66 protein-coding genes, 2 pseudogenes and 2 riboswitches (1 of these 70 running past the window's edge) are annotated in these 56,702 nt (G+C 35.2%); of the genes and pseudogenes, 49 read left to right on the top strand and 19 right to left on the bottom strand.

What is annotated here, in order from left to right; translation table 11 throughout:
- A protein-coding gene (locus tag JMM81_RS17180) for a hypothetical protein (RefSeq protein WP_256242792.1) crosses the window boundary here: on the top strand, positions 1 to 535 show its 3' portion. 149 nt of this gene lie to the left of the window's left edge; only the last 535 of its 684 coding nucleotides appear in the window; the start codon falls outside the window, past its left edge; its stop codon occupies positions 533 to 535.
- On the opposite strand, the gene JMM81_RS17175 is transcribed toward JMM81_RS17180, so the two are convergent.
- The gene (locus JMM81_RS17175) at positions 532 to 702 is read right to left on the bottom strand and encodes a hypothetical protein (RefSeq protein ID WP_256242791.1); all 171 of its coding nucleotides are present in this window, start codon (positions 700 to 702) and stop codon (positions 532 to 534) included. The two genes, JMM81_RS17180 and JMM81_RS17175, sit on opposite strands and share 4 nt — an antisense overlap.
- 145 nt (positions 703 to 847) lie before the next feature.
- Between JMM81_RS17175 and JMM81_RS17170 the strand changes: the two genes are divergently transcribed.
- The 5 genes from JMM81_RS17170 (at position 848) to JMM81_RS17150 (ending at position 3,640) form a co-directional block, all read left to right on the top strand.
- Complete coding sequence (locus JMM81_RS17170) at positions 848 to 1,024, top strand: YozD family protein (RefSeq protein ID WP_256242790.1); 177 nt, start codon at positions 848 to 850, stop codon at positions 1,022 to 1,024.
- 222 nt (positions 1,025 to 1,246) lie between these two features.
- Positions 1,247 to 1,429, top strand: coding sequence for a hypothetical protein (locus tag JMM81_RS17165; RefSeq protein WP_256242789.1), 183 nt, complete (start codon positions 1,247 to 1,249; stop codon positions 1,427 to 1,429).
- 23 nt (positions 1,430 to 1,452) lie between these two features.
- Positions 1,453 to 2,235: a serine/threonine protein kinase gene (locus JMM81_RS17160; protein ID WP_256242788.1), complete on the top strand. Its 783-nt coding sequence runs from the start codon at positions 1,453 to 1,455 to the stop codon at positions 2,233 to 2,235.
- Between the two features lie 157 nt (positions 2,236 to 2,392).
- Positions 2,393 to 3,163, top strand: coding sequence for a sporulation protein (locus JMM81_RS17155; RefSeq protein ID WP_256242787.1), 771 nt, complete (start codon positions 2,393 to 2,395; stop codon positions 3,161 to 3,163).
- 168 nt (positions 3,164 to 3,331) lie between these two features.
- Positions 3,332 to 3,640, top strand: coding sequence for a YodL domain-containing protein (locus JMM81_RS17150; RefSeq protein WP_256242786.1), 309 nt, complete (start codon positions 3,332 to 3,334; stop codon positions 3,638 to 3,640).
- A gap of 359 nt (positions 3,641 to 3,999) precedes the next feature.
- On the opposite strand, the gene JMM81_RS17145 is transcribed toward JMM81_RS17150, so the two are convergent.
- Positions 4,000 to 4,143 carry a hypothetical protein gene (locus JMM81_RS17145; RefSeq protein ID WP_256242785.1) on the bottom strand — a complete coding sequence of 48 codons (144 nt, stop codon included), beginning with the start codon at positions 4,141 to 4,143 and terminating at the stop codon, positions 4,000 to 4,002.
- A gap of 150 nt (positions 4,144 to 4,293) precedes the next feature.
- Between JMM81_RS17145 and deoD the strand changes: the two genes are divergently transcribed.
- The 5 genes and pseudogenes from deoD (at position 4,294) to JMM81_RS17125 (ending at position 9,107) form a co-directional block, all read left to right on the top strand.
- A complete protein-coding gene (gene deoD / locus JMM81_RS17140) occupies positions 4,294 to 4,998 on the top strand; it encodes a purine-nucleoside phosphorylase (protein ID WP_256242784.1) in 705 nt (234 codons plus the stop codon).
- A 326-nt stretch (positions 4,999 to 5,324) separates the two neighbouring features.
- Positions 5,325 to 5,408, top strand: a pseudogene (locus tag JMM81_RS23145) (lipoprotein); the annotation flags it as partial.
- A gap of 177 nt (positions 5,409 to 5,585) precedes the next feature.
- Positions 5,586 to 6,159, top strand: a pseudogene (locus tag JMM81_RS17135) (M15 family metallopeptidase); the annotation flags it as partial.
- A gap of 364 nt (positions 6,160 to 6,523) precedes the next feature.
- Positions 6,524 to 7,939: a lmo1851 family serine protease gene (locus JMM81_RS17130; RefSeq protein ID WP_375162409.1), complete on the top strand. Its 1,416-nt coding sequence runs from the start codon at positions 6,524 to 6,526 to the stop codon at positions 7,937 to 7,939.
- A gap of 250 nt (positions 7,940 to 8,189) precedes the next feature.
- The gene (locus JMM81_RS17125) at positions 8,190 to 9,107 is read left to right on the top strand and encodes a CobW family GTP-binding protein (protein WP_256242781.1); all 918 of its coding nucleotides are present in this window, start codon (positions 8,190 to 8,192) and stop codon (positions 9,105 to 9,107) included.
- 138 nt (positions 9,108 to 9,245) lie between these two features.
- Here the strand turns inward: JMM81_RS17125 and JMM81_RS17120 are convergent, their stop codons facing one another.
- Positions 9,246 to 9,488, bottom strand: coding sequence for a DNA alkylation repair protein (locus tag JMM81_RS17120; protein WP_256242780.1), 243 nt, complete (start codon positions 9,486 to 9,488; stop codon positions 9,246 to 9,248).
- Positions 9,489 to 9,587: 99 nt separating this feature from the next.
- On the opposite strand from JMM81_RS17120, the gene JMM81_RS17115 reads away from it, so the two are divergent.
- Positions 9,588 to 9,860, top strand: coding sequence for a hypothetical protein (locus JMM81_RS17115; protein WP_256242779.1), 273 nt, complete (start codon positions 9,588 to 9,590; stop codon positions 9,858 to 9,860).
- A 104-nt stretch (positions 9,861 to 9,964) separates the two neighbouring features.
- Entirely contained in the window at positions 9,965 to 10,504 is a 540-nt protein-coding gene (locus tag JMM81_RS17110; RefSeq protein WP_256242778.1) for a FixH family protein, read from the top strand.
- A 61-nt stretch (positions 10,505 to 10,565) separates the two neighbouring features.
- Here the strand turns inward: JMM81_RS17110 and JMM81_RS17105 are convergent, their stop codons facing one another.
- From JMM81_RS17105 to JMM81_RS17095, 3 genes are all read right to left on the bottom strand, one after another.
- On the bottom strand, positions 10,566 to 11,066 hold the full coding sequence (locus JMM81_RS17105; RefSeq protein ID WP_256242777.1) for an Hsp20/alpha crystallin family protein: 501 nt from the start codon (positions 11,064 to 11,066) through the stop codon (positions 10,566 to 10,568).
- 258 nt (positions 11,067 to 11,324) lie between these two features.
- Entirely contained in the window at positions 11,325 to 12,707 is a 1,383-nt protein-coding gene (locus tag JMM81_RS17100; protein WP_256242776.1) for an MATE family efflux transporter, read from the bottom strand.
- Between the two features lie 191 nt (positions 12,708 to 12,898).
- Complete coding sequence (locus JMM81_RS17095; protein ID WP_256242775.1) at positions 12,899 to 13,453, bottom strand: GNAT family N-acetyltransferase; 555 nt, start codon at positions 13,451 to 13,453, stop codon at positions 12,899 to 12,901.
- Positions 13,454 to 14,151: 698 nt separating this feature from the next.
- Here JMM81_RS17095 and JMM81_RS17090 point away from each other — a divergent pair.
- From JMM81_RS17090 to JMM81_RS17035, 12 genes are all read left to right on the top strand, one after another.
- On the top strand, positions 14,152 to 14,475 hold the full coding sequence (locus JMM81_RS17090; RefSeq protein ID WP_256242774.1) for a DUF4870 domain-containing protein: 324 nt from the start codon (positions 14,152 to 14,154) through the stop codon (positions 14,473 to 14,475).
- A gap of 166 nt (positions 14,476 to 14,641) precedes the next feature.
- Complete coding sequence (locus tag JMM81_RS17085; RefSeq protein ID WP_256242773.1) at positions 14,642 to 15,424, top strand: hypothetical protein; 783 nt, start codon at positions 14,642 to 14,644, stop codon at positions 15,422 to 15,424.
- A 175-nt stretch (positions 15,425 to 15,599) separates the two neighbouring features.
- Positions 15,600 to 15,744: riboswitch (FMN riboswitch) on the top strand.
- A 265-nt stretch (positions 15,745 to 16,009) separates the two neighbouring features.
- A complete protein-coding gene (gene ribE / locus JMM81_RS17080) occupies positions 16,010 to 16,660 on the top strand; it encodes a riboflavin synthase (protein ID WP_256242772.1) in 651 nt (216 codons plus the stop codon).
- A gap of 54 nt (positions 16,661 to 16,714) precedes the next feature.
- Complete coding sequence (locus tag JMM81_RS17075; RefSeq protein ID WP_256242771.1) at positions 16,715 to 17,911, top strand: bifunctional 3,4-dihydroxy-2-butanone-4-phosphate synthase/GTP cyclohydrolase II; 1,197 nt, start codon at positions 16,715 to 16,717, stop codon at positions 17,909 to 17,911.
- 40 nt (positions 17,912 to 17,951) lie between these two features.
- A complete protein-coding gene (ribH, locus tag JMM81_RS17070) occupies positions 17,952 to 18,422 on the top strand; it encodes a 6,7-dimethyl-8-ribityllumazine synthase (RefSeq protein ID WP_256242770.1) in 471 nt (156 codons plus the stop codon).
- 307 nt (positions 18,423 to 18,729) lie between these two features.
- Positions 18,730 to 20,001, top strand: a complete 1,272-nt coding sequence (locus JMM81_RS17065) for an EAL and HDOD domain-containing protein (RefSeq protein WP_256242769.1) — start codon at positions 18,730 to 18,732, stop codon at positions 19,999 to 20,001.
- Positions 20,002 to 20,093: 92 nt separating this feature from the next.
- Positions 20,094 to 21,077 carry a diaminopimelate epimerase gene (gene dapF / locus JMM81_RS17060; RefSeq protein ID WP_256242768.1) on the top strand — a complete coding sequence of 328 codons (984 nt, stop codon included), beginning with the start codon at positions 20,094 to 20,096 and terminating at the stop codon, positions 21,075 to 21,077.
- A gap of 100 nt (positions 21,078 to 21,177) precedes the next feature.
- A complete protein-coding gene (gene glpK / locus JMM81_RS17055; protein ID WP_256242767.1) occupies positions 21,178 to 22,668 on the top strand; it encodes a glycerol kinase GlpK in 1,491 nt (496 codons plus the stop codon).
- Positions 22,669 to 23,389: 721 nt separating this feature from the next.
- A complete protein-coding gene (locus tag JMM81_RS17050; RefSeq protein ID WP_256242765.1) occupies positions 23,390 to 23,590 on the top strand; it encodes a cold-shock protein in 201 nt (66 codons plus the stop codon).
- A 319-nt stretch (positions 23,591 to 23,909) separates the two neighbouring features.
- Positions 23,910 to 25,364, top strand: a complete 1,455-nt coding sequence (gene cshA, locus JMM81_RS17045; RefSeq protein ID WP_256242764.1) for a degradosome RNA helicase CshA — start codon at positions 23,910 to 23,912, stop codon at positions 25,362 to 25,364.
- Positions 25,365 to 25,477: 113 nt separating this feature from the next.
- The gene (locus tag JMM81_RS17040) at positions 25,478 to 25,678 is read left to right on the top strand and encodes a cold-shock protein (RefSeq protein WP_256242763.1); all 201 of its coding nucleotides are present in this window, start codon (positions 25,478 to 25,480) and stop codon (positions 25,676 to 25,678) included.
- Positions 25,679 to 25,906: 228 nt separating this feature from the next.
- Positions 25,907 to 26,320, top strand: coding sequence for a cytosolic protein (locus tag JMM81_RS17035; RefSeq protein ID WP_256242762.1), 414 nt, complete (start codon positions 25,907 to 25,909; stop codon positions 26,318 to 26,320).
- 102 nt (positions 26,321 to 26,422) lie between these two features.
- On the opposite strand, the gene JMM81_RS17030 is transcribed toward JMM81_RS17035, so the two are convergent.
- The gene (locus JMM81_RS17030; RefSeq protein WP_256242761.1) at positions 26,423 to 26,713 is read right to left on the bottom strand and encodes a DUF6509 family protein; all 291 of its coding nucleotides are present in this window, start codon (positions 26,711 to 26,713) and stop codon (positions 26,423 to 26,425) included.
- Between the two features lie 199 nt (positions 26,714 to 26,912).
- Here JMM81_RS17030 and JMM81_RS17025 point away from each other — a divergent pair, with 199 nt between their 5' ends.
- Positions 26,913 to 28,343, top strand: coding sequence for an NAD(P)H-hydrate dehydratase (locus tag JMM81_RS17025; RefSeq protein ID WP_256242760.1), 1,431 nt, complete (start codon positions 26,913 to 26,915; stop codon positions 28,341 to 28,343).
- Between the two features lie 101 nt (positions 28,344 to 28,444).
- Here JMM81_RS17025 and JMM81_RS17020 read toward each other — a convergent pair whose 3' ends face one another.
- From JMM81_RS17020 to JMM81_RS17010, 3 genes are all read right to left on the bottom strand, one after another.
- Complete coding sequence (locus tag JMM81_RS17020; protein WP_256242759.1) at positions 28,445 to 29,134, bottom strand: LrgB family protein; 690 nt, start codon at positions 29,132 to 29,134, stop codon at positions 28,445 to 28,447.
- Positions 29,131 to 29,502: a CidA/LrgA family protein gene (locus tag JMM81_RS17015; RefSeq protein WP_256242758.1), complete on the bottom strand. Its 372-nt coding sequence runs from the start codon at positions 29,500 to 29,502 to the stop codon at positions 29,131 to 29,133. Before JMM81_RS17015 ends, JMM81_RS17020 begins: the two co-directional genes overlap by 4 nt.
- 169 nt (positions 29,503 to 29,671) lie before the next feature.
- The gene (locus JMM81_RS17010; RefSeq protein ID WP_256242757.1) at positions 29,672 to 30,550 is read right to left on the bottom strand and encodes a LysR family transcriptional regulator; all 879 of its coding nucleotides are present in this window, start codon (positions 30,548 to 30,550) and stop codon (positions 29,672 to 29,674) included.
- A 161-nt stretch (positions 30,551 to 30,711) separates the two neighbouring features.
- Between JMM81_RS17010 and JMM81_RS17005 the strand changes: the two genes are divergently transcribed.
- Both JMM81_RS17005 and JMM81_RS17000 read left to right on the top strand, forming a co-directional pair.
- The gene (locus JMM81_RS17005) at positions 30,712 to 31,581 is read left to right on the top strand and encodes a Cof-type HAD-IIB family hydrolase (RefSeq protein ID WP_256242756.1); all 870 of its coding nucleotides are present in this window, start codon (positions 30,712 to 30,714) and stop codon (positions 31,579 to 31,581) included.
- Between the two features lie 784 nt (positions 31,582 to 32,365).
- On the top strand, positions 32,366 to 32,965 hold the full coding sequence (locus tag JMM81_RS17000; protein ID WP_256242755.1) for an NADPH-dependent FMN reductase: 600 nt from the start codon (positions 32,366 to 32,368) through the stop codon (positions 32,963 to 32,965).
- 109 nt (positions 32,966 to 33,074) lie between these two features.
- Here the strand turns inward: JMM81_RS17000 and JMM81_RS16995 are convergent, their stop codons facing one another.
- Together JMM81_RS16995 and JMM81_RS16990 are read right to left on the bottom strand one after the other, a co-directional pair.
- A complete protein-coding gene (locus JMM81_RS16995; protein ID WP_256242754.1) occupies positions 33,075 to 33,614 on the bottom strand; it encodes a Gmad2 immunoglobulin-like domain-containing protein in 540 nt (179 codons plus the stop codon).
- 240 nt (positions 33,615 to 33,854) lie between these two features.
- Complete coding sequence (locus tag JMM81_RS16990) at positions 33,855 to 34,019, bottom strand: aspartyl-phosphate phosphatase Spo0E family protein (protein ID WP_256242753.1); 165 nt, start codon at positions 34,017 to 34,019, stop codon at positions 33,855 to 33,857.
- Between the two features lie 473 nt (positions 34,020 to 34,492).
- Between JMM81_RS16990 and JMM81_RS16985 the strand changes: the two genes are divergently transcribed.
- Positions 34,493 to 34,825, top strand: a complete 333-nt coding sequence (locus tag JMM81_RS16985; RefSeq protein ID WP_305367836.1) for a redoxin domain-containing protein — start codon at positions 34,493 to 34,495, stop codon at positions 34,823 to 34,825.
- Between the two features lie 115 nt (positions 34,826 to 34,940).
- Here JMM81_RS16985 and JMM81_RS16980 read toward each other — a convergent pair whose 3' ends face one another.
- Complete coding sequence (locus JMM81_RS16980; protein ID WP_256242752.1) at positions 34,941 to 35,237, bottom strand: hypothetical protein; 297 nt, start codon at positions 35,235 to 35,237, stop codon at positions 34,941 to 34,943.
- Positions 35,238 to 35,727: 490 nt separating this feature from the next.
- On the opposite strand from JMM81_RS16980, the gene JMM81_RS16975 reads away from it, so the two are divergent.
- Positions 35,728 to 36,309: a 5' nucleotidase, NT5C type gene (locus tag JMM81_RS16975; RefSeq protein WP_256242805.1), complete on the top strand. Its 582-nt coding sequence runs from the start codon at positions 35,728 to 35,730 to the stop codon at positions 36,307 to 36,309.
- A gap of 68 nt (positions 36,310 to 36,377) precedes the next feature.
- Here JMM81_RS16975 and JMM81_RS16970 read toward each other — a convergent pair whose 3' ends face one another.
- The 4 genes from JMM81_RS16970 to JMM81_RS16955 all read right to left on the bottom strand — a co-directional run bounded on the left by JMM81_RS16970 (position 36,378) and on the right by JMM81_RS16955 (position 38,533).
- On the bottom strand, positions 36,378 to 36,530 hold the full coding sequence (locus JMM81_RS16970) for a hypothetical protein (protein WP_256242751.1): 153 nt from the start codon (positions 36,528 to 36,530) through the stop codon (positions 36,378 to 36,380).
- Positions 36,531 to 36,792: 262 nt separating this feature from the next.
- Entirely contained in the window at positions 36,793 to 36,978 is a 186-nt protein-coding gene (locus JMM81_RS16965) for a hypothetical protein (RefSeq protein ID WP_256242750.1), read from the bottom strand.
- A gap of 95 nt (positions 36,979 to 37,073) precedes the next feature.
- A complete protein-coding gene (locus JMM81_RS16960) occupies positions 37,074 to 37,340 on the bottom strand; it encodes a DUF3006 domain-containing protein (protein ID WP_256242749.1) in 267 nt (88 codons plus the stop codon).
- Positions 37,341 to 37,345: 5 nt separating this feature from the next.
- Positions 37,346 to 38,533 carry an MBL fold metallo-hydrolase gene (locus tag JMM81_RS16955; RefSeq protein WP_256242748.1) on the bottom strand — a complete coding sequence of 396 codons (1,188 nt, stop codon included), beginning with the start codon at positions 38,531 to 38,533 and terminating at the stop codon, positions 37,346 to 37,348.
- Between the two features lie 468 nt (positions 38,534 to 39,001).
- On the opposite strand from JMM81_RS16955, the gene JMM81_RS16950 reads away from it, so the two are divergent.
- The 8 genes from JMM81_RS16950 to JMM81_RS16915 all read left to right on the top strand — a co-directional run bounded on the left by JMM81_RS16950 (position 39,002) and on the right by JMM81_RS16915 (position 47,848).
- On the top strand, positions 39,002 to 39,262 hold the full coding sequence (locus JMM81_RS16950; RefSeq protein ID WP_256242747.1) for a hypothetical protein: 261 nt from the start codon (positions 39,002 to 39,004) through the stop codon (positions 39,260 to 39,262).
- A gap of 144 nt (positions 39,263 to 39,406) precedes the next feature.
- Positions 39,407 to 39,521: riboswitch (TPP riboswitch) on the top strand.
- 138 nt (positions 39,522 to 39,659) lie between these two features.
- Positions 39,660 to 41,444, top strand: a complete 1,785-nt coding sequence (gene thiC, locus JMM81_RS16945; protein ID WP_256242746.1) for a phosphomethylpyrimidine synthase ThiC — start codon at positions 39,660 to 39,662, stop codon at positions 41,442 to 41,444.
- 19 nt (positions 41,445 to 41,463) lie between these two features.
- Complete coding sequence (locus JMM81_RS16940; protein WP_256242745.1) at positions 41,464 to 41,631, top strand: serine protease; 168 nt, start codon at positions 41,464 to 41,466, stop codon at positions 41,629 to 41,631.
- Positions 41,632 to 41,775: 144 nt separating this feature from the next.
- Complete coding sequence (locus JMM81_RS16935; RefSeq protein ID WP_256242744.1) at positions 41,776 to 42,579, top strand: DUF2935 domain-containing protein; 804 nt, start codon at positions 41,776 to 41,778, stop codon at positions 42,577 to 42,579.
- 420 nt (positions 42,580 to 42,999) lie between these two features.
- Entirely contained in the window at positions 43,000 to 44,661 is a 1,662-nt protein-coding gene (gene rnjA / locus JMM81_RS16930; protein ID WP_256242743.1) for a ribonuclease J1, read from the top strand.
- Positions 44,662 to 45,129: 468 nt separating this feature from the next.
- A complete protein-coding gene (locus JMM81_RS16925) occupies positions 45,130 to 46,593 on the top strand; it encodes a SulP family inorganic anion transporter (RefSeq protein WP_256242742.1) in 1,464 nt (487 codons plus the stop codon).
- A gap of 22 nt (positions 46,594 to 46,615) precedes the next feature.
- Positions 46,616 to 47,035, top strand: a complete 420-nt coding sequence (locus JMM81_RS16920; RefSeq protein ID WP_256242741.1) for a universal stress protein — start codon at positions 46,616 to 46,618, stop codon at positions 47,033 to 47,035.
- A 393-nt stretch (positions 47,036 to 47,428) separates the two neighbouring features.
- A complete protein-coding gene (locus JMM81_RS16915; RefSeq protein ID WP_256242740.1) occupies positions 47,429 to 47,848 on the top strand; it encodes a universal stress protein in 420 nt (139 codons plus the stop codon).
- Positions 47,849 to 48,226: 378 nt separating this feature from the next.
- Here JMM81_RS16915 and JMM81_RS16910 read toward each other — a convergent pair whose 3' ends face one another.
- On the bottom strand, positions 48,227 to 48,817 hold the full coding sequence (locus tag JMM81_RS16910; RefSeq protein WP_256242739.1) for a guanylate kinase: 591 nt from the start codon (positions 48,815 to 48,817) through the stop codon (positions 48,227 to 48,229).
- Positions 48,818 to 49,193: 376 nt separating this feature from the next.
- Between JMM81_RS16910 and JMM81_RS16905 the strand changes: the two genes are divergently transcribed.
- From JMM81_RS16905 to JMM81_RS16885, 5 genes are all read left to right on the top strand, one after another.
- On the top strand, positions 49,194 to 49,439 hold the full coding sequence (locus tag JMM81_RS16905; protein ID WP_309143503.1) for a helix-hairpin-helix domain-containing protein: 246 nt from the start codon (positions 49,194 to 49,196) through the stop codon (positions 49,437 to 49,439).
- A 57-nt stretch (positions 49,440 to 49,496) separates the two neighbouring features.
- Entirely contained in the window at positions 49,497 to 50,267 is a 771-nt protein-coding gene (locus tag JMM81_RS16900) for an NAD-dependent protein deacylase (RefSeq protein ID WP_256242738.1), read from the top strand.
- 142 nt (positions 50,268 to 50,409) lie between these two features.
- Positions 50,410 to 51,144 carry a polysaccharide deacetylase family protein gene (locus tag JMM81_RS16895; RefSeq protein WP_256242737.1) on the top strand — a complete coding sequence of 245 codons (735 nt, stop codon included), beginning with the start codon at positions 50,410 to 50,412 and terminating at the stop codon, positions 51,142 to 51,144.
- A gap of 44 nt (positions 51,145 to 51,188) precedes the next feature.
- Complete coding sequence (locus JMM81_RS16890; protein ID WP_256242736.1) at positions 51,189 to 52,088, top strand: TIGR01777 family oxidoreductase; 900 nt, start codon at positions 51,189 to 51,191, stop codon at positions 52,086 to 52,088.
- 101 nt (positions 52,089 to 52,189) lie between these two features.
- Positions 52,190 to 52,558, top strand: coding sequence for a DMT family transporter (locus tag JMM81_RS16885; protein ID WP_256242735.1), 369 nt, complete (start codon positions 52,190 to 52,192; stop codon positions 52,556 to 52,558).
- A gap of 295 nt (positions 52,559 to 52,853) precedes the next feature.
- On the opposite strand, the gene JMM81_RS16880 is transcribed toward JMM81_RS16885, so the two are convergent.
- On the bottom strand, positions 52,854 to 53,033 hold the full coding sequence (locus tag JMM81_RS16880) for a small acid-soluble spore protein H (protein WP_256242734.1): 180 nt from the start codon (positions 53,031 to 53,033) through the stop codon (positions 52,854 to 52,856).
- Positions 53,034 to 53,439: 406 nt separating this feature from the next.
- Here JMM81_RS16880 and JMM81_RS16875 point away from each other — a divergent pair, with 406 nt between their 5' ends.
- The 6 genes from JMM81_RS16875 to JMM81_RS16850 all read left to right on the top strand — a co-directional run bounded on the left by JMM81_RS16875 (position 53,440) and on the right by JMM81_RS16850 (position 56,511).
- Positions 53,440 to 53,817, top strand: coding sequence for a GntR family transcriptional regulator (locus JMM81_RS16875; RefSeq protein WP_256242804.1), 378 nt, complete (start codon positions 53,440 to 53,442; stop codon positions 53,815 to 53,817).
- A complete protein-coding gene (locus JMM81_RS16870; RefSeq protein ID WP_256242733.1) occupies positions 53,814 to 54,716 on the top strand; it encodes an ATP-binding cassette domain-containing protein in 903 nt (300 codons plus the stop codon). The genes JMM81_RS16875 and JMM81_RS16870 overlap by 4 nt, the downstream gene beginning before the upstream one ends.
- Positions 54,694 to 55,266: a hypothetical protein gene (locus JMM81_RS16865; protein ID WP_256242732.1), complete on the top strand. Its 573-nt coding sequence runs from the start codon at positions 54,694 to 54,696 to the stop codon at positions 55,264 to 55,266. The genes JMM81_RS16870 and JMM81_RS16865 overlap by 23 nt, the downstream gene beginning before the upstream one ends.
- Positions 55,267 to 55,285: 19 nt before the next feature.
- Positions 55,286 to 55,777, top strand: a complete 492-nt coding sequence (locus JMM81_RS16860) for a hypothetical protein (protein ID WP_256242731.1) — start codon at positions 55,286 to 55,288, stop codon at positions 55,775 to 55,777.
- A 76-nt stretch (positions 55,778 to 55,853) separates the two neighbouring features.
- A complete protein-coding gene (locus JMM81_RS16855) occupies positions 55,854 to 56,195 on the top strand; it encodes a DMT family transporter (RefSeq protein WP_256242730.1) in 342 nt (113 codons plus the stop codon).
- 1 nt (position 56,196) lies between these two features.
- A complete protein-coding gene (locus JMM81_RS16850; RefSeq protein WP_256242729.1) occupies positions 56,197 to 56,511 on the top strand; it encodes a DMT family transporter in 315 nt (104 codons plus the stop codon).
- Positions 56,512 to 56,702: the final 191 nt, after the last annotated feature.

Raw genomic sequence — 56,702 nt, 5'->3', positions numbered from 1 at the left:
AAGTTTACAATTGTTAGCAGAATATGATGGAGAAATCTTGGAAAAAGAACATATTGATATTGAATATAAATTTTTTATTGGTGACATTGTTCAAATAAAAGAGCAGGGGCCTGACTTTTATAAAATTATTGGGTTTCGAACAGAAATTTGGCGTTATAAAGATCGTTCATGGGAAGATATTATTTATGAACTGGCCCGTCTTGGTGACGGGGAATGGATGGAAGCAAGTGAAGCGGATTTGATTTTATTAGCAGATGTCGAAAATGCTGAAGCCTTCATGCAAAAATTAGGACTTCTTTATTTTATTAAAAACCAAAATGGACAGGAAACAAAAGAGTTAGCGCTTTCAATTGAAAAAAAGGAAACGCAACCTGATGATCTGAACCGGGATGAGCAGATTAATCGTTTATTAGATATTTACAATGATTATCGCTTTTTATACGAATGGTTCCAAGATGAAGAATACTTACATGTCATGGGGGCGGCCATTCGCGAATTAAAAAGGCTAACCAAGAATGATAACAAAAAGGCTTAATTTAGTTTATCCGCTAGTATCAACACATAGATAAGAAAAGGGATCCCTAAGAATATTAATATTTTAAAGCTTATTTGAAGCATATTGTTAAATAAGGTGAGTGTTACACTATTTTCTTCGTTTACATCTTCTCTTATGTTCTCGATCATTTGGGCAATCTTTATCATCTTATCCCCTCCAAGAATGTTTCTCTTTAATTAAATGTATGCTCGTCCACATGGAAAATGTCTTTTGTGATTTAAAAAATAAAAAGCTTATCCGGGCATATAAAGAGGAGTAAGATCATACATTTTTTATAAAGGGGGAGACGCTGTGAGAGAAATTGAGGTCATTATAGATACGGATGAAATTGCAGAGTTTTTCTTTCAGGAGTTAATAAAGAGAGGGTATGCACCTTCGGAAGGAGAAGTAGATGACCTCGCAGATATTACATTTGATTATTTAATTGAAAAGTGTATTATAGATGAAGAAATTATTGATGACTGTTAAAAGAACCGAATCGAGCATGTAAATAAAAAACTAGGCAGTTCGAAGAGGAGAGACAAAAGTTATTTCTTTCGCATTTCTGGACTAACCTTTGATCAATACTAGATCAAACATCTCAATGACGAGTTGTGCGCTCGTCATTTTTTTGTTTTTCTTAATAAAAAGATGAAACCAATATCAATGACGATTCGTATAGTAGAAAGATATTTAAGGGGAGGAAAGTGAATGTTTAAAAAAATAATAAAATCGTTACTGAATAGTTCATCACATCGTAAATATAGAAGCTCCAGTGATGCTTATAAACGCCATAATCATCATCGACATTCCCAATATGGTCATGGATATTATAAAAAAAAGCGGAGAAGCAGAAGCTTTTTCTCGAGTAGGAGCAGTTTTTTCAGTAGTTAACAAGAGAAAAGGAAAAAGTCATCATGATAAAAAGGGGTTTACTTTTAATAGCCGATCTATTAGAAAAGCCATTTAAATCGGGTAAGCTGATTGAGGAGCGTTATGAGATTGTAGAATTTCTTGGTAGGGGTAGTTATGGAAATAGTTATCTTGTTTACGACAGGGAAAAACAAAGTCAGGCTGTAATAAAGCTATTGAGGCTACATAAACGAATATTCAAAGCAGGAAAAATAACTTTTGAACAAGAACAACAACTGTTAAAAGAATTGAATCATCCATTCTTTCCCGCTTTTTATAATAGGGGACAATACCATGGCACACCTTTCTTTACAATGGAACATGTAAATGGTAAAACATTTGAGCAATTAATTTTCGAAGAAGGAAAAACATATTCAGAGAAAGAGACTTTTCAAATAGGGTTACAGTTGCTTCAAATAATTAACTGGCTTCATCATAATGGAATTGTTCATCGTGATATTCGCATTCCAAATGTTATGATTACTCAGGATCAATTAAAGGTAATTGATTTTGGGCTAGCTCGCCGATGGAATTCAAATCACTTTCCATCATTTCATCTTGACCAGATAAAGAAGGTAATATCTCCTATTAGTGACTTCTATGCATTAGGTCATTTTCTATTGTTCTTATTGTATTCAACTTATGAGTTAGAAGATGAAAAGGAAAAAAGCTGGGAAGAGGAGCTTGATTTATCGGACTCAGCACACAAGATTATTAGAAGATTATTGGCTATTGATGAACCTTATCAATCATGCCAAGAAATTGAAAAAGATTTCTTTAAGGTATAAGAAATCTTTTTAAACTTAGACTATTGTCTAGCACAAGTATCCTAACTCTTCGAGTCATAAGCTAATCCAAGAACAATTTCCTTTGTGAAGGGTCGTCTTATACTATACTTTAGGGTGGGAAAGGAGCTTGGGCTTTTCAGTTGGGGAGGAAAAGAAGATGTCTTTTTTTAATAAAGTGTTAGCAAGTATTGGAATTGGTGCGGCAACAGTTGATACAAAGTTAGAGAAAGATCAAGTGGTTCCAGGAGAGGAAATCAAAGGGATTGTTGATATTCGTGGTGGAAATGTGGAACAACAGATTGATGATATTTATCTTTCTATCAATACTCAGTATATAAAGGAATCAGATGATAAAAAGTATTATGCTACCGAAACAATTGAGCGTATTCGTTTAGCGTCAACATTAACATTAGCTGCTAATGAACGAAGAGAGATTCCTTTTTCTTTCCAATTGCCGCTTGATACACCAGTAACGGTTGGGAAAACAAAAGTGTGGGTAACGACAGGGCTTGATATTAAGAATGCAGTCGATCCGTCTGATAAAGATTTTCTTCACGTGAAACCTAATCGCTTACTGGAAGGAGTCATAGATAGTATTTCATCATTAGGTTTTCGCTTGCGTGAGGTTGAGTGTGAGCAGGCATCCCGCAGTTTACGTGGACGTTTACCATTTATACAAGAGTTTGAATTTGTTCCGACGTCAGGAGTCTTCCGGGGTCGATTAGATGAGTTAGAGCTTGTCTTTCTTCCAACATCACAAACTTCAGCTGATTTGCACTTTCAAATTGACCGTAAGGCACGTGGCTTGAAAGGGTTTTTATCTGAAGCATTGGAAATGGATGAAACAAATATTCGTTCTTCTATTTCGATAAGTGATCTAGCAACATTTCCACAAAAACTACGTATCTTACTGCAAAAATACGCTTAATTTATGTACGTGATGGTGTGAAAAACACCATCTTTTTTATTTTTTATTCAAAATACTTACAAGTCGACAAAAATAGAAGGGATTCTTTAAAGGAATCGACAGGCTTCTTCTCTAATACTTAGAGTAAATAAATGTGAATGTTTGAAACGTATAGAGGAGGAATGGTGAATGTTGATGGAATTAATACGGACACGTAAAAAAGAATACGATGTGACCATTTTTCAAACACCCGTATTTAGACAAAGAAAAGGCTATGAGCAGGTATATCGATTACAGGTTGAAGGGATGTCACATGATGAGTGTTTGTACGATGTATTCTCTCGTTTTAATACACCGGATCGGATGCCGGTTGATTTCGAAGGTCGATTTATTGGCACTGGTGACATCTTATTCATTGATGAAGGACGAAAAGGTCAATTTTACTATCAATTAAGACCAGGTGGATGGAAGAGAGTAAATCGAATTCATGTATGCTAATGAGTCAGAAAGTGAGGGTTGTTCATGGATACCCTCACTTTTGTGTATTCATAAGTAAATGAACCTTTTATAGCTAGAAAAAGGATTTGTTTTCAGGGTCTTTAACTATTTTCAACGATTAGCTACCCGTTGACCAGGAATCTTTTATCCCGTCTTAACGGGCAGTAAGACCCCTACCTCAAAACTTCGAGAGAATCGAGGAAGGATTGTTGGGAATCAAACTGCCCGTAAAGATCCGATAAGGGCGATAAAGTCTTTTCTAAGAGCTTCAGTTCTTAGAAAAGCCAATCAGGCTTCGCGTGACTAACCATCAGTGGGGGATGAAGAAAATCCTAATGATGGTTAGTCTTTTTTATATTTCATTGACCAGGGTTACTTTTTTTTCTGCCACCTGTGGCTGAAAACTCTTTTCCGTGTGCTTCTCGTTCAGCTATGATTGCTTCTGGTGGTGTGTGATTATTTTTTTTCGGTGAATTAATCCGATTACGATGTTTTTTTCCCATAATAACCTCCTGCCTATTGCGTTTATGTTAGCGTTATGAGTGTGATACGCTATGTTGAATAGTTTTGCCTGTCTAAGTCTCCTTCATGCAGATGAAATGGGTTGTTTAAATATGGTATAGTGAAAAAAGATTTACATGGAGGTGTTGTAAATGAGTGTACATATTGGTGCGAAAGAAAATCAAATTGCGGATACAGTTCTGTTGCCCGGTGATCCCCTTAGAGCAAAATATATTGCTGAAACCTTTTTAGAAGGGGCTGAACTGTATAATGAAGTTCGGAATATGTTCGGCTATACCGGTACTTATAAAGGGAAACGAATTTCCGTACAAGGAACCGGAATGGGTGTACCGTCTATTGCTATTTATGCAACGGAATTAATGCAAAGTTATCATGTACAGCAATTGATTCGTGTTGGCACATGTGGGGCGATTCAAAAAGATGTAAAAGTTCGTGATGTAATCTTAGCCATGAGTGCTTCGACAGATTCTCAAATGAATCGCATTACCTTTAGAGGAGTGGATTACGCACCAACAGCAAACTTTGATTTGTTAAAAAAAGCTTATGATACAGGGTTAGAAAAAGGCTTAAACTTGAAAGTTGGTAACGTACTGACAGCTGATTTATTTTATAATGATAATTCCGAATTGGAAAAATGGGCCAATTATCAAATTTTGGCGATTGAAATGGAGACTGCTGCTCTGTATACATTAGCGGCTAAATTTGATCGGAAAGCCTTATCTGTGTTAACTGTCAGCGATCACATTATAACAGGTGAAATGACGACATCCGAAGAAAGACAAACAACTTTTAATGATATGATTGAAGTGGCACTAGAAGCCGCAATTAAAGAGTAATGAAAGAGGGGGCCTTAAAAGCTCTCTTTTTGTCATATTTTATCCCACTCTTAACGGGCAGTAAAACCCCCACTGATGGAAGACTTCTTTATATATATAAGTCTAGCTTAATTTTTCGACATAGTATAAAAATGGTCGGCCAACCTCCTTTTCACTTCGCTGTTATTACTACATACATAAAGGCTTGCTCAAGCAGGTTGACCAACCGTTTCTTATGTTGATTTAACAAGTTGAATTTATATATATAGATGCTTCCTTTTTTTTCTATATTTCACCTTTTCTACAATTTTCTATTCTTTTTAGATGAAAAAATGATAGAATAGGAAATGAAGATTTTAATAGATAGGTGGATTACTATGAAAAAATTAATAATAGCAATCGGGAGTGTAGCTCTTCTTTCTGGTTGTAATTTGGATACGCTGCGTACGCAAATTCCTTTTTCTCAAAAGAGTACGGGATCTGTACAACAGGATGAACAATCACCTATTGATGAACAAGTAGAAGAACAACAAGAAGAAAAAGTAGTAGACAGTAAAGGCAAGGAAAACAATGATCGAGAAACTGAATCTAAGATTACTGAAGATCAAATGTCGTTAGAGGCGGCTTTTTTTAATGATATTGTGCAAGTGGATGGGAAAAATATCATTCAAAACCCCACAAATAGAATGGTTCTCGTTAATAAGGAATTTGCCCTGCCAGATGGCTATAGGGCAGATGATCTTGTCCGTCCCAATGTTAGGTTTTCTTTTGGAGATGAAGAAGATGATAAAAGTTTATTACGTATAGAAGCTGCAGATGCATTAGAGGAAATGTTTGAAGAAGCAGAAACGAATGGATTATATCTTTTTGCAGTGTCAGGATATCGTTCATATGAAAGGCAAAAAATGATATTTGATGCACAAGTCAATCAAGTAGGCTATGAGAAGGCAGCTCTATTGGTTGCGTTTCCTGGGAATAGTGAACATCAGACAGGATTATCGATGGATATTTCGAGTGAAAGTAATCATTTTGGGCTGACAGAAAAATTTGGTGAAACAGCAGAAGGAAAATGGCTAATGGAAAATGCCCATCGCTTTGGTTTTATCCTTCGTTATCCAAGTGGAAAAGAAGAGATCACGGGATATGATTATGAGCCTTGGCATTATCGCTATGTTGGGGAGAAGGAAGCAACAGAAATATATGAAAAAGATTTAACGTTAGAAGAGTTTTTCCATATCGTTGAGAAAATATAAAGAAGACTTTCAACAATGGCGATCTTATTGTCCGTTAAGACAGGAGCAAAAAGCTGGGCATAGAGTCCAGCTTTTTGTTGCTTATACATAAGTTTATTTAGTTTTAATTTTCTGTCCTTTTAGGGGTTGTACTATTATTTTTGTTAAAATGATTATAAAAATGTTATTCTAAACAGTAGGGATTAGAATTGCGTATGAATACAATCGTTAGTTAGTGATGAAAGTGGTGAAATGGGTTGGAGAATGAAGATGTAAATAAAGAAACTCAAGATACGAAACCTGGGTTCATTCGTATGAAGAAATTTCATTTTATCATGCTTTTGTTTTTAGTCGTCTTTCTATCAGCGGGAATAACAACATTTGCCCTGGCATTTGGCGATGAAAAAGCAGTTTCAGTAGGGACGAATCGAACTGAATTTGACAAGCTATACTCAGCTTTTGATACGTTGAAACATAATTACTTTGAAGAAGTGGATCAAGACCAGTTGATTAGTGGAGCTATCAATGGAATGGTCGATTCACTGGATGATCCTTATTCTGATTATATGGACACAAGTGAAGCGAAAGGCTTTCGTGATAGTATTTCTTCTTCTTTTGAAGGGATTGGAGCAGAGATTCAGGAGCAGGATGGCTATATCATGATTGTTTCTCCTATAAAAGAATCACCGGCTGAAAAAGCAGGATTGAAACCGAATGATAAAGTGATCAGTGTGGATGGGGAAAGTATACAAGGCATGAGTGCCACAGAAGCTGTTTTGTTGATTCGTGGAGAAAAGGGAACAACCGTGAAATTAACGATACAACGTCCAGGTATGGATGAAGTGATGGAGGTTCCGATTGTTAGAGATACGATTCCAATTGAAACTGTTTATGGTGAGATGGTAGAAGGAGAAGAAGGAATTGCTAAAATTCAGATCACTTCTTTCTCACAAAATACCGCAGAAGAGCTTGTAACAACCTTAAAGGATTTGCAAGATCAAGGGATGGAAGGTTTAATTCTTGATTTAAGACAAAATCCGGGTGGACTTTTAGATCAAGCAATCAAAATATCAAGTCTATTTTTACCAGACAATGAGATGATTTTACAAGTAGAGGACCGCAACGGCAAAATAGAAGAAATTAAATCCTCAAGTAGTCAAGATAATCTAAATGTACCGTTAGTTGTTGTGATTGATAAAGGAAGTGCGAGTGCATCAGAAATTCTAGCTGCTGCTGTTAAAGAGTCCGGTAATGCAACACTTGTTGGAGAAACGTCTTTTGGGAAGGGAACGGTGCAACAAGCACAGGATTTCCCTGACGGATCCAATATTAAATTTACGACTCAAAAGTGGTTAACGCCGAATGGAAATTGGATTCATGAGAAAGGGATTACTCCTGATCAAAAAGAATCCTTACCACCATATGCATCCCTTACCTTATTAAATCCGGACAATGAGCTTAAGCTTTCCACAACCTCTACAGAAGTGAAAACGGCACAACAAATGTTGATGGCGTTAGGATATAATCCTGGAAGAGAAGATGGATATTACGATGAAAAAACCGAACAGGCTGTCAAGGGTTTTCAAACAAAAGAAAATCTTGAAGTAACAGGAATACTAACTGGAGATTCCACGGTTACATTAATGCAGCGTTTGCGAGAACAAATTAAGGATAATGATACGCAAATTCAAAAAGCGGTTGAAGTATTAAAAGAGAAAATGGCACAATAAAAACAAAAGCGGAAGTTGTTAAAGCTGAAGATTATATGTAGTTATTAAATCAATTGTTTCTTAAATAACAAAAAGGGGCTTTCCCAAAGTAAAGGTGTCAGACATCACAATACACTATCTAGTATCAATAGATTGAACATGATCCTAGATGAAAGTAATTTTGTGGATATCAGACACCTTATGGGACAGCCCCTTTTTGCCAGTTTTACGATATATAATGATGCATATGGCAATAATGGGGGATTTGTATATGAACAAAACAGAAGTCTATTTATTATCTGGCTTTCTTGGAAGTGGAAAAACAACGTTATTGAAAAACTTGTTACAAGAAGAAAAAAGAGAAGGACGTAAAGTGGCTGTATTAATGAATGAGCTAGGCAATGTGTCAATTGATTCGGGTGCTGTAGGTGAGGATGTGCCATTAAAAGAGCTGTTAGATGGTTGCATTTGTTGTACAATTCAAGACAAGCTTGAAGCACAGTTGCAAGGACTGCTTGTGGAGTCAAAGCCAGAAGTTATTTATATTGAAGCGACTGGTGTTGCCCATCCGGTTGAGGTGCTGGATGCAGTTATATCACCTATTTTTGCTGATCGTATTCAGTTTAAAGGAATTATCACGATTGTGGATGGGAAACAATTTCTTGAACGGAAAAGCTTGAGTCCACAAGTTCAGCAATTACTATTGGAGCAAGTGAAATATGCTAATTTATTGCTGGTTAATAAAACAGATACTTGTTCTGCAGATGAACAAGCAAAGTTAAGTATGGAAATGGGTTCCGTCAATCCACATGCATTTGCGATTTTGACGTCTTTTTCAAAAGTTCCGGTTCGTGAAGTGCGGAAAATGGGGTTCAACGAGAATGCCATCAGTAACTATCAGCATGTACATACAGATCTTCATTTACGCTCATTTGTTTATCAATTTAAGCATTCGATCAATCAAACAGCCTTCGAAGACTTTTTGAAAAATATGCCTGACACAATTTATCGGATCAAAGGGTATGTGAAGTTTTCAGAAGGTACTTATCCATTTCTTTTTCAGTATTCATACGGTATGCCGCTGTATATGAAAGAGTATATGAATATGCCGCTGAATTTAGTGTTTATTGGTGAGCAAATCGATTGGAATCAGATTGACGGACAGTTGTCAGCGTTAGAAGGAGGATAAATCTGTTCCATCTGAATTTCTTTCAGTGTGGGCTTACTGTCTGCTAAGAGTGGGATAAAAGAAAAGAAGCTCCGGAAGGGAATAGACTGGGGCTTCTTTCAATGTAAGGATCAGAAAGGTCATAAAAGATTTTTGTTGCTACTTCATTTCTCCAAATTTCACAAATGTTTTTTCATCTTCAATTAACCCACAAGCAGCACATTGCACTTTTATTTCTGGACCTTTATAGGCCATATGAAAAGGACTTAATTCCTCTAGTGTGTACTGTTCGAGGATATTTCCTGTATGTGGGTCCATCTTAACGGATTGAGGGATTTGTTGAATTAAATTAAAGCGACTTTTATTCGTTTTACAATTAGGGCAGCGATAAGGTGTAGTCATGATAGGCTCCTTCTATTGTTCGATTAGACTTATTCTTCGCAACTGTCCTTTTATATATGTAAAAATATAGCTGAGAAGAAATAATTTGAGGTGAATGAAATGCTAGATCATTTAGACTATGCAAGTTTATTAAATGCTTATCGTTCTATTTGGAATAATCGGAGCTTGGTGGCTGAGGCTGGTTATGAAGAAGATGTATTAAAAGAAGCGATTCTTCGCGAATTAAAAGATGAAAACAGTCATCCGCGTGTCCGTCGTTCGCATGTTGAGAAATATATTTTTGCGACAAAAAGAATCATCGAGTCTTCGATTACAAATGAAGAGAAAGTTTCACTTATCAAACTTCATCTTGAGATCATGGAACATTTGTAAAAAGGTAAATACAGGTGTAAAGTTCTGATTTTTCTCGCAAATATGGATGATTATGATAGAATGGATAGGAATTCATCGTATGAACAAAAAAGGGGAATATAGGGATGAAAAAGAAGTTAGTATTATCGATTCTGGGGTTCATCATTTTCACTAGTGTAGCAGCATGTTCACAATCTAATGAAGAAACAAAAGAAACAAAAGAAACAAAAGAAACAGAAGAAATAGAAGAAACGAGTGTCGTTCCACAAATTCTGGATGTAAAGCTCTCTATTAATCCGGAGCAAGGAAATGTAAATGAATCAGTAACTTTTACGGCAAAGGTGTCCTATGGAGAAAAAGAAGTGACAGATGCTGATGAAGTGGAGTTTGAAATATGGCGAGCGCATGATGAAAATCATGAGAAAATAGTAGTTGAGCATAAGAGTAACGGTGTCTACGAACTAGTAAAAAGTTTCTCAAGGGAAGGTACTTATTATGTGTATGCCCATGTAACCGCTGAAAATATGCATTATATGCCAAAAAAAGAATTTATAGTGGGACAACCAAGCGAAATAGAGAATAATAGTTCCTCCACCGAAATGGAAGATGTACATGGCCAAGATGACACATCGACTGACATGGATGGCCATGACATGAATGAATAAGGATAAATAGAAAATGAAAAGGTGAAAGGATACATATTAGAAGAATGACAAAAATTCTCATTTATAGTATTTCTGTTATATCAATTTCTGAATATTGGATATCTATATTTTTTGTTATTTTTACTTCGAGGATTTTATCCTTAAATTTGGCAGTTGTTCCTTTTTTTTGCACAAGGGAAGGCAACGGAATGGAATGTTTATCACCTATTTCAGGGATGTGCTCAAGAATAAGCAAATGGGATGTATGTGTCAATTTTAATTGTCTTAACCAATCTTCTGTTTCCATTTGAATACGAACAAAGATATGATCATGTGTTTCGAATACGGAATAGTTCAATTTGTTGTCATGATTTGGTGTTGAAACGTTATCCTGGGTCTGGTGAAATGGATGGAACCCAGAGAAATCTTTTAGAATATCCTGGGGATTCACCTCGCTAGAAGGAGAAGATTGAAACATTTTACCCATTATATTTTGTACATATTGATTGATCTCTTCAGGCTTCATATGTTGCATTTTTGATTGTATTTCTTTAGAAAAAGGAAATGAATTCCACGGAAACATTGTACATACTTCCTTTCATCAAACAAACATTATTTTCAAAACTTAGGAGTCAAAAATAAATCATACTAAGAAAAGGAACTAAAAAGGCAAAATTGTATAATGTATTCTATGCAAATAAATGCCTAACCGTTAAGAAAGAATTGCTAATCAAATGATCAATGTTCCGTATAAATAAAAAAGACCACATACCCAACTTTCATTTTCGCTAGTGACTGGGATATGTGGTCTTGTTATTTTATTAGAAAGGCTAGTGATTTTTTAAGAGGCTGTTTTGTTAAGGAATTTGTCTGTGTTATGTTTGTCTATTTTTTTCTGGATATAGAGGAGCCTACTTGACAGGCAAATAGCGCCAACTGCTAAACCAGCGATGAGTCCAATCCAATATCCGAAAGGACCTAAGTGTGTAAACTTGGCTAATACATAGCCTAAAGGAAGACCAATGACCCAATAGGATAATAACGACATGATAAATGTAACATTCACATCTTTATAGCCGCGTAAGGAACCTTGAATCGGAGCTTGAAATGCATCGGAAAGCTGAAAGAAAAGGGCATAGAGCAAAAATTGTATAGATAATTCGATTACTAGAGGGTCTTTTGAATACATAGAAGCGACCTCTGTTCGGAGAAAAAGGATAATCAATCCACTGAAAATCGCCATTATCACGGCAACTATTACACCTAGCCAGCTATACTGTTTTGCATCGTGATATCGTTTGGCTCCAATTTCAAAGCCAACCAAAATGGTTAAAGCCATTGAAATACTTAAAGGAATCATATAAAGCAAAGATGAGAAATTCATTGCAATTTGATGTGAAGCAATGGTAATTGTATCAAATTCACTCATAAACAAAGTAACGGCAGAAAAAATACTAGTTTCAAAAAAGATGGATAAACCAATAGGAATACCCACTAGTAAGATTTCTCCCATTTTTTTAAGCGATACAAAGCGCAATCCTCGAAAAATCTGATAATGTGAAAAGGTCTTTTGTTTATATACGATAACGATTGAAAAAAGTAATAGAATCCAGTATGTAAGGGCGGTCGCATACCCAGTACCTACACCCCCTAGTTCAGGAAATCCGGCCTTACCATATATGAATAGATAGTTAAGGAATGCATTTATAGGTAAAGCTGATAATATAATGAGCATGGAAATGCGTGTTTTTCCAAGCGCATCAATGAAGGAACGAAGGGCATTGTAAATAAATAATGGGAAAACCCCAAAACTTATGGCAATTAAATAATCATGTGCAACTTTGTGTACTCCTTGTTCAAGTTCCATTCCATTTAAAATAGGATTAAGAACAAAAGAACCAATTAAAAGGATAAGGAATGTCATCATCATGGCAACATATACACCCTGGATAACAGATAAGCTTACTTCTTTTTCCTTGTTTGCTCCAATTAATTGGGCAACAATGGGTGTAATGGCAATTAATATGCCAGTTAAACCGGTGGAAATGGGAACCCAAAGTGACGATCCAATGGCAACGCCTGCTAAATCCTTGGCACTATAATGTCCAGACATCATTGTGTCGAAAAAATTCATTGAATACATACCAACCTGAGTAATTAAAATAGGGATCAAAATAACCATTAATTGGTGGAGCTTTGCTTTCTTGCTATCTGTTTGTATCATATGCCATTCCTCTTTCTGTCTATCAACTACAAAAAAGCATTATACCACATATCAGCGGTACGCACTGAAAAAGATATGTTTATCAATTTGTATTTCTTTTAATGGACCGTTGCTATCTATTTTACTCATATGCCTCATAATTTTCTAATGGAAAAAAGCAGTTGACCCTGTACGGTCAACCGCTTTAACAATTAAGCTTCCAATCTTTGTGACTCTTCTCCGGTATTGCTTCTTAATGTGTGGAATGTATAAAGGTCTTTTGGAATTTCAAATAATTGAAAAGTACCACCATTTGCACTCAATTGCTCGTATAAGGATTTACGTGAGTTTTTTGCGTTGATGGTGTATGCAAGTTTTTCAGCAGCTTTTTGTGAGCGGATATTTTCCATACGGATACGCATAAAGACCGTATCGATGCCTAACTCATAAAAGATTTCTTCAAAAAAGGCATCTTTCGCACGTTGATTATATCCTTTTCCATGATACGGCTTGCCAAGCCAAGTACCCAAAAATCCTGCATTTTCTTGAATATCATACAAACTAATCGCCCCGATTGGAGAACCCCATTCATCAAGAATTGTCCGCGAAATAACCTCTCCACGTTCTTCTGCTTCAATCGTTTGTTTCGTGACAAATAAAAATTCATCATATGAGGTTGCTTTATGACGTACAAAAGGGAAGACATCAGGATGTGTCATTAAGTCAAATAATTCATGGCATTCGTGAAGATCACGTTTCTTAAGCATGGTTAACCCCTCCAAATTGAGGGCAGATTTTCTCCATACCAATAGAGACGTAAGCCCCACCCTCGAAATTTTTTATTATCCTACTAAAAAATTTCGGGGTGGGAATCGAACCCACTAGAACCAGTTTGACTGGTGGCGCACCATTTGCCTTCCCTGCTACTGTTAAACACAATATGGTATTTTATTTCAATAAAAAGTAATGATAGATGTTTTCTGAAAACTAATTAATCCAGAAATAAAAAACATCTTTCTAATCTTATTTTACAAAAAATCATGTAAAAAGAAAATAGTATTAGAGTAAATTTCACGTAAAGATTATGGCGTTTTTTCGACAATCGAACTGAGGTATTTATATGTAAAGGAATCAAAATTTGTGAAAGAAATATAAAATTTAAAAAATACCTGTGAGTTATAAAATAAGAACAAGGAACCTTAAAATTTATACGTATATTGCAAATATTTTTAATGTTTTTTTGAAAAAATGCAGCTTATTTACTTTTTATTAGACATACAGTTTGGTTACCATCGATATATTCAATAGGAGAAAAACAAGAACATAGAAGGATGGTCATGAGCAAGAAAATAATGAATCTTTTTGTATAAAAAAACGTATGATAGATGGGATGGATTTATAATAAGGTTGAAGGAATTATTGATGACTTATAACGAAAATATTTTTATGAAGGGGGATTTTTTCTATGCCGTCAAGAGATGAACGGGTTTTAGCTACTGTGCTTTATGTAGCTAGCTTTTTTACGGTTTTTATCGGGCCACTTATTATTTGGTTAATCAAAAAGGATGAATCAACATTTATCGACTATCACGGAAAAGAGTATTTTAATTTTTTAATCACTTATTCGGTTTACTCAATCATAAGTACTATTCTCATGATTGTGTTAATTGGTCTCCTAACGATTTGGTTGGTAGGAATTTATGCTTTAATATTTACGATTATCGCTGCAGTGAAGGCATATGAGGGAGAAGAATACCGCATTCCCCTTGTATTCCGTTTGATACGTTAATCGATTTCAAAATAATTTCATTAGGCATCTATTTAAACTGTCATGTTTTGGCAGTTTTTTTCTTTGTGTAATGGTTAAAAAAGCACGAAGGATCTCATAATTTATAAAATGTAGACATAGAATGGGAGAAGGACAAACTGATTTATTTTGGACAAGGAGTATAATTATGAATATCCAACAATATTATGAGCAAGCTGCAATGGCCTCTTTAAATGCAGCACTTGTAGCGTTCATTCCCTCTATCCTTTTACTTATTTATGCTATATTTATCACGCAAGCTTATCATCTCATCTTGCTAGTAGCACCTTTTCTCATTTATAGTTTTTTTTGCTATCAAAAGTTTTTATTAAATCAAAATCGAGCAAAAGCAGTGAAATTATCATCAGAAATAAAGGCTTTCTCAGTAGAGGATCTTTTTGATCAAACCGAATTATTAGTGGCCTTTATGCCCGCACCTTCATTAAGACTACTCTTATTTACACCAAACGGAGTGAAAGTAGGAGAAATAAGAGATCAATCCTTTTCCGTTATTCGCTGGTTTTTACCTTATTTTATGGATCGTTTATTGGTAAAAAAATATGGTCTTTACGATTGTGAAGATCAACCTGTCGCTTTCTACCATCATTTTCATGATCGATTAGAAGTTGAACTGCTAAATCAAAGGGGAAGTACCATTTTATATAAATCATCAACTGGAAAAAAGAAAGAATTTGTTTACGAAAATAGGTGTATAACGATTGAAAACAAAGGTTCACAAGATTTTACTTTCTTATCATCAGATGGAAAAAAAGTAGCTCAAATTCAAACAGGTTGGATGCCACTAGAATGGGGAGAGCGGTTTTTAAATTTGAACACACCAATCCTTTATTTAGATAAATACTGTTCAAGGAAAGAAAAACTACAGCTACTTTCACTGTTAACTAGCATCTATGCTTATGAGGATCACTAATAAGCTTTTTTCTCAGGTTACCCAGTAAAAGAGAATGAAAATGTATCCATATTCAACCATTAGAGATATAAATGTCGTGAAATGTCACAAAAAATTAATAATATAGAAGCATAAAATGGCGGAATACTAATTGTGATTCATTTTGAACTATGATATTATAGTGTTAATTTAATAAAGAATCCTTCGGGGCTGGGTGCAATTCCCAACCGGCGGTGATGAGGTGAGACCTCTTAGTCCGTGACCCGGTTTCTATAATGAAAACGGTGGATTTGGTGCAATTCCAAAGCCGACAGTGAAAGTCTGGATGGGAGAAGGATATGGATAACACGTTAAAAATGAATTGAATCTAACGTTTATTTAGTATTGTCTATTAAAGCCCTCTACAAGTTAATTGTATAGGGCTTTTTTCGATTCTTACTATTGTTGATCCGATCATATGAAGAACGTACTTTTACTATGTATTTACATTTCCTCTAGTTGTGTTTACCATCCTTTTTCCTGCCAACACCCCTGGCGTACGGATACCGTTACATATCCCAATTAATCATACAGATAATAAAAAATAAATAAGGGAGGTGCTACTCCATGTTCACTGGACTAATCGAAGAGTTAGGCGTGATAAAAAGAATTACGCAAAAGGGACATACATTAACCTTAGCCGTTGAGGCAGAAAAAATCATGCATGATTTGCATGATGGCGACAGTATTGCGGTTAATGGTGTTTGTTTAACGGTGACGAAATTTACAAGAGGGCAGTTTGAAGCAGATGTCATGCCAGAAACCTTTAAACACACATCACTTGCATCTCTAAAGCAAGGCTCTAAAGTGAATTTGGAATGCGCGATGTCCGCAAACGGCCGATTTGGAGGGCATTTCGTTTCGGGTCATATTGATGGAACGGGGAATATACGAAAACGAACATATATAGAAAATGCTATCTTAATCGAAATTGATATTCCCGAAGCCTTTTCCCATTTTATATTGGAAAAAGGATCCATTGCCATTGATGGAACTTCATTGACTATTTTTAAAACAACGGATCATTCTGTAACGATTTCACTAATTCCACATACGGCAAAAGAAACGGTTCTCGGATTTAAAGCAGAAGGAGAAATCGTGAATCTTGAGTTTGATATGATGGCAAAGTACTTTTATTCGTTTATGAATAAGCAAAAAACTGAAAAAGAATCAAAAGGAGTTACCGCTTCGTTCTTGAAGGAGAATGGATTTTACTAAATGAAAATGGTCGATCTAAATGGGGTATTTGTTTTTACTAAAGGAGGAAAAAATATGTTCCATTCAATCGAAGAGGCAATCGAAGATTTGAAAGCAGGAAAAGTGATTATTGTGGTGGATGATGAAGACCGTGAAAATGAAGGTGATTTTTTAGCCCTAGCAGAGTATGTAACACCTGAAACGGTTAACTTTATGGCAAAAGAAGGAAGAGGGCTCATTTGTGTACCGATTACAGCCGACACTGCGGATCGATTAAACCTTCATCCAATGGTAGAAAATAATACAGATGTGAAAGAAACAGCCTTTACTGTCAGTATTGACTATAGGGAAACAACAACAGGAATTAGTGCTTTTGAACGGGCTTATACCATTGAAAAATTAGTAGATCCTAATAGTGTAGCAACAGATTTTAATCGACCAGGACATATTTTCCCATTGATTGCAAAAGACGGTGGTGTATTGCGTCGAGCAGGTCATACGGAGGCAGCGGTTGATTTTGCTCGACTTGCTGGGGCTACTCCAATGGGGATTATTTGTGAAATCATGAATGATGATGGTACAATGGCTCGTTTAGATAGCCTTAAAGTAGTTGCCGAAAAATTTGATCTAAAGCTTGTTTCCATTGAGCAATTAATTGAATATCGCTTAACTCACCAGGATTCGAATGTGAAGAGAGAAGTAGAGATTAGCTTACCCACTTCATTTGGAGACTTTAAGGCAATTGGATATACGGATGTATTAGACGGAAAAGAACATGTTGCTCTTGTCAAAGGGGAAATTAACGAAGAAGAACCGGTTTTATTACGTGTTCATTCGGAGTGTTTGACCGGTGATGTGCTTGGTTCAAAACGCTGTGATTGCGGTCCGCAACTAGCAACTGCTTTGAGTCAAATTGAAGAAGCTGGAAAAGGGATTCTTTTATACATGAGGCAGGAAGGTCGAGGGATTGGCCTGATGAATAAATTGAAAGCCTACAAGCTTCAAGAGGAAGGGTACGATACGGTTGAAGCTAATCATAAGCTTGGTTTTGCAGAGGATTTACGTGATTATGGAGTTGGAGCCCAAATATTAAGAGACTTGGGTGTGAAAAGAATGCGACTCTTAACGAACAATCCACGAAAAATTGCTGGCTTAAAAGGGTATGGATTAGAGGTTGTTGATCGTGTTCCTATCCAAATGCCAACCGAAAAAGAAAATGAACGTTATTTAAAAACGAAAAAAGAAAAATTGGGTCATTTATTAACATTATAAAATTTAAAACTTAAAACTTACTATAAGGGGAGAGAATGTAATGAAAAAAGTAATCGAAGGACATTTAATTGGATCAGGACTTAAGGTAGCGATTGTGGTTGCAAGGTTTAATGAATTTATAACAGGTAAATTATTAACAGGAGCGGAAGATACGTTAAAGAGGCATGGTGTGCAAGAAGATGACGTAACCATTATTTGGGTACCAGGTGCATTTGAGATTCCGTTAACGGCACAAAAACTAGCTGAAAAAGGCGAGTATGATACGATTATTACTCTTGGTACAGTGATTCGAGGAGCAACGCCTCATTTTGATTTTGTCAGCAATGAGGTGGCAAAAGGAGTAGCGCAAACAGGAATGCAAACAGGAGTACCTGTGATTTTTGGTGTATTAACAACGGATACGATTGAACAAGCGATTGAACGGGCAGGAACAAAAGCAGGTAATAAAGGGTCTGATGCAGCCATTACGGCCATTGAATTAGCCAATTTATATCGTGAAATCACTCAATAATTAAATAGGACGACGCTCTATTAGTGTTCATCTGCAAGAATATCAAGAATATATGAAGTGTTTGTATAGATGTTGGAATTGAATATGGCGGATTTAAATATATCGTTGAATAGTGAGAAGAAGATGTTGCGTGTTTAAGCGATATCTTCTTTTTCTTGATTATAGTGCAGTACATACTATGAGGGATAATTAAATTAAAAATTTATCGTAAAAGAAAACATTTTTCGACAAGATTAATGATTGTGATGATGTAGAATGTTTTTATGTATAAGAAAGGTTAGTATACAAGAGTGTCGGAGGGAATCTCATGGAGGTTTTTGTAGCAAGGCAACCTGTTTTTAATATTGAGGAAGAAATTGTAGGGTACGAGCTTTTGTATAGAAATGATTTAACAAATGTATGCCCCTATATAGATGGTGATCAAGCAACAGCAGAAGTGATCATCAATAGTTATTTAAATATTGGGCTTGAGCGGTTGACAAAAGGAAAAAAGTGTTCTATTCATTTTACAGAAAATCTATTAGAACAAAGATTACCAACTCTTTTTAGTCCAAACGATCTTGTTGTAAAAATATCGGAAGCCGAGCTAAGCTATAAATTAATCGAGATTTGTAAGGAACTGAAAGAACTAGGTTATACGATTATCTTAAGTGAGTGTATTTTTCAACAAGATAATCCTTGTTCTTCTGAACTTCTCCCTTATATTGATATGATAAAAGTGGATTTTCGGAAGGAGTTCTCCCATCAACATGAAAGAATTGAACAAATTGCAGCAGGGTATGATATTAAACTTTTAGCAGAAAAAATTGAGACATACGAGGCATACGAAGAAGCGAAAAATAGGGGCTATCAATTATTTCAAGGGTATTTCTTTTCTGAGCCGATCATTGAATCAACATATGAGGTTCCGACTGTATTTTCTTCTTACTATCAAGATATTCAAAATAAGTCATTAGAAGAGCTAGATGTGGATGCACTAACAGATGTCATTGAAAGAGATTTATCCTTTTCGGTTAAATTATTAAAACTGATAAATAAATCCTCCATCGATGTAGATCGTAAAATTTGTTCAATTCGTGAAGCGATTGCTTTTCTTGGTGTGCAGGAAATCCAAAAGTGGATTTATCTTCTGTCAGTTCGAGATTCCTTAGAGAAACAATCAGTATTACCTGATGAAATAATTAGAATGACCTTAACGAGAGCTAAGCTTTGTGAAACGATTGCTACACAAGCGGGCATGGATTACCCAGATGATTACTATATGGCAGGGCTAATTTCAACTATGGAGAAGATCGTCAGTCAATCGATGGAAGAAACCCTGGAGGATCTTCCGCTAAAAGATGAAATTCATGATGCTTTAATGGGAAAGAAAAATGAGTTTAAGGAAGTATTGGATTTAGTCGAAGCTGTAGAAACAGCTAAATGGAAAGAAATTAGTGATATTTGTAATCGATTAAATATTAGTGAGCGAGAGTTATTTAGAATTTATGCTGAATCTTTATATTGGACAACTGAAATGATTCGGGCAGAGAAAGTAGCTACATCTGAAATAGATTCATTTTCCTCTCTATTAATATGAAAGGATTGAAGTTAAACTAACCAACCTTTCGTAAAATATGGTACAGTAAACTTATATAGAAACTGTGAGTAATCAACTGGGGGTAAGTGAACATGAAAATAGATTTAATTAAGTGTCATGGATCTGGAAATGATTTTTTATTAATTGATGAAATAGAAGGTGCTGTTTCTTTTACAGAGGAGGAACGAGCTAATCTTGCTAAATTATTATGTAATCGTCATTCGAAATTAGGTGCTGATGGAATTCTATTTGTGTTAAATAGTGAACAATCAGATGCTAGAATGCGTGTTTTTAATGCAGATGGTTCTGAAGCATCTATGTGTGGAAATGGGCTTCGTTGTGTTGCTCGCTATGTGTGTGAAAAATACCACAAGGAAGAAGCCGTTATTGAAACGATGAAGGCTCATTTACAGGTGAAAAAGGAGGAGGACCTTTATCCGAAGATTCCAACTTATATGGTAGAAATTTCACCTGTCACATTTGAAGTGGAAGATCTTCCACTTCAGATTGAACAGGAGACATTGCAGAATGAGAAAATCTTAAGCTTATCAGATCGACTCTCGTTTACAGCATTGGCCGTTCCTAATCCGCATTTAGTTTCCATTGTTGAGGCAAAAGACATTCATTCAGATGTACAAAAGCAATTGAGTGAATATGTAAATGGTCCGAACCCACTTTTTCCTGATGGAGTAAACGTTAGTTTTGTTAAACTGCTTCAAAAAGGAGCTATTTATGTGCGTACCTTTGAAAGAGGTGTCGGTTTTACAAATGCCTGTGGAACAGCTATGTCAGCATCAAGCCTTGTTACTTGTTTAAATAGTTTAAATGAAGTGGAACAAGTGATAGAGGTTTATAATAATGGTGGAAAAGTTCGTTGTGTAGTTCATGAAAAAGATTCCGGATATTCAATTGAATTAATCGGGAATGCGACATATGTCTATAAGGCCACCATCGAACTTGATGAGAAACAATTGACACAATTTGAAGTCATTGAAAAACAAGATTTCGATTCCGAAACACTTCAGTATAAAAAACTAGAAGAAACCGCAAGCGAGTTTGTTCGTTCAAATATGTAGGTCACGGGATTTGTATGCTGAAATCATTAAAGAATAGGACTTTAATTGGCCCTATTCTTTTTTGATTTTATTTTTAAAAATTCTGGAGGGAGAGATATAGATGGAATCATATATTTTATCGTTAGATCAAGGAACGACAAGTTCACGTGCGATCCTTTTTAATAAAAATGGGGAAATCGTTCATATAGCGCAAAGAGAGTTTACGCAATATTTTCCAAAACCAGGCTGGGTTGAGCATAATGCAAATGAGATATGGGGTTCGATTTTAGCTGTTATCGCAACAGTCCTGTCTGAATCGAATATAAAACCTGAACAAATAGCAGGAATAGGTATCACAAACCAAAGGGAAACGACGGTTGTATGGGATAAAGAGAGTGGACAGCCGATTTATCATGCCATTGTGTGGCAATCTAGACAAACGAATGGTATTTGTGACGATTTAAAGGAAAAAGGATATCAAGAACAATTTCGTCAAAAAACTGGTCTGTTAATTGATGCTTATTTTTCCGGAACAAAAGTGAGATGGATTCTTGACCATGTAGACGGTGCTCGTAAAAAAGCAGAACAGGGAAAGTTGTTATTCGGAACAATTGATACATGGTTGATTTGGAAGCTTTCTAGTGGTCATGCCCATGTAACCGACTATTCTAATGCATCCCGTACGTTAATGTTTAATATTTATGACTTAAAATGGGATGAGGAACTGCTTGAGATACTAAGTATACCACCATCAATGCTCCCTGAAGTCAGACCATCATCTGAAATGTATGCCCTTACAGCTGAGGAACACTTTTTTGGGAAAAAGATTCCAATTGCGGGTGCTGCAGGTGATCAACAAGCTGCTCTTTTTGGGCAGGCCTGTTTTGAAAAAGGGATGGCGAAAAATACGTATGGAACTGGTTGTTTTATGCTAATGAATACAGGGGAAAAAGCCGTTCGTTCTGAGCATGGCTTACTCACAACGATTGCCTGGGGGATTGACGGGAAAGTTAAATATGCTTTAGAAGGAAGTATTTTTGTTGCAGGTTCTGCGATTCAATGGCTTCGAGATGGATTAAGAATGTTTAAGAATTCAGCAGAGAGTGAAGAATATGCGAAAAAAGTATCATCATCAGATGGAGTCTATGTTGTACCAGCTTTTGTTGGTTTAGGAACACCCTATTGGGATAGTGACGTAAGAGGAGCGGTTTTTGGATTAACGAGGGGAACATCAAAGGAACATTTTGTGCGTGCTACATTGGAATCACTAGCCTATCAAACAAAAGATGTATTAGCAGCTATGGAGGCTGATTCTCGTATCCATTTGAAAACATTACGTGTGGATGGTGGTGCCGTAAATAATCACTTTCTCATGGAATTTCAAAGTGATCTTTTAAATGTGCCAGTAGAAAGACCACAAATTAATGAAACGACTGCGTTAGGGGCTGCTTATTTAGCCGGTCTTGCTGTTGGATATTGGGAAAGCCAGGATGAAATTGCCAAACAATGGGCGATTGATCGTACGTTTGAGCCGGAAATGGGAGCGGAAGTTCGCGAATCCTTATATAAAGGTTGGAAAAAGGCTGTAGAAGCAGCAATGGTATTTAAATAAGAAGATAAGTTCCGTTCATAGGGGTGGTAAGCTGCCACCCTTTCAATAATGAAGTGAATGCTAAAGCGCATGGGGGTTTTGAAGTTCCCTAATGGAAAAAAATTGACAAACCCATCGAGATCCGTTATCCTTATTAAGGACATATTTCAAGTATTGCAGTCTATAAGGATAGACTGATAAAAGATTTTTTGTTTTGGCTGCCATCAGAGCAGTCATTAGTAAGTAATATCACCTTCCAATACTACTTCCTTTTGAAAGAATACTCTTCACATGAACCCATCATGTCAATCGACGAAAAATCTCAAACCATACTTTATTTAATTTTATTTGATGTACAACCTGATTCCTATTGGCGCGGCCACGGAGCCGTAAAGATGGAAGAGAGGTAGGGCTTCTATTGTTTTAGGTTTAAAAAAATGATCAAGAATGAACATGTAATCACATGTTAAATATGTCTAAAAAAGATGACCAGATAGATATAGCGGTCATCTTTTTTGTTTTAATAAAATAAGAATAATTCTGATAAGCATTGACAAATATATCATCAACCGTTATAGTTAGGCTAACGCTATTAAGTTCGGTATATATATTTTTTTTTGATAAAGGTGTCGTAGCTGCAAAATTTGTAGTCGATGTAAACCTGCAGTACATGGCTGCGATTTTTATATGAGTAAATATTATATGTAAAACTTAGAGTGAATATATTTTCGGGGGTAAACTCATGAACACAGGTAAAGTAAAATGGTTTAATGCAGAAAAAGGATTTGGATTTATCGAATCTTCAGAAGGACAAGATGTATTCGTACACTTCTCCGCTATCCAAACTGAAGGATTCAAAACTTTAGAAGAAGGCCAAGACGTTAATTTTGAAGTCGTTGAAGGCAACCGTGGACCACAAGCTGCTAACGTAACAAAAGCATAATAATGGCTGATTGGGGTGATGTATGTCAATTTCATGCATCACCTTTTTCATGTTGTTCAATCAGACGTTTTTTCATCGTAAAGAATCATGGAGAGAGCGATTTTAACTAGCTGTTTAGGTGAGCTATTTACCGTTATGATCCTGTTCGGACAAGATTTTTTTAGATGAATAAGCGAAATACCAATCATCCTGTTGTAGGTTTTACTACTTTTTACGCTAAATCACGATTATCATGTAAAAAAGTAAGGGTAAATGGAAACCATAGTAACGTACAACAGGAACTAAAAGTAATGAGATATTTTAAGGAGGAAAAATAACTTTGACAAAATTTTCAGATTTCGGCTTAAGCAAAGAGCTTGAAAAAGCCGTTTTTAATATGGGCTTTGAAGAACCATCACCAATACAGGCACAGGCAATTCCGATTGCCTTAAGTGGTAAGGATATGATCGGACAGGCACAAACAGGTACAGGGAAAACAACAGCCTTCGGTGTACCTCTTTTAGAAAAGTTAGAGGTAAATGAAGGGATTCAAGGACTTGTCGTTTGTCCTACTCGTGAGCTTGCTGTTCAGGTAGCAGAAGAATTAAACCGGATTGGTCAAGTAAAGGGAATTCGTGCCTTGCCAATTTACGGTGGTCAAGATATTAGTCGTCAAATTCGTGCTTTGAAAAATAGACCACAGGTTATTGTGGCTACACCAGGGCGTTTAATTGATCATATTGAAAGAAAAACAATTCGTCTAGGGTCTATTAAAATGGTTGTATTGGATGAAGCGGATGAAATGCTAAACATGGGCTTTGTTGAGGATATCGAGAGAATTCTTGCGGAAACCCCTAAAGAAAAACAAACGATGTTATTCTCAGCAACCATGCCAAAACGAATTCAAAATCTTGCTGAACGTTTTATGAAAGAACCAGAAATTGTAAAAGTTAAGGCGAAAGAAATGACTGTTACGAATATTGAACAGTATTATGTCGAAGCACATGAAAAACAAAAATTCGATGTTTTATGTAGCTTACTTGATATCCAAACACCTGAACTTGCGATTGTTTTTGGACGTACGAAAAAACGAGTAGACGAAGTGGTGGATGGTTTAATTAAAAGAGGCTATTCGGCTGAAGGAATTCATGGAGATATTCCCCAAGGGAAACGTGATCAAGTCATTCGACGTTTTAAAGAGGCATCGATTGATATTATGGTCGCAACAGATGTTGCTGCACGTGGTCTAGATATTAGTGGTGTATCCCATGTTTACAATTTTGATATTCCTCAGGATCCAGAGAGCTATGTTCACCGGATCGGTCGTACAGGTCGTGCAGGGAAAACAGGGAAAGCAATCACCTTTGTTTCCGCACGGGAAATTGATCATTTGAAAATTATTGAAAATATGACGAAAAAGAAAATGTCAAAAATGCCGATTCCAACGACGCATGATGTTCTTGCAGGCAACCAACAAGCAGCTGTAAATCAATTGCGTGAAACAATAGAAAGTAACAATTATCAAGAGTATAAGCGTTTAGCAGAGACTTTGCTTGAAGATACAGATTCTGTCTCACTTTTAGCAGCTGCTCTTAAAATCATTACAAAAGAACCGGATGCAACACCTGTAAGATTGACAGCTGTTGAACCGTTAAGGTCGAGAAAGCCAAAAGCAGAATTTGATCGTAAGCGTCGTAGTAATGATAGAGGCGGTCGCTCTTTTGATAAAAGCAGATCGCGTGATCGGGATCGTAGACGAGGTAAAAATCGTCAAGGAAATGAAAGAAGTAATTAAAATAATAAATAATGTGTAAAACTTATTATAAAATTCGTCAATATTACCCATATTAATAGGGACAGAATTTTGATTCTGATTTTTTTACTGATTAGATTTAGGAGGAAATGCAAATGGCAACAGGTAAAGTAAAATGGTTTAATGCAGAAAAAGGTTTTGGTTTTATTGAAGTTGAAGGTGGAGATGACGTATTTGTTCATTACTCAGCCATTCAAACTGATGGATTCAAAAGTCTTGATGAAGGTCAAGAAGTTAGTTTTGATATAGAAGAAGGTCAACGTGGACCTCAAGCTGTAAATGTATCTAAACTTTAATTGATTAAAAAGCCCGATTTTATAAAGTCGGGCTTTTTATTTTTCATATAAAGAAATAGGAGTAGCAACCTAGTGGCTACTATTCCCTTTTATTAAAGAAGACAAGTGTAGCGATTTTGTGAATTGTGTTCACTTAATCTGATTTATTTTGACGGGGTTTTGAATTAATGCTATTTTGAATGAGATACTATACGGTGTTAAGTTTATTGAAAAAAGGAGACAAGGATCATGAAATCATTCACAGTCCAATTTCATCAAGAAGACCAAATAGATACAATGACAGCACAAAAATTAAGTGAGGATGATTTTAATCGTGTAACAGAAGGTGGAACAAGACATTTATTTGAACTCGATACAAATGTTGGATTTTTCATTTTTTTTGATGCGGTTGATAATGAAGGAACTGAATCTTACCTCGTTCTACAATATGATGAAGATAATGAAGATCCAAGCGCTTGCTATGGTTTTGAATTGAAGGATTTTTATCAATTTTCGGCATTATATTTAAACGACCTTGAATTCCAAGGCGGGATGGCAGAACAAGAAGATCAAGAGGATGAAGAAGAGGTATATGGTCCAATCCATCATTTGGCTCATTTAATGTTTCATATTATGGAAGAAGGAAATAAGGTGGAAATATAAGTAGACCGCTACCTTGGTTCAGAAAAGTTATACTTTCGTATCGAATAAAAGCTGTTGAGAAAGAGCGGATCCTTTTGGATTCCGCTCTTTTCTCAACCTGTTTTATTCGGCTTCATGGTAATGGACCCTGCAAAAATCACTTACCAGCTTTTCTTCTTCTTCCTCAAGAGCAAAGTCTAAATACTTACTCTCTGAGCTATCATAAAAAAAATAATTTAACATTTTTGTTTGATTGTCGTCCACATAATAGATCACCTTTAATTGTAATCCCTTTTCTTCATATAGTTCATCGTCTTCAGGCACTTCTATGTTTAAAAAGAATTCATAGCGGTCGCCTATTAAAATTCCAGTTGGATCTGTCATGCGTTCTACTGTGTACTCGGTAATATTCATTATGTAATGCATCCTTTCAAAAAAACTCACTCTTACGTCATTATACACCATCTATCTTTCCATGAAACGAATTTTTTCATACCGTTCAAAAAAGCATTATAATGAAAGTAGAAAAATGTATGACGGTTTACTATTGGAGAAAGTAGTTATTCCATTCCAAGAGTAAATATGTACAGAAAAATGAAAAGGGTGAAGGAAAATGTACATGTATACAAGTAAGCAAATCAAAGAAATTGACAGCGAAGCGGAACAAAAAGGAATGTCTCTTTTCGCATTGATGGAAAATGCGGGAAATGGTTTGTATCATAAAATTGCTTCATTGGTAAAAAGAAAGGATCGGTTAGTCATTCTAGCTGGTAAAGGAAATAACGGAGGAGATGGAGTTGTCCTTGCTCGTTATTTAAAAAATAATGGCTATAATGTTCGATTAGTTTTTCCATTAGGTGAATCGAAAACAAAAACGTCGATTGAACATTTAATCTATTATCAAGCATGTGGGTTTAGTATCGATTCATTTTCAAAGGATTTGCAAGCTGATTGGATGATAGACGCTCTGTTAGGAGTGGGTAGTGAGCTACCGTTACGAGTTGATCTAGCTGAAATAACAGATTGGATTAATCATCAAGATGCACAAGTGATTGCGATTGATCTGCCTACAGGTGTTTCATCGGATAATGGTGAAAGTGATGCGCATGCTGTACAAGCAGATTATACATACTCAGTACATGGTTATAAACCATCTACTTTCTTATTTCCAGCCTCCGACTATTATGGAGAAGCAACGGTTGTTGATATTGGTGTACCACAAACGAGTGGGTGGAAAATATGGAGCGAAATTGAAGTTAGAAATACAATGCCAAGACACACAGGAAATACACATAAAGGAACATTTGGCACCGGTTTACTAGTGGCAGGAAGTGATGAAATGCCGGGCAGTGCAGCACTTTCTGCCATTGGAGCTCTTCGTTTTGGGACAGGGAAGCTGGCCATTGCAACGACGAAACACGCATCAACGATTATAGGACCACTCGCACCTGAAGCCACTTTCTTGTATAACATACAAGCTTCTCAACTGGGGAATCAATACTCCTGCATGGCAATTGGACCGGGACTCAATCCTGACGAAGAACTGGAAGTCTTTATTTTGGAAATGTTAAAACGTTCAATTCCTATTATTCTTGATGCTGGGGCGTTGAGTGATAGAAAGTATCAACAGCGCTCAGTACCTACGGTTATCACGCCACATCCGGGTGAGTTCAGTCGTTTAACCGGAAAGCGCACGATAGATATTCAGAAAAATAGGATCACCTTAGCATCCGAATACGCAAAGGAAAATGGTGTGATTGTTGTTCTGAAAGGAAAATATACGGTTATTGCTTTTCCAGATGGAACGGGTACGATTAATTTAACTGGAAATCGCGCTTTATCAAAAGGTGGCACTGGTGATACGTTAACAGGTATGCTTCTTGCAAGTATTGGTACACATAAGGAAGTGAAATCGGCAATAGCCAATGCGGTGTATGTACACGGTATTTGTGCGGATGAATGGGTAAAATTTAATGGGGAACAGACACTGGCTGGCCATGACTTTGACCGTTTACTACCGGAAATATGTTGTCGTTATACCTAAAAAATTATAAGTAGAGAGAAGGGGGAGAATTCAACTCCTTCTCTTCCTATGCAAGTAATGGGTGATGGAGAAAGGTAACTAACAACAATTAAAACGTATTATTAAGGGATCAGGTGCATTAATGAAGGAATAAGCGAGTTTACCCAAAACAATGAAATCCAAGCTGCGAAGATCATAGCAATCATTGAAAAGGTTGCCTCTCTTTCACCATATTCCATTGCTGCACTTGTACCTGAACCGTGTGCTCCCATTCCAAGTGCTAATCCTCTAGCAATCGGGGATTTGATTGAAAACCATTTAATAATATAGGGACCGATCACACCGCCTGTGATCCCAGTTACAATCACAAAAATAGTTGTTAGAGATGGAAGCCCACCAATATCTTTTGATATTTCAATGGCAACAGGAGTTGTAATCGAACGCGGTAAAAGACTAAGCAAAAGATCTGGTTGTAGACGTCCAAGAAACGCTAATATAAATGATGAAAGAATCGCTACAAACGTACCACTTGTAATACTTACTAAAATAGTACCCATATATTTTTTTAACAGTGGTAAGTGTTTATAAATAGGTATCGCAAAGGCGACGGTCGCTGGCCCAAGCAAATGTGTAATCCATTTTGCATCGGCCATATACGTATTTACTGGAACATCAATGATGTAAATCATACCGATTAAGACAAGTGTACTAATAATTAATGGGTTCAAGAAAGGGAAAGACCATTTTTTATAGGCTTTTTTCGCAAGAAAATAAGTCAAAAATGTTACGATTGTGCAAATGATCATATTCATTTTGATAGTTCCCTCGCTTTCCAATTGTTTACTTTTTCAGCAATAAAGGCAGTCGATCCAATAACGATAAAAGTACTTAAGCCAATTAAAAGAATAGATTCAACACCTTGCCAACTTAACAATTCATCATAATTGACGATCCCAACAGCTGAAGGAATAAAAAATAACAATAGTTCAGCCAATAACCAGTTTCCGCCTTGTTCGATCCATTCTAGTTTCACAATGCCGAGTAATAAAGAAGCTAAAAGTAATAATAAGCCGACCATAGAGGCGGGGATTGGTAAGGGAGTAACAGCTTTAATAGCAGACCCGAGAAATAGAAACACATGAATAAATAATATTTGTACGATGATTGTCATGATTTTCATGATCCATCACTCCTTCAAGTAAAGCCTTTTAATTAATAACTTACCTTTACTATAAAAGGAAAAAGCTTCATCGTAAAATACATTTATTTTATACATGGTATAACTGAAAGTTATGAAAGGGCTTTTCATTATAAGAAAAGGTTTTCATACTGTCAGTAAATATGACAAGCTAATTCTTTTGTTTTAAAATGAAATCGATAAAGGTTCGTGTTGCATTTGACACATATTTATCTTTTTTGGTGATAACAGCGAGATTCCAAAGGGTTGTAGGTGTAAGCTTGACAATTTTAATATTTTTCTTATCTACTCGGTTACAAATGGATTCAGGTAGGATCGTCACCCCTAAATTGGCGGATACCATTTCCGACATAAAATCCCATTGTGAACTTTCGAATAAAATGTTTGGCTGAAATCCTTCATTAATACACTGATTCCAAATAATGTCATGTAGAGCAAACTCTTCACTAAAAAAAATAAATTCTTCATTCTCTAATTCTTTTAGATGGACAATATCTTTCGAAGCGAGTAAGTGTTCAACGTGCACGAGAAGTTTCATTTCTTCGCTTACAATGGGATAAATTTCAAAATCACTTTCATTAATTGGCATAACGGCGATACCTAACTCGATTTCTCCTTCGAGTACTTTCTTTGTTAATCGAGGAGCTGCGTATTCGGTAATATTAATTTTTATATTTGAAAAAGCTTCATGAAATTCTGCGAGTACTTTTGGAAAAAAGAGGCTTCCTGCGATAGGCGGGATCCCAATGTGAATCGATCCACGTTGTAAATTGGTCATATCTGATAAAGTTGTGGACATTTCATCAAGGAGAGACATCATCTTTTGCGCATAGTCCATTACAATTCGCCCAGCATCTGTTACTTCACTTGATTTATTCGTGCGAACAATTAAGGTCATCCCTAACTCTTCTTCAAGTCCTTTGACCATCTTGCTTAATGCGGGTTGAGATACGTGGAGAATTTCAGCTGCTTTTGTCATGTTTTTTTGTCGGGCTACTTCAAGAAAATAATGTAATTGTCGAATATCCATAAAAAAACCACCAATCTATGATTATTATCATTATTCATTCTAGCATCCTATATCAAAAACTCAATTAAATGGAGGGTGTTTCCTATTTCAAACTGATAGTCATTATTTTATTGGCTTTTTAGATGATCTTTGTTAAATTTTAAAGAAGGGAGAGGATAAAAATGGTTCAATTAATGGCGATTGATTTAGATGGTACTTTATTAAACAATGGTAAAATGATTAGCGAAAAAAATATAGAGGCAATAAAACTGGCGCATAAGAGTGGAATCGAAGTGGTGATTGCAACTGGACGTGCTGATTTTGATGCAAGAGCTTTATTTAATAATATTGGAATAGATCCTTGGATTATCGGTACGAATGGTGCAACGATTCACAAACCGAATGGTGAATTATTTCATTCTGTACCGCTTGACAAAAAAAAAGCGATTGACATGTTGCGCTCATTAGAAAAGGATCAGTTCTATTATGAAGCATTCATTGATCATAAAATATGTGCACCTCAATACGGAAGAGAGCTTTTATTTACAGAGATGGATCTAGTACGTAATAAGAATGATCATACAGATATGGATCTTTTTCGACTTGAAGTAGAGATTCAATTTGCTCAATCAGGTTTTACTTTTATCTCATCTTACAATGAATTGTTAGAAGCGAATATCGATATTTATAATATTCTCGCGATATCCTTTGATGAAAAAAAGCTTCAAAAAGAGTGGGAGAAATTTGCTGATATACCGGATCTAACGGTTGTGCAGTCTGGTACTCATAATTTCCACTTGCAAAACAAAGAAGCATCTAAGGGAAATGCGCTTAAGATCTTAGCCAATCAATTACAGGTTGATTTAGCAGAAACAGCTGCTATTGGGGATAATTACAATGATCTTTCCATGTTACAAATTGCTGGAAGAAGTGCTGCTATGAGAGATGCCGATCAGGAAATTAAAGATGCTTGTCAATTTGTCACATCAGGCTGTCATGAAGACGGAGTTGCTCATTTTATTCATTTATTACTTCAAGAAGTTGTGCGATGAACAACTGCTTTATGATAAATTAAACTGAAGGTTTTCTCATATAAAATAAAATCCCAATAGGCTATTTTCTTATTGGGATTTTATTTTCAGATAGTAACGATTGACATGATTAAACTAATTAATGAAAAGAAAAAAGTTTGCTTAAAAATGGGGTTCTTATACTTTATAGTATAAATAAGGTGAATAAATTCATAAGTGTCGAATTTTGTATTACGTTATTGATTGAAATTGTAAACGCTTTCTTTTATAATAAGAATTAGGTTGGGTGGCACGCGTGGCCATCATCGTATTTAGCGTAGGCGGGGCTGAATACAGGGGATAGCTTTAGAAAGTAATTTGTGATCATATATTGGTAATGAACATTCATTAATCTAACACGAAAAGATGGTCATTTGATTATGTTTAGAGAAGAAGTTCATAAAGCTGTCCCGAAAAGTTAAGCGGGTTCTCTTTATGGGGGACATTTTTCGAAATAAAAATCAAGAGAAACCTATTCGCATATGTGAGTAGGTTTTATTTTTGTTTGTATGAAGTTTTTTATCAACAAAAAGTGTTGACAAAGGAGAATATATTTTATATGATTACCTTGAATTAAATATACTTTATTTGATAATAATTTAATTCGAAGAAAAAATGTACAGATGGTGAACTGTAGGATAAGCTGATAAAGGGTTTTTTCTTTCAAATAAAGGATTGATACCTTTTTATGAATCCGCAATTCCTGAATTAGGATGTTGATGTTTGTACGAATCTTCACCAAAGAATAACTTAGGCGGTGTTAGAGATGGGTTTTTTAGATAAACTATTTGGTAGTTCAACTAATAAGGGGGAAGAAACGATGACAAAATTAAACATTGGTATTATTTTAGGAAGTACAAGACAAGGACGCGTAAGCCCACAAGTTGGAGAATGGGTAAAGAGTATTGCTGACAAACGTGGAGATGCAAATTATGAAATCGTTGATATCGCAGACTTTAAATTACCAATGCTATGGGAAACGGACGGAACAGAACCAGGAATCAAAGCTTGGTCAGAAAAGCTAAATGAATTAGATGGATTTGTATTCATTGTTCAAGAATATAATCATAGCATTTCAGGAGCCTTAAAAAATGCGCTTGATTGGGCACGTGATGAATGGAACAATAAAGCAGCAGGTATCGTAAGCTATGGTTCAGTAGGTGGAGCTCGTGCTGCTGAACATTTACGTGGGATTTTAGGAGAATTATCGGTAGCTGATGTTCGTGTACATCCTGCATTATCATTATTTACTGATTTTGAAAACGGAACAGACTTCAAACCAGCTGATTTACACCTTGAAAATGTAAATGGTATGTTAGATCAAGTTGTTTCATGGTCTACTGCATTAAAAACAGTACGCAGTTAATGAAAATAACCATTTTAAAAGCAAAAGAGGTTGACACTAAAATGTCAGCCTCTTTTAATTATTTAGGGTCATACATCAATCATTATCTATTTAACTCTGTTTTAGGAAGTTATTTAGTTGTAAGTGGGATTGTCAAAACACTCGTTTTCGAACCATCCTTAGCAGAATAAACAAATAGTTCTAAGGAAGTTTTTGGTTTTGTGATTAGATTTTTATCAAAAGTAAGTTTAAATTCTCCCCAAGCAGGTGCACCATCTGTTTGATAATAGTTTTCTAGAAGCTTCTCAGTTCCAGAAACAATGGCATATTGAAAAACACCTTCAAATACTCTTGCTTTTCCCTTAACGATGATTCCCTCATTGCTTTCGGTTATGATCACTGATTTAAATGAATCATTCTCATATTGCTTTTCCGCGTCTAGTTCATTAGGAGGTTCTTCAGTTGTACTTGTATTTTCACTACCCTCATTTCCAATAGTACTGGGTGTCTCATTCTCTTCATTTTCATCCACAATAGGTACTTTGTTTTCCTCATTTTCAGTGACATTTGGTGTTTCCTTCGAATCTACTTGTGTTTCGTCTTTTTGAGCGCATGCAGATACGCCAAAAAGAATGAGTAGAAGCGTCAAAAACAGGGTTGATTTTTTCATTCACGTTCACCTCAATTATTTTATTTACCTTGTTATTGGGTCTAAACACGGTAGGTGAATGCCTTTTTTAATAGCTATACACTTACATCCATTATAACAGTGTTCTCTATTAATGTAGGCATTCTCAAATAATGGTATCCTTATTAAAAGAGTCTACATACTTCGGAACTTTTTAAGGAAGGTAACTGAACTTTGGGGAGGAAGGAATAATTTGATTCCTTTTACTATAAGTTGTGAAGGTTATTTAATTAACTTTTGATATAGTACAATAAACTGGTCAAGTTTCTGACTAGCAATAATAGTTTCAGAACTGTTAAATCCATGTTTTAGGCCGGTTTCAATTAGTTCTTTTCTATGTTTTTCGATGGCGGTTTCGATCTTTGCTTTTGTATATGTGACTCCCATAATTATACACCCCATAAAAGAATTAACATATTTATTTTACAATTTATTCCTAAAAATGTTAAATGTATTCTATCAATCGTAAAATATCTATTAAATAGATATTATTAATAAATACCTATTTAAATAATCGATATCCATTATAATATAAAACATGTAAATATGATAATAAGTATGTAATTAGATGGATTTTGAAAATGCGAAGTGACTCTTCGTTAAAAGGTATCATTTTAATTGACCAATAGTGTAGCCAACACTATAATTGAATTAAAATGAGCATAGAAGAAAGGAGAAATATGAAACGTAAAAGCTTTGCCCTTAGCTTAATCGTTATATTGCTTTTAACAGCATGTGGTCAAAATACAATAGATCAATCCTTAACTTTACAGGATCAGAATGAGAATAAAATCACTTTTCCTACGGATACACCAACATTGTTTTTCTTCATCACGACATACACCTGAGGCACATGTCAACTGCAACTGGTCGAGTTGCACAACAATTTGGAAAAATTAGAAGGAATTGATATTCCGATGTATATTGTCAGTAAGGACACTCCAGATCAACAATTTGAGTTATATCATGCGATTGAAGAGAAATTTGGGACAAGTCTTCCTTTTATATCAGATCCAGATTTTCAATTAATTGAATCAATGGGAATGAGAAATGGTGATGTAGCATACAGAGGGTATGGAATGATTGATCAAGAAGGAAATGTCGTCTTTAAAACGGTTAATGATTTTTGGGGAGAAGAAATCGATAAAACTGTTGATGAGATCAAGGCAGAATATCGAGAACTTGAAGAGTAGCTAGTATGTATTTATATAGGGGGCCATAAAAGTAAAGAGTAAGAGATTTAAGAGAATATTGGATATGTTTAAATATTTGAAGCTATTTCATGGAAATAGCTTCAAATATTTTTGTTCACTTCCTTTCTTTTTTTCTTTTTTTTAAGATGTAATCGATCAAGTCAACATTGTTATCGATATAGTTTAATCTTTCAAAAGCATGCACGGACCAATCTGAATTTCTATGCATGGCTGAAGTAATATGGCGTAATCCAAAAGTATATCTTGAATGAAGCTCAGAAATAACATAGCTTAGTCTGATCAAACCTTTCTCTTTCTTCAGAATTTGATCAATATCGTCTTTTATCCAATTAGGTGCATTTTCAATCGCTTTTTCAACTAATAGTTGGAAGTCTAATTCTTCATTTTTCATCTTTTTTCACCCTTGCTTTTATTTTTAGTATAGTTTTTTGTAGCATAGACTATTCTTTGCCTTCTTAGAATACCAAATACATTACTATAATTCAAAAAATGAAATATTCCCATAAAATTTATAGTTTATTCTTTCTTATTATCCCTTTTTTATACTTTGAATGAAAAAATATGAAGGAGGGCTTTTTTTAATAGTAGATCAAGAATTATGGTAAACTAAGTTTAGTCAAATATAAACGAGGAAAAGTTTCGTTTATCCCACTCTTAAAGGGCAGTAAGACTCCCACCTCAAGATTCTGAGTGTATAAAGAAAGATGATAGGTGGGAGATCAACTGCCCGTAAAGGTCCGATAAGGGCGACTGGAGGATGAAGAAAAACTCCCACTGATGGAAGTCTTCTTTATTTGAAAGGCTATTTATCAATAATAATTATTAACATAGCTAGTTGAAGAAATAAGAACGTTAACTCTAAATAGAATCAGCAATCTAATATAAAGAGGGATATAAATATGAAATTTGGTTTTGATATTGATGATACTTTAATTAATCTAAGAGAACATGCTTTTCACATTTATAATAAAAAACTGGAACAAAATGTGGCTCTTGATGTTTTTCATGCATTAAATAGAGTTGAAATCCATGAACCATTTGGATTAACGGATCAACAAGGGAAAGAAATGTGGGATGGTTCATTAGAGGAGATTTATTATACCACTTGTCCACCTTTTCCGGATGCGGTTGAAACGTTACAAGCATTAGAAAATGAAGGACATGAAATCTACTATATAACCTCAAGGCCAAAAGAACATGGAGAACGGACGAAGAAATGGTTAAAAGAACAGGGGTTTCCCGTTCGAGATGATCAGTTTTTCTACGGTATGAAAGATGAAGAGAAGGTTGAAATTATTCAAGAATTGGAGTTGGATTATTATTTTGATGATAAACCGGCCGTTCTTAATACACTTATTCATGATTCACTAAAGGTGGTTGTGAAAGACCAATCTTATAATCGATATTTGGAGTTACCCCGAGTTATCCATTGGGCAGACATACATAAGATTATTGAAAATTGATTTGAATATTGTTGAATGATTAAGGAACTAGTTTTCTTTTTTGAAATGAGACTGTTCACTTTAAATAGTTAAATCCGCAGTTGATTTGCGGATTTTTCTTTTTGTTTGGTGCAATCAAAACATATCGTTTTTCCTCCCGCTGTTAATACACCATTGAAAAAGCCATCCAAACAATAAAGATTTTTGCCACATTCACAGCAGGTGCCTACAAGTTCTTTCATACCATTCACTCCCAATATTTTTTATTCGTAATGATTGTCATCACGATAGATAGTGAGGTTCGTATAGCAGGGATATGTACGTAGTAATAACAGCGAAGTGAAAGGAGGTTGGCCGACCGTTTCTATACTATGTCGAAAAATTAAGCTGGACTTATATATTTATATGTTGAAAAGGAGTTTAACTTGCAGGTAATTAAGGTTTGATAGGAAGAAAATCAAAAAGAAGGTAAGACTCAGATTTAATTTGAGTCTTACCTTCTTTTTACTTGCCCAGTAATGCCATTAAACCTTTAAATAGTAGAAAAAGGGAGAAGATTACAATAGCTAAAATCCCGATTAAGGTAGTGATTGGCTCTAAACTTGCTAAGAAAGTACCTGCTAAAGGAACCTTTAATAATGCAAAACCAGCTAAAATACTAGCTAACATTAAAAAAATAAATCGATCCATGCTGTCACCTCTCCTTTCAGTACATTATATGTGCAAGTAAAGGGGAGGTGAACCAAAAATAAACTTTTATGACAAATGCGTATATATAATAATGATCATTTTTTTCTTTTAAATTTACTAGCTTTACTTTTTGAACGAAGTTTAGCTAACATGTTACTAACTTTTTCTTGTTCGGAAGTGGTAGCTTCATGATTAATATGGATTGAAGTGATGTTATCTTGGACGATAACAAGGTCAAACCAAGTTTGTGGTTTACTTCCTTCAGGTAATTCTTGTATAGGAACGAAAAATTCTCGATTTAAATCTTCAACAAGAATAACGGCTAATTTATTTTCCTCAATGCGATCTAAGTAACCTTTCATGTCATTCACCCTCCTACACAAGCTAACCCTTGTGCTAAAATATCTTTCATTTTTGCAGGACCAATACCATCTATTTTAGATAAATCATCTACCGAATTAAATGGACGCAAATTGACTAAATCTTGTGCTCGAGCAGGACCAATATGGATAATGTTTTGTACTTGTTCAATTGAAGCTGTGTTAATATCGATGCAGTTCCCATTGATGGCAGGTGGATTCATTGCGTTATTTGATTCAGAATCTACAGGATTTTCCTCCGGTGTTTCTGCTACAGAAGAAGGAGAGATTGTCCCATTTTCTTTTGTTTCAATACTGTAACCTTTCCCGTCAGTGGTTACAATAATCGTGCCGTTAACATCTGTTCCATATAATTTAATCCCGGAATTTCGAACTAGATTTACAACTTCTGCATGAGGATGACCATATTGGTTATCTTCTCCAGCACTATAAATGGCTACTTCTGGATTGACCGCATTTAAAAAAACTTGATTCGTAGATGTGTTTGAACCATGATGTCCTAAATGAAGGATTTCTGCTTTTAAATCGGATCCACTATTCACCATTTCCAATTCATTTTCCTGAGCAGCATCTCCTGTAAAAACAAATCGAACATTTCCATATGTCATTTTTAACGATATAGATTCTTCATTGCTCTTACCAGTAATTACTCTAGGATATAGAATTTCTACCTCTAAAGGACCAATATCATATTCTTCACCCATTCTAGGTTCATGGTACTCTATACCTTTAGAGTCGATGGCAGATAATACATCTTGAAAGGTTTGGGATGTACTAGCATTGCCTGACAACCAAACCTCGTCAACGTCAAATGTATTAACCACCTGGTCAAGTTGTCCAATGTGGTCTGCATCTGGATGCGTACCGATGGCAATGTCAATTTGATTGATATTTTGGGATTGAAGATAACTACTTACATTTGTACTGTTAAAGTTACCAGCATCAATGAGAATTGTATATTCCTCCCCGTCTCCAGAGTATTGAATAAGAGTAGAATCTGCCTGTCCAACATCAATATAATGAACTTTCATTTCATGTCCAGCATTCGGCTCTTCTTTTGAATTCTCACTTGTTGCTGTGCTTAACTCAGTATTTTCATTAGGTGCCTCTGTACATCCGGTCGCTATTAAAAGAGTTAGTATAGTAAAAAAAACGAATAGATATTTCTTTAACATCAAATTCCTCCTTAATCATTCAATATTTGAGTGGATAGTCATTTACCTCGTTATTTTTTACTGGAACTTATGGTAGTTCTAAACGAATGTGTTTCTGCAATAAACGGAGATGCTTTTTTAGTAAGTAGGGATTAGAAGAAAAGTATAATTTATTAATAATAAAACTTTTTTATAAAAGAGTAAAAGGATATGAAACTTTTTGTCTAAAAAGAGAAGGTTTCATATCCTTTTTGTAGTTCTAATCCTAATTTGTATCTTATCATCCTTTATCCCACTCTTAATGGACAGTAAAACCCCACTGATGGAGGTCTTCTTTAGGATCTTTTTGAGAGTATCAGATTATTCAAGGTTCTTATACCATTTCCACTTTTTCTTTAGGGATTTTCATATAAGGATAATGATAGGAGAAACTAAATATGGTATAGAAAATTAATTAAATATAGAAAATTAATCAAATGAGGTGACTTGATGAATCCATATGTAGAAGTCAGGAATGTCTCAAAGGTTTTTGGCAAATCTCCTAAAGCTGCCATTGATTTATTGGAGCAGGGTAAAACAAAGAAAGAAATTTTAAAAGTAACAGGGCATACGTTTGGTGCATGGCTTCCAAGTACTCATATTGAAGACTACAGTACCTATAAAGCTGATTTAGTTGACCTCGGACGAAATTTTCATGGGACGAAGAACGGACTGGTTGTACCAAAGTATATTGATATTGATTCGGTTTAAAGCTTGAAATGAAAAATGAGTGAGTCTCCTTTTAGGAGCTCTCTCACAAAAAAATACATTGAAATTTCTAAAAAAAATAAAAATAAATAAAATTATGTATTGTATTTTTCTATAGACTCTAATATAATTTGATAGAAACTTAATAGAAATAACTAGGGGAGTCCAATAAGTTGGGCTGAGAAAGAAACACGTTGAAGTTTCTTGACTCTTGGGACCTGATCTGGATCATACCAGCGTGGGGAAGTTAGCATAATTTTAAGACAAAACAACTTCTGCATACATATTAGCCGGGTCCAACCATTTATGGACCCGGCTTTTTTATGTGCTTCTATGAGCTTTACCACTTGCTATGTTTCATGTCTCGTCCTCTACATTCAAAAAAAGGGAGAGATTTATTATGTCAAAGGCTTCATTACACGAAAAAAACATTTCCATCATGTCTAGTTTTCCAGGTAGTAAAAAAGTATATGTAACAGGTTCAAGACCTGATATTAAAGTGCCGATGCGTGAAATTGAATTAAGTCCGACAACGGGTACGTTTGGAGAAGAGGAAAACCTTCCAGTCCGCGTATATGATACAAGTGGTCCTTATACGGATCCCAATTATGTAGTTGATATTACAAAAGGTCTTCCTGCTATTCGAAGCACATGGATTCATGAACGTGCAGATGTTGAGGAGTATGAAGGTCGAGAAATTAAAGCGGAAGATAATGGGTACAATGATGAAAATGATCCTCGTGCCAATCATAATGTGTTTCCTGGTTTACAACGTAAACCCTTACGCGCTAAAAAAGGAAAAAATGTTACACAGCTTCACTATGCCAAAAAAGGAATCATCACTCCTGAAATGGAATTTATCGCATTAAGGGAAAATATGAAACCTGAATTTGTGCGTGATGAAGTTGCAAGGGGTCGAGCTATTATTCCTTCTAATATCAATCATCCAGAAGCAGAACCGATGATAATAGGACGAAATTTTCATGTCAAAATTAATGCGAATATTGGCAATTCTGCTGTTTCGTCTTCTATCGAAGAAGAGGTTGAAAAAATGACCTGGGCCACGCGTTGGGGTGCTGATAATATTATGGATCTATCAACAGGTAAACATATTCATACAACACGAGAATGGATTATTCGAAACTCATCTGTTCCAGTCGGTACTGTCCCAATTTATCAAGCTCTGGAGAAAGTGAATGGTGTTGCTGAAGATCTTACTTGGGAAGTTTACCGTGATACCTTGATTGAACAAGCAGAGCAAGGTGTTGATTATTTCACCATTCATGCTGGTGTTCTTTTACGCTATGTTCCATTAACAGCAAAACGTGTAACAGGTATTGTATCCCGCGGTGGGTCGATCATGGCACAATGGTGCTTACACCACCACCAAGAAAGCTTTCTATATACTCACTTTGAAGAAATCTGTGAAATCATGAAATCTTATGATGTTGCATTCTCTTTAGGAGATGGTTTACGTCCTGGGTCTATTGCAGATGCAAATGATGAAGCGCAGTTTGCAGAATTAGAGACTCTTGGAGAGTTAACAAAAATTGCTTGGCAGCATGATGTACAGGTAATGGTTGAAGGACCTGGACACGTACCAATGCATTTAATTAAAGAAAATATGGATAAACAACTAGAAGTGTGTCAAGAAGCACCGTTCTATACACTCGGACCTCTTACGACGGATATCGCTCCTGGTTATGATCACATTACATCTGCTATTGGAGCTGCCATGATTGGTTGGTATGGTACGGCGATGCTTTGTTATGTAACACCAAAAGAGCATTTAGGTCTGCCAAATAGAGATGACGTTCGTGAAGGCGTTATTACGTATAAAATTGCTGCACATGCTGCTGACTTGGCAAAAGGACATCCAGGAGCACAAAAGAGAGATGATGCTTTATCAAAAGCTCGTTTTGAATTCCGTTGGAGAGATCAGTTTCATTTAGCTTTAGATCCTGAACGTGCAATTGAGTATCATGATGAAACGTTACCTGCAGAAGGTGCAAAAACAGCCCATTTCTGTTCTATGTGTGGACCGAAGTTCTGCAGCATGAGAATTTCCCAAGACATTCGTAATTTTGCGAAAGAAAATAAACTTGATACGGCGGAAGCGATTGAGATAGGTATGAAAGAAAAGGCTCAAGAGTTTAAGAAATCTGGCGGTAGCATTTATCAGTAACTTCTTGGGAGGTATAAAAGTGAATACCGAAAAAATTGAACAAGAAATCAATCAATTAAAAAACCATATTGCGTTTTTGGAGTCTTGTTTAAAAGAAATTCAACAAAATTGCGATCACCATTTTAAAGGTAATCAATATTATGAAACATGTGAGAAATGTAATAAGGTAAATATATTCTATTATTAATGATAAAAAACTGATCCAATTCTCTTGGGTCAGTTTTTTATCGTTCCTTTTAAACGGGGTTTTTCCGTTTTTGCTCATATGTATATCCTTGTTAAAATAAAAATGATAAAAGGGTTCATTATTTTAACATTTGGAGGAGAGTAAATGAATCATTCATTCGAGAACGTAGCAACATTTGAGCATCAGTTTTGGCTGCAAATCTTAGGGGATCATTCCCGTTTTATCTATGAGTCCTTAGCCCCCGTAGAACAAGAAAACATTAGAATGGCATCTGAATTTATTCAAATATTTGACACTCTCCTTAATCAAGTTAATTCGGCAGACATTTCACAGCTGACTATTGCGGCAGAAAAAGAAACGTTAAAACTTCGTGAATTTAAACTAAACTTAATTAAAAAACATTTGTTAGGTAAAATTAAAATACAGCTTTCTCCAACATTTATTAATCATATGGTGAACGAATTGGAAGAGTATGTAAGGCTACTAAAGTATTTTAAGTCTAATCAAATTCCTCCCGTTTATCATGAACTCCATCACCATTTGGTTTGGCTGTTAGATGCCGCCGGACATGCAGGTGCCATATCATCCAATTTGGATCATGTTGAAAAACGATTAAAAGAGAAAAGTAATCAATATACGAATCATTTTGAAGATTTTTATTTAAAAGCAGTAGAAATGTCTGGATATTTACGAACTCATTTATCTACTTTTCCTGCATTAGAAAAGATGAATGTAGATGTTACTTTAGAAATGAAATTATTTAAGCATTTTCTCCATGAATTAGCGGAATTAGAACTTAGTGCACAGGCACTTGGAATATTCTCTCCTTTAATGGCCGATCATATGTCACGTGAAGAATGCTATTATTTAATGAAACTCGCTGAATCGGCAAATTTAGAAAAGCCTAATTGTGATCCGGGAAAACCTAGACTAAGGAAGGTAAAATAATAAGATGAAATAATGATGAAAATAATAATTGGAATAATGATAGCATTTTATATAAATTAACTGGGGACGATTATTTCATTAATATATATCTCCTTCAAATAACATGGACGTTTCTACAAGATGTAGAGACGTTTTTTTATTAAAAAGTTTCAAAACAGTTCATTTTAGGGATAAATGATGTTACACTCTTTTTATTCACTATCGACCCGACTTTTATGGGAGCTAAAAGTCAAAAAATAAAAAGGTATAAAACGTTAGAAAAAGTAAGTAACGGATTTCTCATATTTGAGGAAGTGAACCCGTTGAGAGGGTTGTTGCATAAACACGTATTCGGAGAGTTTTACTATCTTTTCTAGAATAGCAAGCTTTAACCTATTAGCTTGGTTATATAACACATTATTTATATTAGGAGTTGGCTATATGAATGGTATAAAGAACGGTATTAAAATAGTTGCATTAGGGGGACTCGGTGAAATTGGTAAAAATACTTATGTCATTGAGTATAAAAATGAAATGGTCCTTGTAGATTGTGGAATTAAGTTTCCTGACAATGAACTATTCGGAATTGATTATGTATTAGCGGACTATACCTACCTTAAACGGAATCAGGAGAAACTCAAAGGGATTTTTATCACTCATGGACATGAAGATCATATTGGAGGAATACCATTTCTACTTCGTGATGTACGGGTTCCGGTATATGGAGGGGATTTTGCAGTAGAATTAATGAAAGGCAAGTTGGAAGAACATCGAATCAAAGGTGTTGAATTCCAAAAAATAGATAATGATACTGTTGTGCAATTTGATCATATTAAAATACGTTTTTTTCGTACTACACATAGTATTGCAGATTCCTTTGGTGTGGTCATCACGACTGATGAAGGAAATATCGTCCACACAGGAGATTTTAAGTTCGATTTAACACCAACGGGTAGGGAAACGGATTTTTATAAAATTGCAGAAATAGGAAGAGAAGGGGTACTTTGTTTATTGTCAGATAGTACAAATAGTGAAATTCCTGGATTTTCTATATCAGAAAAAAGAGTAGGGGAAGCAATTGCCGATATTTTTCGGACAGTAGATGGAAGAATTATTTTTGCTACGTTTGCTTCTAACATTGATCGTATCCAGCAAGTTGTGAAATCATCCGTAGAATACAAACGAAAAATAGCAATAATTGGGCGGAGTATGGAAAAAACGATTGAAATTGGAAGGAAATTAGGATATATAGTGGCGCCAGAAAGTGCATTTATTAGTGTGAATGAAATTGGCCGAACTCCAAGTAAGGATGTGACAATTATTTGTACAGGAAGCCAAGGAGAGCCAATGGCTGCGTTATCTCGAATCGCTAATGGAAATCACCGTCATGTTAAAATTATTCGGGGAGATACCTTTATTTTCTCTTCATCCCCAATTCCAGGAAATGAAATAAGTGTTAATCGAGTAACTGATTTGATCTATCGTGCTGGTGGCAACGTTATTCATCATAAGATCAGCGAAATACATACCTCTGGACATGGAAAACAAGAAGAACAAAAGTTAATGATTCGTTTATTAAATCCCAAATACTTTTTTCCTATTCATGGAGAGTATCATATGCTTCAAGCCCATGTAAAGTTAGCTGTTGACTGTGGAGTACCCACCGACAATTGTTTTATTTTAGATAATGGAGATGTATTAGAACTATCCTCTCAACGTGCGCAGATGGTCGGTAAAATCCCTGCTCAGCCTGTATATGTAGATGGAAGCGGGATAGGGGATATTGGTAATATTGTATTACGGGATCGCAGAATCTTATCGCAAGAGGGTCTGATCATTATTACAATGAATATAGATCGAAAAGAGAAAAAGCTTATTAACCGCCCTGCAATCGTAACAAGAGGGTTTGTTTATGTAAGGGAATCAGGTGAGCTTTTAAAAGAACTTGAGGAGCTTATTTTGGATAATATTATGTCTCAATTGAGCGAAGGAATGAAGGGATGGACAGAGATGAAAAAAAGAGTAATAGAAGATACTCAACCATTTCTATTTCAAAAAACCGGTCGTAGACCGATGATTTTACCCATTATAATGGAAATATAATACATGTTCATTGAAAGGTTTACGATCAATAATTAAAAACTGACTTTACGATTATAAAGTCAGTTTTATTTTGCCCATTGAGTACCAAGTCTCCTTCTCTGGCTTTTTAAGGATTGTTACTCAGTTCAATTGACAGTATTTTTTAAAAGAGTATTTAGAATGATTACTCGTTCAATCCCTTTATTATATAAAATACGTATAGATAATTAGTTCCAAAATAATTCGATTTTGGAGCGATTAACGCTCCCTTCTTTTATTGATTGTCGAACTCCAAAATGAGTCCCTGATCTATTATTGGTATTAATATTCTAGTTTCGAGAAAAATAGGATTATCTTTGAAATCAATTTTTATTTTAAAAAAGTCTCAAAAAGGTTCCAATTTGGTTCAAAAGGTGATAAACTATTTCAGTTGTGTCTTAAGGGCTGATTTTTTATGAATCAAAAATATAGATTTGGGGGTATATGAAAGTGGTTGAAAAGATAAAAAAAGAATGGTTTTCAAATGTTAGAGGAGATATCCTTTCTGGGCTTGTTGTAGCGCTAGCGCTAATTCCAGAAGCGATAGCATTTTCTATTATAGCAGGAGTAGATCCGATGGTTGGATTATATGCTTCTTTTATTATAGCAGTTATTATTGCTTTTGCTGGGGGAAGACCCGGAATGATTTCAGCTGCAACGGGTGCGATGGCATTATTAATGGTTCCTTTAGTAAGGGACCATGGAGTGGAGTTTTTATTTGCAGCCACCATATTAACAGGAATCATCCAAGTGCTTTTTGGCGTATTTAAAGTAGCAAAATTAATGAAATTTATCCCAAGAGCCGTCATGATTGGATTTGTTAACGCCTTAGGTATTTTAATTTTCATGTCTCAGGTTCCACACTTTATTGGGATCTCCAATATGACGTATGTATTTGTTGCGATTACATTATTAATCGTGTATATCGTACCAAGATTTTTCAAGACTATTCCTGCACCGTTAATTGCCATTGTTTTGTTAACCATTGTTGCGGTTTTTTCGAATTTTGAGTTGCGAACAGTGGGTGATTTAGGGACTATTACACAGTCACTGCCGTCGTTTTTTATTCCTAACGTTCCATTTACACTTGAAACACTTGCTATTATTTTTCCATATGCCATTTCTTTAGCGATTGTAGGTTTGTTAGAAAGCTTACTGACAGCATCGATTGTAGATGATATGACCGGAACAGAAAGTAATAAGAACCAAGAATCTAGAGGACAAGGAATTGCCAATTTCATTACTGGTTTCTTTGGTGGAATGGCTGGATGTGCTATGATTGGACAATCTGTCATTAATGTAAAGTCCGGTGGACGAGGTAGATTATCTACTTTAGTTGCAGGTGTATGTTTAATCTTCCTTATTATTGTGTTAGGTGATTTAGTTGTACAAATTCCAATGCCTGTTCTTGTAGGAATCATGATTATGGTATCGGTTGGTACATTTGACTGGAGTTCGTTCTCTTATTTAAGAAAAGCTCCAAAAACAGATGCAGTTGTTATGTTGGTAACCGTGATTATTGTTGTTGCGACACATGATTTATCAAAAGGGGTTCTTGCTGGGGTTGTTTTAAGTGCGATCTTCTTTGTTGCTAAGATTTCAACGATACAGGTAACGAAACGCCAGGAAAAAGAGAAAATCGTTTTTGATGTGGAAGGGCAATTGTTTTTTGCCTCTGTTGATGGGTTTGTAGATGCATTTGATTTTACCGCTGAAAACAAAAATATTATCATCGATTTTTCTACAGCTCATATTTGGGATGACTCAGCAGTAGGAGCTATTGATAAAGTAGTGATCAAATACCGTGAGAATCATAATACAGTAACGATTAAAAATTTAAATGCAGCGAGTAAGAAACTTGTTGATAAATTAGCTGTGTTTAATGACCCAGAGGCAAAGTTATCTGCACATTAATTCATTAAATGGAGTGATAAACATGTATAATAAGATTTTATTAGCAGTAGACGGATCAGAACATTCTATGAGAGCTACGAATGAAGCTATTAAGGTGGCATCATTAGATGATGGTTCCGTGATAGAAGTAGTATATGTTGTAGATTTTGCAAAAGCAAAAAATGAAGTTTTGCATTCTCAGGGGAAAGAAGCATTAGAATATGAAAGAAGGAAGAGGCTTCTACCTATTGAAGAAAAGCTAAAATCTAATCACCTTACTTATGAAGTAAAAATATTACATGGAGAACCTGGCCCTTCTCTGGTTGAATATGCAAATAAAGAAAAGTTCGACTTAGTTGTGATTGGAAGTAGGGGACTTAATGCTTTACAGGAAATGGTACTGGGAAGTGTGAGTCATAAAGTTGTTAAAAGAGTTAATTGTCCAGTTCTTATTGTTAAATAAAAATGGTTTAATACTAGTTTCTCCTGAGTATCAAGCGAATTTAGTATTATGAGAATGTGAAAAACTTTTATTTCGATCAATGAGTAGCATAAAAAACAACCTACTTATAATATAAGCGGGTTGTTTTTTATAAGGTTACGGGCTTTAAATAATGTGTAGAAAGTGTTCAAAATGGAGATAAATGAATATACTGTTTAAACTAAGTATATTTTTCTATGAAAAACAATTTACAATTAAAACTTCTTGAGTTTAAAATAAATGTAATCGATTACATTTATTTTAATAAACCCGTATTTTGGAAATGAAATATAATTCTACATTAAACGGATTAACTGTTGTTGATGAAAAATTAATATATAAACTTAGTACTTATTTAAGGGAGGAGTTAAGGAAGTGTACAAAAAAATATTATTGGCAACTGATGGATCCGAACATTCAAAAAGAGCTGTTGAAAATGCTATTCATATTGCGAAATGTAGTGAAGGTTCTAACGTTGAAATTATTTATGTTGTTGATCCAGAACGAGCGAAGTCTGAAACACTAAACAATTGGAACTCAGCCGATTTAGGTGACAAAAGAAAAAAACGTATAATAGAAGTGGAAATGATGGCGAAAGAATCAGGTATTTCATATGAGATTAATATATTGACCGGAGAACCGGGACCAACAATCGTAGAGTATGCCAATAGTAATAAAGCAGATATTATTATACTAGGAAGTAGGGGGTTAAATGTGCTCCAAGAGTTTGTATTAGGTAGTGTCAGTCATAAAGTGGCAAAAAGAGCAAATTGTCCAGTTTTAATTGTAAAATAAGAGTTCAAAAAACAGAAGGCTAGCTATCTTTTTCTAATTCATCTAATTGATTTTGTCTACTACGAAAATAGAATAATGATGAATGGCTCTGCTGCTTCGCAGGGCTTTTTTTCATAGTGTTAGATGTAATAACGATAGGATCTAAATAAGAAAATATGGCTGACTTATGAAAATATCTATCAATTGATTTAGGTCAATTTAATTTTTCATGTGGAGGTATATTATTTGATGTATGGTTCATATGAGGATAGTCAGTTTCAAATGAATGTAATCTCCATTTTATTTAGAATCAAAATAGTTTGAAACAGGTTGTTGAAAATTAAAGGTAAAAAAACACGAGCGTTTAGCAACCAACACTCGTGTTTTTATTTTAGCCGTTTAATAATCTGTTATGATGATATCTCTGTCTAGAAAAGCTTCAATCACTTCACTTATTTGAAAAGAAACTTGAGGCAAATCAAAGTTTTCAAAGGCATGTTCACAATTATTTTTATAGTCCATGATTTCATGATAATGGTTCATAAGACGATTGATATCTTTTTCACTTTCTTCCCGTGCCTTAAGTCTATTCAAAACAGTATCACGATCTGCATAAATGAAAAAACGCATGACACGATCACCATACATATTTTTTAATTTCTCGGTACCCTCTGGATTCAAAGTTAAATAAACAAGATTATGAGTTTCAAATGCTTTGACTATATCCTGTTCACGAATACCATAATAGAATCCATCGATTTTGACACTTTCAAGAAACTCTTGTTTTTCTTCTATTTTTTTGAAGGCTTCTTCATTAACAAAATGATAGTCTTTGCCATCTTGTTCATAGTGCCGAGGTGGACGAGTCGTGTAAGAGAGGACGGTCTCCATATCAAAGGTGGTCGCAACCATTTTGGAAATTGTTTTTCTACCAGACCCATCTGGTCCAGTGTAAATGAATAGTTTTTCTTTTTCTTTAATTTTATACATCGAAGATCCTCCTTTAGTAATGGATAGTTTAATGAATGTAACTAACTCTTTTAAAATACGTACGGTAAGTATTCTAGCGGTGAGATAAACCTTTCGTATATCTTAATGAATTGTACGAAAGCATGTGGAAAGAATTCGTCTCCAGTATTGGCCACGATATTAAATTATACATATAAAATGGCCTATAGTACATATTTGAGGACTTTATTTATCATGATATACTCATTATATCAAATTTTTAACAAAAGTCTAACTTTTCTGACTTTTGTTCCGTATACTATTATTTAGAAATCGTCTGCAAGAGAATGAAGTGATTCATACATAGTAGGTTAAAATATATAATCAATTTAACGAATCAATGAAAGGGGAAATCAAGTTGACGCAAAATGATCTCATGATGGAAAGTGATCTTCCTAGTAAACTAGCTAAACCGGCACATCGGGCACTCGAAGGAGCTGGATATTTGCAGCTTGAACAGTTAACTCTGTTAAGCGAAGCAGAGGTCATGCAATTACACGGGATGGTCCTAAAGCAATGGAACAACTTCGTCAAGCGCTTGTGGTTAAAGGTCTCACTTTTTCAAAAAATTCTTGAGTGTACCTCTGTTTTATCAAAACTATAGATAGGTAAATAAAAGGAGAAGCAGATAAAATCATTTAATATGAGGAGTTTATAGGATATGGAAAATAATATGATTGAAACATGTACAGACTTTATTAAAAAGGCTAAAAGTATCGTTGTCTTAACAGGAGCTGGTATTAGTACGGAATCAGGGATTAAGGATTTTCGATCCAGTACTGGAATTTATCAAAAAGCGCCAGAATATATTCTTTCTCTTGATTATTTCTATGAACATCCCAAGGAATTTTATCAATTTGCTATAGAGAATCTTTATCATCCTGATGCTGTTCCAAACATAGGGCATGAGATTCTTGCAACATGGGAGAAAGAAGGAAAAGTAACTCATATCATTACACAAAATATCGATGGTCTTCATCAAAAAGCTGGCAGTGAGAACGTCATCGAGTTTCATGGGACTATGAAGACCGCTTCTTGTATGAATTGTGGAAAGATCTATTCAACGGAAGAAATGGTGAATCGGTTAAATCAAATGGTGGATTACTATATCTGTAACCATTGCGATTCACAGTTTAAACAAGACCGTTATATAAGACCAGATGTTGTTTTGTTTGGGGATGCAGGAGAATGGTTTACGCTTGAAGGGTTTCAGACAATTAATCATATGATCAATCAAGCAGATTGCCTTTTGGTGTTAGGTACTAGCCTAAAGGTAACGCCTTTCTCCACATTCCCCCAAAATAGAGGGGAAGAGGCACCCATGGTTTTGATCAATAAAGGAGATTCTCCCTACGATCATTCGTATGGGACATATGTTATTCATGATTCGATCGGAAAAACTTTGGCTCAAATAAATGAGAATCTACGTTAAAATAAGAAAATAGAATCCAAAATACAAAAAGTATAAATAATGATTCGAATAATTTTTGTAGATATATGGACTAAACATAATAGAAATGTGAGGAGGATGGAAGAATATACGATATAAAAATAGTGAAAAAGCGAGGGATTCTATGAAAAAGATTGCTGCGTTTTTACTTTGTCTTCTTATCGTTTTTCTTCCAACAAATGTTTTTGCACAAAAAAAAGTTCCGATCTTAATTTATCATTCGATTGACGAGTTTCAAGGATCTGGTTCTAAAGAGTTATATGTAACCCCGAATAACTTTGAAGAACAAATGAAGTATCTACGTGATCATGGATATACATTATTAACTTTTGATCGTTGGCAAGATAGAAATAAAGTAAATAAACCTATTTTTATTACATTTGATGATGGATACAAAAACAATCTTAATGCATTTGCTATTTTTCAAAAATTGAAAAATGAGCGTTTCACGCCAATGGGTACCATATTTGTTATTTCTGATTTTATTGGGGGTCCAAATCGTTTATCCCAATCAGATTTAAAAATGCTGGTTGATTCAGGACTTATGTCGATTCAGTCCCACACTGCTACACATCCTGATTTAAATACTATTGAAAACTATGAATACGAGTTAAAAGTATCCAAAGATAAAATTGAAAAAATAACAGGGAAACCAGTGATCGCTCTTTCTTATCCATATGGAAATACTAATGATAATGTTGTAGCAGAAACAAAGAAGTATTATCGGTATGGACTTACGACCACTCCTGGACCATTCATTGAGAAGGGGATACAAGATGAACTCTATTACTTACCACGGATCTATATTAAATATTCAACGACACTTGAAGAATTTGCTAAAATTGTTGATGAATCATGAAGGCGGTCACCTATAGATAAACAATTGGTAGGATGGGGGAAGTTATGAAAATTGTTATTGCTGGAGGTTCGGGGTTTATTGGGCAGAAATTAATGGATACCCTTATAGGTGAAGGGCATGAAGTTATAATTTTAACACGGAAGACGAAACAGGTTGAGGGGAATGTACAGTATATAAAGTGGCTTAATGAAGCCGATGCTCCAGAAAATAAAATAGAAAGTGCAGAGGCATTTATTAATCTTGCAGGCGTATCAATAAATGATGGACGCTGGACTGCAAGCCATCAGAAACAAATTTACGACAGTCGAATGACCGCAACAGACGAGTTAATAAGAATCATTAAGGCATTACCTGAAAAACCCTCTGTTTTTATTAATGGAAGTGCAATTGGCATTTATCCTGCATCGGTAGACGCTATATATACAGAAGATTCATCGGAAATGGCAAATGACTTTCTTGCTCAGACTGTACATGATTGGGAAAAGAAAGCAGCAAGTTTAGAAGCTCATGGGGTCCGTACTGTCTTTATGAGATTTGGGGTTGTGTTGGGCAATGAGGGTGGAGCCCTTCCCCTGATGGTGTTACCCTATAGATTGTTTGTCGGAGGTACAGTTGGTTCAGGACAACAGTGGGTGTCTTGGGTGCATGTAATGGATGTTACACGAGCCATTATGTTCGCTATCAATCATGATAAAATAAGTGGACCAGTTAACGTCACATCGCCATTTCCAAAGACGATGAAGGATTTTGGTCAAACCATTGGTGCTGTTTTGCATCGTCCACATTGGTTACCGGTGCCTTCATTTGTTATGAAATTAGTACTTGGACAAAAAAGTGCACTTGTTCTTGACGGACAACATGTTGTTCCTAAAGTATTAATGAAAGAGGGGTTTGATTTTTCTTTCCCTTCTCTTGACTCCGCATTGGGGGATTTGCTTACATAATGTATTGGTTAATCAACGTCTGATATATTATTGTTAATATGGAGGCTAATCACCAGATGTTTCGTTAAACGATTAAGTATACATAATAGGAGGCTGATAAAATGGCTTATTTATTTTTAATATTGGCCATTATTTGTGAACTGGTCGGAACATCGCTATTGAAAGCTTCTGAAGGATTCTCTAAGATATACCCTACTGTGGGATTGATTATAAGTTTTGTTTGTTCTCTTTTATTTTTGTCCTTATCGCTTAAAACAATCCCTTTAAATGTTGGGTACGCCATTTGGTCTGGGTTAGGAACTGTAGCGACTGTCGCTATTTCTATTTTAATTTGGAAAGAAAAAATAAATGTTGCTAGTGTTATAGGGATTACCTTTATTATAATTGGGGTTATCGTATTAAATCTCTTTGGACCTGGACACAGTGATTCTGCTAAAACGGATTACCCAGTCAATGAAAATAGTTATTAAACAACTTGAATAGAATTGTAATCCTTATATAACAAAGAAGATAGGTGGAGAATCAACTGCCCGTAAAGGGCCGATTTTTGAAATTTCATATTCAAGACCTCCTTATCTAAGCAGACGGGTATTTTTCATTAAAGTTCCATTAATTTTTTTATTGAAAAGGTTTTGTAAGAAGGAGATTTTGATCTTCTTGTTAAGAAGAGGGGATAAATAGTTAAAGAAGATTTCAATTGAATTTAATCAAACATGAAGCCACCACCCGAGGGGATGGTGGCTTCATGGGAAAATATCTGATAAATTATTGTTCATTTAAGCTTGTTACAGAAATATTTTGTTTATTATTTGGTTCATCAAGTGAATGGATTGTAGCTGTTCCATTTTGTTGATCCACGTGCTCAATGTAAATGCTTTCTCCATTATAGGTTACATTAGCCATAATTGGGGATGAAGCAATTTCTTGTGCTCGTTGTGCGTTCATTATAGTCACCTCCTTTTGATTTTCAATAGTTATAATATTTGTTCCAAATTACTTAGATATACTGTTGGAATTAAAATTGCTTCCAAGTTCAAATTGGTTATTCCCATGACTATGAAAATAAATTTTAACTTCGTGGAACCCCTCTGTTTCTCTAGTCCATTATTTTGCTTCACTTAATGCTTCTAAATCATCTACATAAGTAAATGGATACTCAATCATCCATTCACCTTTAAGAAATAAACCAATCTTTTTTCAAAACATGCTTTTTTTATTGTTTGTTTATTAATGTTATTAGTATCAATGTGATCAAACTTTATTCTACAGTAATAAAATATTGAAATAGTTTCCAATTCATTATATACTACATTACAACAGTAATGCACTATATTGGAGGGAGGCGGAGACCATTCTTAATTCGAATAGTTCTAAGCCTATTTATGTGCAAATTGCAGAGTGGCTGGAGTCGGAAATATTAAACGGACATTTTGTGAGTGATGATAAGGTATATTCACAATATCAATTAGCTGAAATGTATACGATCAATCCTGCAACTGCTGCAAAAGGACTCAATCTTCTAGTGGACGAAAATATCCTCTATAAAAAGCGAGGTCTTGGCATGTTTGTCACAAATGGAGCAAGAGAAACGATCCTCAATAAACGAAAAAACCAAACATTAAAACGCATGGTACAGGAATTAGTTTTGGAGGCAAATCGGCTACAAATTAGTAAGACAGAATTGATTGACATGATCAACAAAGCGGGTAACGAGGGGGACGGACAATGAAGGTGATTGAATGTACAGGTTTGATGAAAAGATATGGAAGGAAAAATGTGCTAAATAAGCTTTTTTTTTCGATTGAAGAAAATAAAATAACAGGATTAATTGGTCGAAATGGAGCTGGCAAAATAACTTTACTTAAAATCATTTCTGGTTTTATAAAAGAAACAGCAGGAGAGATGAATGTTTTTTCCGAAAAACCATTTAATAGCCTAAACGTTTCCGTCAACACGATTTTTGTAGACGACCAAATGAGTTTCCCTCCAGCCCTACAGCTAGGCGAATTATTGGATGTGGCAAGTCAATTTTATCCAAATTGGGATCAGGAATTGGCTCATCGGTTGTTTGAGTATTTTTCCTTTGATCCAAAGGAATATCACAATCGGCTTTCAAAGGGAGAAACAAGTACGTTTAATATGATCATTGGTTTAGCTGCTCGCTGTCCCTTAACGGTTTTTGATGAACCGACAACAGGAATGGATGCAGCCGTAAGAAATGATTTTTACCGTGCACTGCTTAAAGATTATATTGCCTATCCTCGTACGATTATTCTTTCAAGTCATCATCTAGATGAAATAGAGGATTTGCTAGAAGGAGTGTTACTCATCAAAGATGGCACAAAATATTTGCATATGCCTATTTCTGAGTTAAAAGAATGGGCTATTGGTATAAAAGGAACGATAGAAGAAGTGCTTAATTGGACGGGAGAAAAAGAGATTCTTTACAAGAATCAAGTAGGAATCAATACCATGTATGCGGTTGTGAAAAATGAATATTCCGAGACTGAACTCACTCAGGCACATCTTGAAGGGGTGGAAATTTCACCTGTTCGTTCAAGTGATCTTTGTGTCTACTTAACAAATGAAACGAAGGGTGGGATTGATGATGTCTTTAACGACCGCTAATTTAGCAGAAACGGTGAAAAAACAATATAGGTTTAAGCTTAAATCCAATATCGATTCTTTCAGTGCACTTATTGGAATTCAATTATTAGGTATCCTTCTTTCATTAGGTGGAGTTGCTTCAACGGGAAGAAGCGGCATGAACATGAGTATTGATGTAAAATACTACTCTGCTGATTTGGTGATTATTTTTACGATGTTGTGGTCTTTTGTGACAGCTATTACCATCACGACAAAACCGTATCGTAATCATGATTTTTCGTTCGTGACGAATCGTCTTAGCAGTAGCTTATCTAATATTCTCTTTCTATTAACAACTAGTATTATGGGGAGCATAACGGCTATACTTGCAGGGAATTTGGTGAGAGTACTAGTGTTCATTCTATTTAAACAAGAGCTTTATCACTCTCACAATTGGTCACAGGAGCTTATATTAGGAATAGGGATTACCATTTTATATGTATTCTTCGTTAGTTCTATTGGTTATTTAATCGGGGCACTTGCTCAAGTAAGTAAAGGGTTTATTATTCTTATTCCTGTTTATCTCCGATGATCGGATGGGGAAGGAGAAAATGCGACAAGTGGAGATAGACGAAGCCATGAATGAATTAGAAATGAATCTTCGTAAAGGGAGTGTTGAGCAGGTTGATGATCAGTATTTATTAAATAAGAACCGTTTCGATGATTATCAAGATCAAACGTTAAGGATCGTATATAGAAGTAAGTATGGACCACGGATTTTTGTGGAAAGAAAAATGAATGATGATAAGCTTATAGAAGTTTTCACTTATGTTAATGGGTTAATGATTGGCGGGATCGATTTTTCTGATAAACTCATTCCCGATAAAATAGAGTTAGAGGGAAATGTTCTTACGATTATTCCAACAGCACAAAATATTCGTTTGTCGATTACGAGTGCTAGTTTTCCAGTAGGTCAATTTACAGGGGAATCCATTTTTAATCACTCATTCAGCAGTGTAGACCAGGTCATTTATTTACGTGTTCCAAATGATCTTCAGTTAAATACTGAAGGTGATGTGTTTCTTGTAAAAGTAGGTGAGTAAAAAATAAAAAGTATAAGGATATCTGAAATGGACGGGTTTGATCGGTAGAGGAACTGTTTACATGGAGGAGCAAAGAATGAATCAGAATTGGGCACTTGTCATTATTGCGGGCATTCTTGAAATACTGTGGGTAATGGGATTGAAATATTCGAGTAACTGGATTTCTTGGATTGCGACTTTGATTGTTATTTATTTATCGTTTGTTGTGTTACTAAAAGCTACAGAGAAATTACCCGTTGCGACCGTGTATGCTGTTTTTACAGGAATTGGGACAGCGGGAACAGTTGTAATTGGGATGGTTCTGTTTGATGAAATCTTTAGTTGGATGAAAATATTTTTTATCGTTTTACTCTTAGTTGGTGTATTAGGATTAAAGCTGATCACCACAGAATCAGATGAGAAAGAGAGTGAGGCATAAAGTGAGTTGGATGTACCTTGTTTTGGCTGGTATGTTTGAAGTGATTGGAGTGATAGGGATGAACAAAGTCAATCAATCGAAAAACATTCAGTCATACTCTATATTGTTTTTAGGATTTTTCATCAGTTTCTTTTTTCTAGGACAAGCCATGAAAACTCTCCCTATGGGGTTATCCTATGCAGTTTGGACTGGTATTGGAACGATAGGTGGGACACTTGTCGGTATGTTATTTTATGGAGAATCAAAGGACTGGAAACGGATTTTATTTATTGGAATGATTGTAACAGCAGTTATTGGTTTAAAGTTGACATCATAAGTATTTCTTCGCAAGCGATTATAACTGGGACAAGTTACTACCGGTTAAGTTAAGTAGAAAGAGGAGAGGGGAAGAAAAAATGAGGAAACGGAAAAAATATATCTTCTTTTCGTTGCTACTATTACTATTCCTAAATGGATGTAGTTTAAGTAATCCTGTAAATGAAGATATTTAAAAATTATCATTTCATT

This window comes from Bacillus sp. V3B, from assembly GCF_024494465.1.
GTDB lineage: Bacteria > Bacillota > Bacilli > Bacillales > Cytobacillaceae > Bacillus_BD.
The sequence above is the reverse complement of the archived record's forward strand: the minus strand, read 5'-3'. Positions and strand labels throughout refer to the sequence as shown.

Coding starts and splice junctions, on each gene's coding strand:
- JMM81_RS17175 (WP_256242791.1), bottom strand. CDS start 702: ATGATAAAGATTGCCCAAATGATCGAGAACATAAGAGAAGATGTAAAC.
- JMM81_RS17165 (WP_256242789.1), top strand. CDS start 1,247: ATGTTTAAAAAAATAATAAAATCGTTACTGAATAGTTCATCACATCGT.
- JMM81_RS17160 (WP_256242788.1), top strand. CDS start 1,453: ATGATAAAAAGGGGTTTACTTTTAATAGCCGATCTATTAGAAAAGCCA.
- JMM81_RS17155 (WP_256242787.1), top strand. CDS start 2,393: ATGTCTTTTTTTAATAAAGTGTTAGCAAGTATTGGAATTGGTGCGGCA.
- JMM81_RS17150 (WP_256242786.1), top strand. CDS start 3,332: ATGTTGATGGAATTAATACGGACACGTAAAAAAGAATACGATGTGACC.
- JMM81_RS17145 (WP_256242785.1), bottom strand. CDS start 4,143: ATGGGAAAAAAACATCGTAATCGGATTAATTCACCGAAAAAAAATAAT.
- deoD (WP_256242784.1), top strand. CDS start 4,294: ATGAGTGTACATATTGGTGCGAAAGAAAATCAAATTGCGGATACAGTT.
- JMM81_RS17130 (WP_375162409.1), top strand. CDS start 6,524: ATGAAGAAATTTCATTTTATCATGCTTTTGTTTTTAGTCGTCTTTCTA.
- JMM81_RS17125 (WP_256242781.1), top strand. CDS start 8,190: ATGAACAAAACAGAAGTCTATTTATTATCTGGCTTTCTTGGAAGTGGA.
- JMM81_RS17120 (WP_256242780.1), bottom strand. CDS start 9,488: ATGACTACACCTTATCGCTGCCCTAATTGTAAAACGAATAAAAGTCGC.
- JMM81_RS17115 (WP_256242779.1), top strand. CDS start 9,588: ATGCTAGATCATTTAGACTATGCAAGTTTATTAAATGCTTATCGTTCT.
- JMM81_RS17110 (WP_256242778.1), top strand. CDS start 9,965: ATGAAAAAGAAGTTAGTATTATCGATTCTGGGGTTCATCATTTTCACT.
- JMM81_RS17105 (WP_256242777.1), bottom strand. CDS start 11,066: ATGTTTCCGTGGAATTCATTTCCTTTTTCTAAAGAAATACAATCAAAA.
- JMM81_RS17100 (WP_256242776.1), bottom strand. CDS start 12,707: ATGATACAAACAGATAGCAAGAAAGCAAAGCTCCACCAATTAATGGTT.
- JMM81_RS17095 (WP_256242775.1), bottom strand. CDS start 13,453: ATGCTTAAGAAACGTGATCTTCACGAATGCCATGAATTATTTGACTTA.
- JMM81_RS17090 (WP_256242774.1), top strand. CDS start 14,152: ATGCCGTCAAGAGATGAACGGGTTTTAGCTACTGTGCTTTATGTAGCT.
- JMM81_RS17085 (WP_256242773.1), top strand. CDS start 14,642: ATGAATATCCAACAATATTATGAGCAAGCTGCAATGGCCTCTTTAAAT.
- ribE (WP_256242772.1), top strand. CDS start 16,010: ATGTTCACTGGACTAATCGAAGAGTTAGGCGTGATAAAAAGAATTACG.
- JMM81_RS17075 (WP_256242771.1), top strand. CDS start 16,715: ATGTTCCATTCAATCGAAGAGGCAATCGAAGATTTGAAAGCAGGAAAA.
- ribH (WP_256242770.1), top strand. CDS start 17,952: ATGAAAAAAGTAATCGAAGGACATTTAATTGGATCAGGACTTAAGGTA.
- JMM81_RS17065 (WP_256242769.1), top strand. CDS start 18,730: ATGGAGGTTTTTGTAGCAAGGCAACCTGTTTTTAATATTGAGGAAGAA.
- dapF (WP_256242768.1), top strand. CDS start 20,094: ATGAAAATAGATTTAATTAAGTGTCATGGATCTGGAAATGATTTTTTA.
- glpK (WP_256242767.1), top strand. CDS start 21,178: ATGGAATCATATATTTTATCGTTAGATCAAGGAACGACAAGTTCACGT.
- JMM81_RS17050 (WP_256242765.1), top strand. CDS start 23,390: ATGAACACAGGTAAAGTAAAATGGTTTAATGCAGAAAAAGGATTTGGA.
- JMM81_RS17040 (WP_256242763.1), top strand. CDS start 25,478: ATGGCAACAGGTAAAGTAAAATGGTTTAATGCAGAAAAAGGTTTTGGT.
- JMM81_RS17035 (WP_256242762.1), top strand. CDS start 25,907: ATGAAATCATTCACAGTCCAATTTCATCAAGAAGACCAAATAGATACA.
- JMM81_RS17030 (WP_256242761.1), bottom strand. CDS start 26,713: ATGAATATTACCGAGTACACAGTAGAACGCATGACAGATCCAACTGGA.
- JMM81_RS17025 (WP_256242760.1), top strand. CDS start 26,913: ATGTACATGTATACAAGTAAGCAAATCAAAGAAATTGACAGCGAAGCG.
- JMM81_RS17020 (WP_256242759.1), bottom strand. CDS start 29,134: ATGAATATGATCATTTGCACAATCGTAACATTTTTGACTTATTTTCTT.
- JMM81_RS17015 (WP_256242758.1), bottom strand. CDS start 29,502: ATGAAAATCATGACAATCATCGTACAAATATTATTTATTCATGTGTTT.
- JMM81_RS17010 (WP_256242757.1), bottom strand. CDS start 30,550: ATGGATATTCGACAATTACATTATTTTCTTGAAGTAGCCCGACAAAAA.
- JMM81_RS17005 (WP_256242756.1), top strand. CDS start 30,712: ATGGTTCAATTAATGGCGATTGATTTAGATGGTACTTTATTAAACAAT.
- JMM81_RS17000 (WP_256242755.1), top strand. CDS start 32,366: ATGGGTTTTTTAGATAAACTATTTGGTAGTTCAACTAATAAGGGGGAA.
- JMM81_RS16995 (WP_256242754.1), bottom strand. CDS start 33,614: ATGAAAAAATCAACCCTGTTTTTGACGCTTCTACTCATTCTTTTTGGC.
- JMM81_RS16990 (WP_256242753.1), bottom strand. CDS start 34,019: ATGGGAGTCACATATACAAAAGCAAAGATCGAAACCGCCATCGAAAAA.
- JMM81_RS16980 (WP_256242752.1), bottom strand. CDS start 35,237: ATGAAAAATGAAGAATTAGACTTCCAACTATTAGTTGAAAAAGCGATT.
- JMM81_RS16970 (WP_256242751.1), bottom strand. CDS start 36,530: ATGAAAGAACTTGTAGGCACCTGCTGTGAATGTGGCAAAAATCTTTAT.
- JMM81_RS16965 (WP_256242750.1), bottom strand. CDS start 36,978: ATGGATCGATTTATTTTTTTAATGTTAGCTAGTATTTTAGCTGGTTTT.
- JMM81_RS16960 (WP_256242749.1), bottom strand. CDS start 37,340: ATGAAAGGTTACTTAGATCGCATTGAGGAAAATAAATTAGCCGTTATT.
- JMM81_RS16955 (WP_256242748.1), bottom strand. CDS start 38,533: ATGTTAAAGAAATATCTATTCGTTTTTTTTACTATACTAACTCTTTTA.
- JMM81_RS16950 (WP_256242747.1), top strand. CDS start 39,002: ATGAATCCATATGTAGAAGTCAGGAATGTCTCAAAGGTTTTTGGCAAA.
- thiC (WP_256242746.1), top strand. CDS start 39,660: ATGTCAAAGGCTTCATTACACGAAAAAAACATTTCCATCATGTCTAGT.
- JMM81_RS16935 (WP_256242744.1), top strand. CDS start 41,776: ATGAATCATTCATTCGAGAACGTAGCAACATTTGAGCATCAGTTTTGG.
- rnjA (WP_256242743.1), top strand. CDS start 43,000: ATGAATGGTATAAAGAACGGTATTAAAATAGTTGCATTAGGGGGACTC.
- JMM81_RS16920 (WP_256242741.1), top strand. CDS start 46,616: ATGTATAATAAGATTTTATTAGCAGTAGACGGATCAGAACATTCTATG.
- JMM81_RS16910 (WP_256242739.1), bottom strand. CDS start 48,817: ATGTATAAAATTAAAGAAAAAGAAAAACTATTCATTTACACTGGACCA.
- JMM81_RS16900 (WP_256242738.1), top strand. CDS start 49,497: ATGGAAAATAATATGATTGAAACATGTACAGACTTTATTAAAAAGGCT.
- JMM81_RS16895 (WP_256242737.1), top strand. CDS start 50,410: ATGAAAAAGATTGCTGCGTTTTTACTTTGTCTTCTTATCGTTTTTCTT.
- JMM81_RS16890 (WP_256242736.1), top strand. CDS start 51,189: ATGAAAATTGTTATTGCTGGAGGTTCGGGGTTTATTGGGCAGAAATTA.
- JMM81_RS16885 (WP_256242735.1), top strand. CDS start 52,190: ATGGCTTATTTATTTTTAATATTGGCCATTATTTGTGAACTGGTCGGA.
- JMM81_RS16880 (WP_256242734.1), bottom strand. CDS start 53,033: ATGAACGCACAACGAGCACAAGAAATTGCTTCATCCCCAATTATGGCT.
- JMM81_RS16870 (WP_256242733.1), top strand. CDS start 53,814: ATGAAGGTGATTGAATGTACAGGTTTGATGAAAAGATATGGAAGGAAA.
- JMM81_RS16865 (WP_256242732.1), top strand. CDS start 54,694: ATGATGTCTTTAACGACCGCTAATTTAGCAGAAACGGTGAAAAAACAA.
- JMM81_RS16860 (WP_256242731.1), top strand. CDS start 55,286: ATGCGACAAGTGGAGATAGACGAAGCCATGAATGAATTAGAAATGAAT.
- JMM81_RS16855 (WP_256242730.1), top strand. CDS start 55,854: ATGAATCAGAATTGGGCACTTGTCATTATTGCGGGCATTCTTGAAATA.